The 55,147-nt window shown below is 64.2% G+C and carries 56 protein-coding genes, 3 tRNA genes and 1 pseudogene (2 of these 60 running past the window's edge); 31 read left to right on the top strand and 29 right to left on the bottom strand.

The annotated features are described in order from the left end of the window. From MU558_RS05520 to ahaH, 9 genes are all read right to left on the bottom strand, one after another. Window positions 1-1,182, bottom strand: partial view of a long-chain-fatty-acid--CoA ligase gene (locus MU558_RS05520; RefSeq protein ID WP_246972682.1) — the 5' portion only. The gene continues 432 nt to the left of window position 1, outside the view; only the first 1,182 of its 1,614 coding nucleotides appear in the window; its start codon is at window positions 1,180-1,182; its stop codon lies off the left edge, out of view. Between the two features lie 175 nt (window positions 1,183-1,357). Continuing rightward, window positions 1,358-2,773 carry an ATP synthase subunit B gene (locus tag MU558_RS05515; RefSeq protein ID WP_246972680.1) on the bottom strand — a complete coding sequence of 472 codons (1,416 nt, stop codon included), beginning with the start codon at window positions 2,771-2,773 and terminating at the stop codon, window positions 1,358-1,360. Window positions 2,774-2,775: 2 nt separating this feature from the next. After that, window positions 2,776-4,539 carry an ATP synthase subunit A gene (locus tag MU558_RS05510; protein WP_246972678.1) on the bottom strand — a complete coding sequence of 588 codons (1,764 nt, stop codon included), beginning with the start codon at window positions 4,537-4,539 and terminating at the stop codon, window positions 2,776-2,778. A gap of 4 nt (window positions 4,540-4,543) precedes the next feature. Then, window positions 4,544-4,873 carry a V-type ATP synthase subunit F gene (locus MU558_RS05505; protein ID WP_246972676.1) on the bottom strand — a complete coding sequence of 110 codons (330 nt, stop codon included), beginning with the start codon at window positions 4,871-4,873 and terminating at the stop codon, window positions 4,544-4,546. Further along, a complete protein-coding gene (locus tag MU558_RS05500) occupies window positions 4,870-5,922 on the bottom strand; it encodes a V-type ATP synthase subunit C (RefSeq protein ID WP_246972674.1) in 1,053 nt (350 codons plus the stop codon). Before MU558_RS05500 ends, MU558_RS05505 begins: the two co-directional genes overlap by 4 nt. 67 nt (window positions 5,923-5,989) lie before the next feature. Further along, window positions 5,990-6,571: a V-type ATP synthase subunit E gene (locus MU558_RS05495; RefSeq protein ID WP_246972672.1), complete on the bottom strand. Its 582-nt coding sequence runs from the start codon at window positions 6,569-6,571 to the stop codon at window positions 5,990-5,992. A 20-nt stretch (window positions 6,572-6,591) separates the two neighbouring features. Next, window positions 6,592-6,858, bottom strand: coding sequence for a hypothetical protein (locus MU558_RS05490; RefSeq protein WP_246972670.1), 267 nt, complete (start codon window positions 6,856-6,858; stop codon window positions 6,592-6,594). Between the two features lie 5 nt (window positions 6,859-6,863). Then, entirely contained in the window at window positions 6,864-9,113 is a 2,250-nt protein-coding gene (locus MU558_RS05485; RefSeq protein ID WP_246972668.1) for a V-type ATP synthase subunit I, read from the bottom strand. After that, window positions 9,100-9,432, bottom strand: a complete 333-nt coding sequence (gene ahaH, locus MU558_RS05480) for an ATP synthase archaeal subunit H (protein ID WP_246972666.1) — start codon at window positions 9,430-9,432, stop codon at window positions 9,100-9,102. Before ahaH ends, MU558_RS05485 begins: the two co-directional genes overlap by 14 nt. A gap of 165 nt (window positions 9,433-9,597) precedes the next feature. Between ahaH and MU558_RS05475 the strand changes: the two genes are divergently transcribed. Further along, complete coding sequence (locus MU558_RS05475) at window positions 9,598-10,221, top strand: methyltransferase domain-containing protein (RefSeq protein WP_246972664.1); 624 nt, start codon at window positions 9,598-9,600, stop codon at window positions 10,219-10,221. Here MU558_RS05475 and MU558_RS05470 read toward each other — a convergent pair. Next, complete coding sequence (locus tag MU558_RS05470; RefSeq protein WP_246972662.1) at window positions 10,218-10,703, bottom strand: type IV pilin domain-containing protein; 486 nt, start codon at window positions 10,701-10,703, stop codon at window positions 10,218-10,220. The two genes, MU558_RS05475 and MU558_RS05470, sit on opposite strands and share 4 nt — an antisense overlap. 25 nt (window positions 10,704-10,728) lie before the next feature. Further along, entirely contained in the window at window positions 10,729-11,943 is a 1,215-nt protein-coding gene (locus MU558_RS05465; RefSeq protein ID WP_246972660.1) for a DUF7096 domain-containing protein, read from the bottom strand. A gap of 159 nt (window positions 11,944-12,102) precedes the next feature. On the opposite strand from MU558_RS05465, the gene MU558_RS05460 reads away from it, so the two are divergent. Continuing rightward, window positions 12,103-13,323, top strand: a complete 1,221-nt coding sequence (locus tag MU558_RS05460) for a helix-turn-helix transcriptional regulator (protein WP_246972658.1) — start codon at window positions 12,103-12,105, stop codon at window positions 13,321-13,323. A gap of 606 nt (window positions 13,324-13,929) precedes the next feature. On the opposite strand, the gene MU558_RS05455 is transcribed toward MU558_RS05460, so the two are convergent. After that, entirely contained in the window at window positions 13,930-14,925 is a 996-nt protein-coding gene (locus MU558_RS05455) for a radical SAM protein (protein WP_246972656.1), read from the bottom strand. A 156-nt stretch (window positions 14,926-15,081) separates the two neighbouring features. On the opposite strand from MU558_RS05455, the gene MU558_RS05450 reads away from it, so the two are divergent. Next, window positions 15,082-16,182 (top strand): DUF373 family protein, encoded by a 1,101-nt coding sequence (locus tag MU558_RS05450; RefSeq protein WP_246972652.1) that lies wholly within the window; start codon window positions 15,082-15,084, stop codon window positions 16,180-16,182. Here the strand turns inward: MU558_RS05450 and MU558_RS05445 are convergent. The 3 genes from MU558_RS05445 to MU558_RS05435 all read right to left on the bottom strand — a co-directional run bounded on the left by MU558_RS05445 (window position 16,179) and on the right by MU558_RS05435 (window position 18,839). After that, a complete protein-coding gene (locus tag MU558_RS05445; RefSeq protein ID WP_246972649.1) occupies window positions 16,179-17,021 on the bottom strand; it encodes a polyprenyl synthetase family protein in 843 nt (280 codons plus the stop codon). The genes MU558_RS05450 and MU558_RS05445 overlap by 4 nt on opposite strands. 73 nt (window positions 17,022-17,094) lie before the next feature. Next, a complete protein-coding gene (locus MU558_RS05440; protein WP_246972647.1) occupies window positions 17,095-18,051 on the bottom strand; it encodes an electron transfer flavoprotein subunit alpha/FixB family protein in 957 nt (318 codons plus the stop codon). Beyond that, on the bottom strand, window positions 18,048-18,839 hold the full coding sequence (locus tag MU558_RS05435) for an electron transfer flavoprotein subunit beta/FixA family protein (RefSeq protein ID WP_246972643.1): 792 nt from the start codon (window positions 18,837-18,839) through the stop codon (window positions 18,048-18,050). The genes MU558_RS05440 and MU558_RS05435 overlap by 4 nt, the downstream gene beginning before the upstream one ends. Window positions 18,840-18,994: 155 nt before the next feature. On the opposite strand from MU558_RS05435, the gene MU558_RS05430 reads away from it, so the two are divergent. The 4 genes from MU558_RS05430 (at window position 18,995) to MU558_RS05415 (ending at window position 21,648) form a co-directional block, all read left to right on the top strand. Beyond that, window positions 18,995-19,453 (top strand): TRAM domain-containing protein, encoded by a 459-nt coding sequence (locus MU558_RS05430; protein ID WP_246972640.1) that lies wholly within the window; start codon window positions 18,995-18,997, stop codon window positions 19,451-19,453. Between the two features lie 219 nt (window positions 19,454-19,672). Beyond that, window positions 19,673-20,131: a Tfx family DNA-binding protein gene (locus tag MU558_RS05425; protein ID WP_246972637.1), complete on the top strand. Its 459-nt coding sequence runs from the start codon at window positions 19,673-19,675 to the stop codon at window positions 20,129-20,131. Between the two features lie 67 nt (window positions 20,132-20,198). Then, window positions 20,199-20,984: an SDR family oxidoreductase gene (locus MU558_RS05420; RefSeq protein WP_246972634.1), complete on the top strand. Its 786-nt coding sequence runs from the start codon at window positions 20,199-20,201 to the stop codon at window positions 20,982-20,984. Between the two features lie 73 nt (window positions 20,985-21,057). Continuing rightward, window positions 21,058-21,648, top strand: a complete 591-nt coding sequence (locus MU558_RS05415; protein ID WP_246972633.1) for a protoglobin domain-containing protein — start codon at window positions 21,058-21,060, stop codon at window positions 21,646-21,648. 56 nt (window positions 21,649-21,704) lie between these two features. On the opposite strand, the gene MU558_RS05410 is transcribed toward MU558_RS05415, so the two are convergent. Further along, window positions 21,705-22,724, bottom strand: coding sequence for a mannose-1-phosphate guanylyltransferase (locus MU558_RS05410; RefSeq protein ID WP_246972631.1), 1,020 nt, complete (start codon window positions 22,722-22,724; stop codon window positions 21,705-21,707). Between the two features lie 45 nt (window positions 22,725-22,769). After that, entirely contained in the window at window positions 22,770-23,081 is a 312-nt protein-coding gene (locus MU558_RS05405; protein ID WP_246972629.1) for a DUF7091 family protein, read from the bottom strand. A gap of 130 nt (window positions 23,082-23,211) precedes the next feature. On the opposite strand from MU558_RS05405, the gene MU558_RS05400 reads away from it, so the two are divergent. The 4 genes from MU558_RS05400 (at window position 23,212) to MU558_RS05385 (ending at window position 26,716) form a co-directional block, all read left to right on the top strand. After that, entirely contained in the window at window positions 23,212-24,456 is a 1,245-nt protein-coding gene (locus MU558_RS05400; RefSeq protein ID WP_246972626.1) for a sulfite oxidase, read from the top strand. Window positions 24,457-24,560: 104 nt separating this feature from the next. Further along, a complete protein-coding gene (locus tag MU558_RS05395) occupies window positions 24,561-25,490 on the top strand; it encodes a replication factor A (protein ID WP_246972623.1) in 930 nt (309 codons plus the stop codon). A 1-nt stretch (window position 25,491) separates the two neighbouring features. After that, complete coding sequence (locus MU558_RS05390; RefSeq protein ID WP_246972621.1) at window positions 25,492-26,118, top strand: RPA family protein; 627 nt, start codon at window positions 25,492-25,494, stop codon at window positions 26,116-26,118. Between the two features lie 199 nt (window positions 26,119-26,317). Then, a complete protein-coding gene (locus MU558_RS05385) occupies window positions 26,318-26,716 on the top strand; it encodes a DUF8146 domain-containing protein (RefSeq protein WP_246972620.1) in 399 nt (132 codons plus the stop codon). A gap of 11 nt (window positions 26,717-26,727) precedes the next feature. On the opposite strand, the gene MU558_RS05380 is transcribed toward MU558_RS05385, so the two are convergent. Continuing rightward, window positions 26,728-27,183, bottom strand: coding sequence for a DUF5814 domain-containing protein (locus tag MU558_RS05380; protein ID WP_246972618.1), 456 nt, complete (start codon window positions 27,181-27,183; stop codon window positions 26,728-26,730). A 146-nt stretch (window positions 27,184-27,329) separates the two neighbouring features. On the opposite strand from MU558_RS05380, the gene MU558_RS05375 reads away from it, so the two are divergent. Next, window positions 27,330-27,401: transfer RNA gene (locus MU558_RS05375), tRNA-His, on the top strand. 316 nt (window positions 27,402-27,717) lie between these two features. Here MU558_RS05375 and MU558_RS05370 read toward each other — a convergent pair. Continuing rightward, on the bottom strand, window positions 27,718-28,905 hold the full coding sequence (locus MU558_RS05370) for a CBS domain-containing protein (RefSeq protein WP_246972616.1): 1,188 nt from the start codon (window positions 28,903-28,905) through the stop codon (window positions 27,718-27,720). A gap of 361 nt (window positions 28,906-29,266) precedes the next feature. Between MU558_RS05370 and MU558_RS05365 the strand changes: the two genes are divergently transcribed. From MU558_RS05365 to MU558_RS05355, 3 genes are all read left to right on the top strand, one after another. Beyond that, complete coding sequence (locus MU558_RS05365) at window positions 29,267-29,497, top strand: MarR family transcriptional regulator (RefSeq protein ID WP_246972615.1); 231 nt, start codon at window positions 29,267-29,269, stop codon at window positions 29,495-29,497. 159 nt (window positions 29,498-29,656) lie between these two features. Continuing rightward, window positions 29,657-30,187 carry a 50S ribosomal protein L16 gene (locus MU558_RS05360; protein ID WP_246972614.1) on the top strand — a complete coding sequence of 177 codons (531 nt, stop codon included), beginning with the start codon at window positions 29,657-29,659 and terminating at the stop codon, window positions 30,185-30,187. Window positions 30,188-30,369: 182 nt separating this feature from the next. Then, window positions 30,370-31,251 (top strand): ATP-grasp domain-containing protein, encoded by an 882-nt coding sequence (locus MU558_RS05355; protein ID WP_246972613.1) that lies wholly within the window; start codon window positions 30,370-30,372, stop codon window positions 31,249-31,251. A gap of 31 nt (window positions 31,252-31,282) precedes the next feature. Here the strand turns inward: MU558_RS05355 and MU558_RS05350 are convergent. From MU558_RS05350 to MU558_RS05340, 3 genes and pseudogenes are all read right to left on the bottom strand, one after another. Further along, window positions 31,283-31,384, bottom strand: a pseudogene (locus MU558_RS05350) (SDR family oxidoreductase); the annotation flags it as partial. 463 nt (window positions 31,385-31,847) lie between these two features. Further along, complete coding sequence (locus MU558_RS05345) at window positions 31,848-32,243, bottom strand: Hsp20/alpha crystallin family protein (RefSeq protein WP_246972612.1); 396 nt, start codon at window positions 32,241-32,243, stop codon at window positions 31,848-31,850. Window positions 32,244-32,311: 68 nt separating this feature from the next. Beyond that, window positions 32,312-33,325: a type II glyceraldehyde-3-phosphate dehydrogenase gene (locus MU558_RS05340; protein WP_246972610.1), complete on the bottom strand. Its 1,014-nt coding sequence runs from the start codon at window positions 33,323-33,325 to the stop codon at window positions 32,312-32,314. Between the two features lie 183 nt (window positions 33,326-33,508). Here MU558_RS05340 and MU558_RS05335 point away from each other — a divergent pair, with 183 nt between their 5' ends. The 5 genes from MU558_RS05335 (at window position 33,509) to MU558_RS05315 (ending at window position 37,124) form a co-directional block, all read left to right on the top strand. Continuing rightward, window positions 33,509-33,973 carry a nucleotidyltransferase domain-containing protein gene (locus MU558_RS05335; protein WP_246972608.1) on the top strand — a complete coding sequence of 155 codons (465 nt, stop codon included), beginning with the start codon at window positions 33,509-33,511 and terminating at the stop codon, window positions 33,971-33,973. A gap of 38 nt (window positions 33,974-34,011) precedes the next feature. Then, window positions 34,012-34,968, top strand: coding sequence for an aminopeptidase (locus MU558_RS05330; RefSeq protein ID WP_246972605.1), 957 nt, complete (start codon window positions 34,012-34,014; stop codon window positions 34,966-34,968). Window positions 34,969-35,081: 113 nt separating this feature from the next. Next, window positions 35,082-35,465, top strand: coding sequence for a hypothetical protein (locus MU558_RS05325; protein ID WP_246972601.1), 384 nt, complete (start codon window positions 35,082-35,084; stop codon window positions 35,463-35,465). 53 nt (window positions 35,466-35,518) lie between these two features. Continuing rightward, window positions 35,519-36,172, top strand: coding sequence for an HVO_0476 family zinc finger protein (locus MU558_RS05320; protein ID WP_246972598.1), 654 nt, complete (start codon window positions 35,519-35,521; stop codon window positions 36,170-36,172). Window positions 36,173-36,389: 217 nt separating this feature from the next. Next, a complete protein-coding gene (locus MU558_RS05315; RefSeq protein WP_246972596.1) occupies window positions 36,390-37,124 on the top strand; it encodes a protein-L-isoaspartate O-methyltransferase family protein in 735 nt (244 codons plus the stop codon). Here MU558_RS05315 and MU558_RS05310 read toward each other — a convergent pair. Then, entirely contained in the window at window positions 37,121-37,573 is a 453-nt protein-coding gene (locus tag MU558_RS05310; protein ID WP_246972594.1) for a DUF7382 domain-containing protein, read from the bottom strand. The two genes, MU558_RS05315 and MU558_RS05310, sit on opposite strands and share 4 nt — an antisense overlap. 75 nt (window positions 37,574-37,648) lie before the next feature. Here MU558_RS05310 and MU558_RS05305 point away from each other — a divergent pair, with 75 nt between their 5' ends. Both MU558_RS05305 and MU558_RS05300 read left to right on the top strand, forming a co-directional pair. Beyond that, a complete protein-coding gene (locus MU558_RS05305) occupies window positions 37,649-38,698 on the top strand; it encodes an ATP-binding protein (RefSeq protein ID WP_246972592.1) in 1,050 nt (349 codons plus the stop codon). Window positions 38,699-38,950: 252 nt separating this feature from the next. Continuing rightward, window positions 38,951-39,187 carry a CDGSH iron-sulfur domain-containing protein gene (locus MU558_RS05300; protein ID WP_246972590.1) on the top strand — a complete coding sequence of 79 codons (237 nt, stop codon included), beginning with the start codon at window positions 38,951-38,953 and terminating at the stop codon, window positions 39,185-39,187. Window positions 39,188-39,595: 408 nt separating this feature from the next. Here MU558_RS05300 and MU558_RS05295 read toward each other — a convergent pair. The 3 genes from MU558_RS05295 to MU558_RS05285 all read right to left on the bottom strand — a co-directional run bounded on the left by MU558_RS05295 (window position 39,596) and on the right by MU558_RS05285 (window position 40,793). After that, a tRNA-Asp gene (locus MU558_RS05295) sits at window positions 39,596-39,668 on the bottom strand. A gap of 450 nt (window positions 39,669-40,118) precedes the next feature. Further along, window positions 40,119-40,382 carry a HalOD1 output domain-containing protein gene (locus tag MU558_RS05290; protein ID WP_246972586.1) on the bottom strand — a complete coding sequence of 88 codons (264 nt, stop codon included), beginning with the start codon at window positions 40,380-40,382 and terminating at the stop codon, window positions 40,119-40,121. A gap of 338 nt (window positions 40,383-40,720) precedes the next feature. Further along, window positions 40,721-40,793 (bottom strand) — tRNA-Asp (locus MU558_RS05285). A 307-nt stretch (window positions 40,794-41,100) separates the two neighbouring features. On the opposite strand from MU558_RS05285, the gene MU558_RS05280 reads away from it, so the two are divergent. From MU558_RS05280 to MU558_RS05240, 9 genes are all read left to right on the top strand, one after another. Then, window positions 41,101-41,328 (top strand): DNA-directed RNA polymerase subunit H, encoded by a 228-nt coding sequence (locus MU558_RS05280; RefSeq protein ID WP_246972583.1) that lies wholly within the window; start codon window positions 41,101-41,103, stop codon window positions 41,326-41,328. Beyond that, the gene (locus tag MU558_RS05275) at window positions 41,329-42,903 is read left to right on the top strand and encodes a DNA-directed RNA polymerase subunit B'' (RefSeq protein WP_246972580.1); all 1,575 of its coding nucleotides are present in this window, start codon (window positions 41,329-41,331) and stop codon (window positions 42,901-42,903) included. A 1-nt stretch (window position 42,904) separates the two neighbouring features. After that, window positions 42,905-44,734, top strand: a complete 1,830-nt coding sequence (gene rpoB / locus MU558_RS05270) for a DNA-directed RNA polymerase subunit B (protein WP_246972577.1) — start codon at window positions 42,905-42,907, stop codon at window positions 44,732-44,734. A 3-nt stretch (window positions 44,735-44,737) separates the two neighbouring features. After that, window positions 44,738-47,662, top strand: a complete 2,925-nt coding sequence (locus MU558_RS05265; protein ID WP_246972575.1) for a DNA-directed RNA polymerase subunit A' — start codon at window positions 44,738-44,740, stop codon at window positions 47,660-47,662. Continuing rightward, window positions 47,655-48,842: a DNA-directed RNA polymerase subunit A'' gene (rpoA2, locus tag MU558_RS05260; RefSeq protein ID WP_246972574.1), complete on the top strand. Its 1,188-nt coding sequence runs from the start codon at window positions 47,655-47,657 to the stop codon at window positions 48,840-48,842. Before MU558_RS05265 ends, rpoA2 begins: the two co-directional genes overlap by 8 nt. Window positions 48,843-48,847: 5 nt before the next feature. Continuing rightward, entirely contained in the window at window positions 48,848-49,267 is a 420-nt protein-coding gene (locus tag MU558_RS05255; RefSeq protein ID WP_246972573.1) for a NusA-like transcription termination signal-binding factor, read from the top strand. A gap of 83 nt (window positions 49,268-49,350) precedes the next feature. Beyond that, window positions 49,351-50,562: a lactate 2-monooxygenase gene (locus MU558_RS05250; RefSeq protein ID WP_246972572.1), complete on the top strand. Its 1,212-nt coding sequence runs from the start codon at window positions 49,351-49,353 to the stop codon at window positions 50,560-50,562. A 231-nt stretch (window positions 50,563-50,793) separates the two neighbouring features. Beyond that, window positions 50,794-51,222, top strand: coding sequence for a 30S ribosomal protein S12 (locus tag MU558_RS05245; protein WP_005554545.1), 429 nt, complete (start codon window positions 50,794-50,796; stop codon window positions 51,220-51,222). A gap of 2 nt (window positions 51,223-51,224) precedes the next feature. Continuing rightward, complete coding sequence (locus MU558_RS05240; protein WP_246972571.1) at window positions 51,225-51,833, top strand: 30S ribosomal protein S7; 609 nt, start codon at window positions 51,225-51,227, stop codon at window positions 51,831-51,833. Between the two features lie 98 nt (window positions 51,834-51,931). Here the strand turns inward: MU558_RS05240 and MU558_RS05235 are convergent, their stop codons facing one another. The 3 genes from MU558_RS05235 to MU558_RS05225 all read right to left on the bottom strand — a co-directional run. After that, window positions 51,932-52,828 carry a DUF4382 domain-containing protein gene (locus MU558_RS05235; RefSeq protein ID WP_246972570.1) on the bottom strand — a complete coding sequence of 299 codons (897 nt, stop codon included), beginning with the start codon at window positions 52,826-52,828 and terminating at the stop codon, window positions 51,932-51,934. 259 nt (window positions 52,829-53,087) lie between these two features. Then, window positions 53,088-53,840 carry a DUF5781 family protein gene (locus MU558_RS05230; protein ID WP_246972568.1) on the bottom strand — a complete coding sequence of 251 codons (753 nt, stop codon included), beginning with the start codon at window positions 53,838-53,840 and terminating at the stop codon, window positions 53,088-53,090. Between the two features lie 91 nt (window positions 53,841-53,931). After that, window positions 53,932-55,147, bottom strand: the 3' portion of a protein-coding gene (locus tag MU558_RS05225) for a hypothetical protein (RefSeq protein WP_246972565.1). The gene runs 641 nt beyond the window's last position; 1,216 of the gene's 1,857 nt are visible here — the last part of the coding sequence; the start codon falls outside the window, past its right edge — the gene reads right to left on this strand; it ends in the stop codon at window positions 53,932-53,934.

Below are 55,147 nucleotides of genomic sequence, written 5' to 3'. Positions count from 1 at the left end.
GAACGCCTCCTCCGTGGCCTCCGGTTTGTTCCAGTAGTGGTCCATCACCTGGTTGCCGCGGACGACGACCTCGCCGATCGTCTCGTCGTCGCGGGAGACGTCCTCGCCGCCCTCGTCGACGACGCGGATCTCGGTGCCCAGAAAGCCGAGCCCCTGGCGCTTCTTGACCGCGAACCGATCCGGGGAGTCGTCGTCGAAGGTCCGACAGGCGTCCGAGGTGGTGATCAGCGGCCCGGTCTCCGTCGCGCCGTAGACGTGTTTCAGGTACCAGCCGAACTCGTCTTCGACCGTTCGGATGGTCGCCTCCGGCGGCGCACTCCCCGCAGTGGCGATCCGGACGTCGTTTTCTCCGCTCGTCTCGACGTCGTGTTCGCCGTGGTAGTCGATCAGCATGTTCAGCACCGTCGGTGCGCCACACATGTAGGAGACGTCCTCCTCGCGGACGGTGTCGAAGATCCACTCGGCGTCGACGCCACGCGTACAGACGTGTTTCGCACCCATGCCCGTGACGGCGTAGATGTGCCCCCAGCCGTTGACGTGGAACATCGGCAGCGTCCACAGGTAGACGTCGTCGTCGGCGATCTCCAGGTGGTTCGCGATCAGGTAGGCGTGGATCGTCTCCGTCCGGTGGGTCCGACAGACACCTTTCGGGTCGCCAGTCGTTCCCGACGTGTAGTTGATCGTGATGACCTCGTCTTCGACCATCGTCGGCCGCTCGTACTCGGTGCCCGCGTCCTCGAGTACCTCGTCGAACTCCTCCCAGTCGCCGTCCACAGCCTCGGCGTCGTTCGTGAGGAACGTCTCCGTCGGGACGTCGTCGCGGATCGGCTCGATCTTCTCGGCGTACTCGTAGTCGGCGTAGATCGCGTCCACGCCCGCGTCCTCGAGGATGTACGCGAAGTCGGCGGGCGTCAGCCGGTAGTTAAGCGGCGTGTGAACCGCCCCGATCTGCATCGACCCGTAGGCTACCTCGAGGTGGTAGTGCGTGTTGGGGTCGAGCACTGCCACGCGGTCGCCTTTCTCGATGCCCCGCTCCTGCAACGCGGACGAGAACCGATCGGCGCGCTCGCCGAGCTCGCCGTACGTGTACCGCTCGCCGGTCGTCGCGACGACCGCCTCGTCGTCCGCGTAGTACTCGCGCGCCCGGTCGAGAAACTCCGTAACGAGTAGTGGCTTTTGCATACACCCATACGATTATTCATTATCGTTATGGCGTTTGTGGTACCTGACGGCTATCCGATACACCGATTTGCACGCCGACGGCTCGATTGTTACCGATTCGTCGAACGGCCTCGAGATGGACCTACCGCTCTCGAGTGCGAGGCGAGGAGAAAAGACGAGACGAACGTCGTGAGCGTCAGTCGGCGGTCGCTTCGACCTGCTCGCCCTCGTCTTCGCGGTAGTGTTCCGCGATGAGGTCCTCGTCGACGCGGTTGAGTTCCTCCTTGGGTAGCATCGACAGCAGGTCCCAGCCGATCTCGAGCGTCTCGTCGATCGAGCGGTTCGTCTCGTAGCCCTGCTGGACGAACTCCTCTTCGAAGCGGTCGGCGAAGTCGAGGTACTTGTTGTCCCGCTCGCTGAGCGCTTCGCGACCGACGATGTTCACGAGGTCGCGAAGGTCTTCACCCTCCGCGTACGCGGCGTACATCTGGTCTGAGACGTCGGCGTGGTCGGCGCGGGTGAGCCCCTCGCCGATCCCGTCGTCCATCAGCCGAGAGAGGCTCGGCAGGACGTTGATCGGCGGCTCGATACCCTGGCTGTTGAGGTCCCGATCCATCACGATCTGTCCCTCCGTGATGTACCCCGTCAGGTCGGGGATCGGGTGGGTGTCGTCGTCGCCGGGCATCGTGAGGATCGGAATCTGTGTGACCGATCCCTCACGGCCTTTGATCCGACCGGCACGCTCGTAGAGCTGGGCCAGGTCGGTGTACATGTACCCGGGGTAGCCACGACGACCCGGAACCTCCTCACGGGCGGCACCGATCTCTCGCAGCGCCTCACAGTAGTTGGTGATGTCGGTGAGGATGACGAGCACGTGATACCCCTTCTCGAAGGCGAGATACTCCGCGGTCGTCAGCGCGAGTCGCGGCGTGACCGTCCGCTCGACTGCGGGGTCGTCCGCGAGGTTCATGAAGACGACCGAGCGCTCGAGTGCGCCCGTGCGCTCGAAGTCGGCCATGAACTCGTTTGCTTCCTCCTGGGTGATACCCATCGCGCCGAAGATGACTGCGAACTCGGAGCCTTCTTCGCCCTCTCCTTCTTCTTCCGGCACGGTCGCCTGTCGTGCGATCTGGAGCGAGAGGTCGTTGTGTGGCAGCCCCGATCCGGAGAAGATCGGCAGCTTCTGCCCTCGAACGAGGGTGTTCATGCCGTCGATGGCGCTGACACCCGTCTGGATGAACTCCTCGGGATACTCCCGGGAGTAGGGGTTGATCGCCGCGCCGACGATGTCGCGTCGTTCGTCGGGGACGATCTCCGGGCCCCCGTCGATCGGGTTACCCGACCCGTCGAGGACGCGTCCGAGGAGGTCCTCGGTGACGGGCATCTTCATCGTCTCGCCCAGGAAGCGTACCGAGGCGTTGCGGTCGATACCGCCGGTCCCCTCGAACACCTGGATCGAGACGATCCCTTCGCTCGACTCCAGTACCTGTCCGCGCAGGGTCTCGCCTTCTTGCGTCTCGATTTCGACGATCTCGTCGTACCCGACGGGTTCGTCGACTTCGGCGAACACCAGCGGACCGCTGATCTCCGTGATAGTTTGGTATTCTTTCATTTTCAGTACAGCTCCCGAATCTGTTCTTTGAGGTCGTCCTCGAGTTCGTCGATGAACTCGTTCCACTCCTCTGCAGTGCCCATCCGGTTGAGCCGCGGTACGGCGTCGACGTCAACGATCTCGTCGACCGGGACACCCGCGTCGAGGGCCTCGAACGCCTCGTCGTTGAACGTCTTGATCGCCTGGAGCATCCGATAGGTCTTCTTGGGCTCACAGTAGGTGTCGACGTCGTGGAACGCGTTCTGCTGGAGCCACGCCTCGCGGATGTAGCGGGCGACCTCGAGGGTCAGCTGCTGGTCCTCCGGCAGGGCGTCTTTACCGACGAGCTGGACGATCTCCTGGAGTTCGTCTTCCTCGTCCAAGACGTCGATCCCCCACTGGCGGACTTCCGGGAAGTCCTCCGCGACGTTCTCGCGGAACCAGGGGTCGAGCTGCTGGCGGTAGAGCGAGTACGACTCGTTCCAGTTGATCGACGGGAAGTGCCGACGCTCCGCGAGGTCGGCGTCGAGCGCCCAGAACGTCTTGACGATACGCAGGGTGTTCTGCGTGACTGGCTCGGAGAAGTCGCCACCCGGCGGGCTGACTGCGCCGATAACCGACACCGAACCCTGGGTGCCGTTGATGTTCTGGAACAGGCCGGCTCGCTCGTAGAATTCGGAGAGTGCAGCCGCGAGGTACGCCGGATAGCCTTCCTCGCCGGGCATCTCCTCGAGTCGCGAGGAGATCTCGCGCATCGCCTCTGCCCACCGTGAGGTGGAGTCGGCCATCAGCGCGACGTCGTAGCCCATGTCACGGAAGTACTCCGCGATGGTGATCCCGGTGTAAATGCAGGATTCGCGGGCCGCGACGGGCATGTTCGAGGTGTTAGCGATGAGACACGTCCGGCTCATCAGCGGCTTGCCCGTCATCGGGTCCTCGAGTTCGGGGAAGTCCTCGATGACCTCGGTCATCTCGTTACCGCGCTCGCCACAGCCGACGTAGACGACGATGTCCGCGTCGGACCACTTTGCGAGCTGGTGCTGGGTGACGGTCTTGCCCGATCCGAACGGCCCGGGGATCGCCGCGGTACCGCCCTTGGCGATCGGGAACAGCCCGTCCTGGACGCGCTGACCCGACTGGAGCGGAACCGTCGGCGTCTCCTTCTCTGCTGCTGGGCGGGCCTGCCGAACCGGCCACTCCTGGTGCATCGTGATCTCCTCGCCGGAGTCGAGGGTCGCGACCGTCTCCTCGACCGTGAAGTTGCCTGCCTCGATCGAGGTGACTTCGCCGCCCTCGTAGTCCGGCGGGACCATCACCTTGTGGGTGATGCTCTCGGTTTCCGGCACTTCACCGATGATGTCACCGGGTTCGACGTCGTCGCCCTCGGAGACGGTGGGAGTGAACTCCCACGTCTTCTCCAGGTCGATTCCGGGGGCGTCGACCCCGCGGTCGAGAAACGCCGTCCCCATCTTCGACTCGAGGACGTCGAGCGGGCGCTGGACGCCGTCGTAGATGGAGTCCAGCATGCCCGGCCCGAGGTCCACGCTCAGGGGTTCGCCCGTGTTCTCGACGGGCTCTCCGGGGCCGACCCCGGAGGTCTCCTCGTACACCTGAATCGTGGTCAGGTTCCCTTCAATCTCGATGACCTCGCCCATCAGTCCTTCGTCGCCGACGTAGACGACGTCGTTCATCCGGGCGTCGAGGTCCGTGGCGGTTACGACCGGACCGCTCACGCTTTCGATGACACCGTCCTCCTGGACGGTCTCGGTTTCTTCTGCCTGACTCATAGTTTTACTCGTTGTCTTCTTCCATCAGGTCGATACCGATCGCGCGTTTGATCTGCTCGCGCAGGCCGCCGCCACCGGTACCGCTGCCGATCGTGACGACGACCGGTTCGACGCTCGTTTCGACGTTCTGGCGGACGTTCCGGGAGAGGTACTCGAGGTCGTCGTCGTGCATGACGACGATGCCGACGCCGTCGTCGTCGAGCACGTCCGTCACCGCGTCGTCCAGCGTTTCGTCTTTCTCGGCGTCCGGGACGTTCTCGAAGCGCCTGACGCCCGCGAGTCGGAATCCAGTCGTAAACTCCGGACTGCCGACGACTGCGATTTCCTGGCTCATAGGATCACCAGTTCGTCTTCGATCTCGTTCTCCGAGAGGCCGACCTCGCGTCCGCGTGCGATCGCACGGATGTTCTCGACCTCCCGCTCTTTCGCGAGGATGTACGACAGCACCGCAGAGATGGAGACGGGATAGATACTGGAAAGTCTGTCGGCGTACTCGAGCAACGCCGCGTCGAGGGCGTGCTCGAACTCGATGAGGCTTTCTGCCTCGCGAAGCCGGTTCAGCGCCGTCGAGAGTCGGTCACCGTAGCGGCGGTTGTCGGCGATGTGGGAGACGAGTTCGTCGTAGTCGTTTACCAGCCGACTCAGCTCCGACTGCGTGAACAACACGCCACCCTCGATGTAGAACTCTGCAGGATCGATGTCGGCACCAGTGCGAGCGAGTCGCAAGGCGTTACGGGCGTTCCGAAAGTCGATCTCGGCCTCGAGGAACTCGACGTACATCGCCCGCGGCCCCTCCTGTGGTCGCCCGAGGTCCTCGAGGAGGTTTTCGTAGAACTCGCGGTCGAGTGCGTTCTCGAGCGGGATGAGCATCCCACTTTCCTCGTACTCCTCGTAGGCGTCGACGAGACCGTCGTAGAAGATCGTCCCGTCGAGCATCTCGACGACGTCCTCGATCTCGTCTGCCTCGACCATCCGGTCGAGCAGCGCGTCCTCGAGTTCACCGGCCCGGATGAGGTCCGTCTGGATCTCTTCGGCCGGCGTGTCGGTGTAGATACCGCGGATGATCGTCTTGACGTTCCAGACGTCGAACTTCCGGAGGTACCTGGCGATGAGGTCGTAGGTCTGACCTTTCGACCAGTCCAGCAGGTCGTCGAAGTGCTTCGCGAGGTTTCGGTTTAAGGCGTACTCGATCAGGTCGACGCCGGAAAAGCGGGTTCCGAGCGCGTTGATTTCGCGCTCGTACTCCGTCTCTTCCATGAACCGTGCGATCTCGCTTGGCCCCATCCGGATCAGCTTGCGGTAGTCCTCGTCGGAAAACAGCGAGGCTCTCCGTGCCCGAACGCGGGCGTTTACGTACTCCGGATTGGAGGCACCTGCGCTCACGCGAACCACCCCGTGTGGTGGGTGCGAGCAGGGAGTGTGCGGGCCGTACGAGTGGAAACGACCGTGCTCATTGCTCGAAGAGTCGGTTGCTGATCTCCCGGAGGTTGTCTTCCCAGACGTCCTCTAGGACCGAGTCGAACGTGTTGTTGACCCGGACCCGCGACTGTTCGCTCTCGACGACGACGCCGCCGAGGCAGTCGTGTTCGCCGGCGTACTCGTAGCCGTCGTAGTCGTCGGCGATCGACTCGAGGAGGTCTGCGTCTTCGGCTCGGCCGTAGACGCTGACGTCGTCGTCCTCGTCGAACTCGACGCTCGCGGCCTCGAGAAGCGCTCGAGTCAGTTCCTCTCGCGTGTCTCCCTCGAGGCTCGTCAGTTCCGTTTCGACCTGTTCGCGGACGTCGCCGAGGACGTCGCGACGCGCCTCCAGGCGCTTCTGTTTCGCCTCCAGTTTCGCACTGGAGAGTCGCTGTTCGCGCAGCTGTTCGATCTCGCGTTCGGCCTCTTGCTCTGCCGTCTCGAGGATCTCCTGGGCGTCGTCTTCGGCGGCCGACTCGATCTCCTCGGCGCGCTCTTCGCCCTCCGCACGGATGTTCTCCGCACGCGCGTGGGCTTCGTCTCGGATGTCCTCAACGACTGTGTCCAGACTCATGGATGAGAGAAAGGGGGTGTTTAACCGACCAGGAACACGACGACCAGGGCCAGGATCACGAGCGTCTCAGGCAGGACTGTCATGATCAGGCCCGGGACGAACATGTCGTCGTCTTCCGCGATCGCGCCGACGGCGGCGCTTCCGATACCGCGCTCTGCGTACCCTGCTGCGAGGGCAGCGAGACCGACGGCGATTGCCGCGGCACCGTTTTCCGTCAGGAAATTTCCGGACGCTTCTCCGTTCTGCAGTACAACGTTGGCGAATTCTGCGAGTGCGATTTCAGTCATTTTACTTAGTCCTCACTGTGTTTTTGATCGTGTCCGAACGGTTCGTAGTTCTTTCCACCGCCTTCATAAAACTTCCCAAAGAACTCGACGTACTCGAGACGAACGGCCTGTAAGCCGGCGCTTGTCACCCCGAGCGCGAGCACCAGGAGGTGCCCGAACACGAGGATGACGAGACCACCGAGCAGCGCGGCGACGCCCGAGTGCATCAGTCCGGGGAAGATCAACTCCGCTTCGCCGCCGTAGTTGCTGGCGACGTAGCTTGGCTCGTGACTCCGCAGGAAGTGGAACGCGCCGTCGGGGTCCTCGTAGGCCCCGAAGAACAGCAGGTTGACGACGAACGCCATACCGGCTTTCGCCAGCAACACCGCTGCCATCCGGGTGTACGAGAGTGCGTTCACGAGCACCGACAGCGACTCGATGAGCTCCGGCGTGTCGCCGATGCCGAGCAAGACGAGTCCCAGGAACGCCACTAGCAAGGGGGCACCGATCGGGACGCCACCGAGCCCAGGAACGGCTTCGGGGAGCGTGAACACTTCCATGACGGGGAAGCCCTCGAACCCGATCGGGAACGGGCCGTCCGAGCTGAACGTTTCGAACAGGAACGGCGGCTTCGTGCTCTCTTCGGGATTCTCCGCATTGTAGCCCTGGACCGAGAGGATCCAGATCCAGACGCCGTTCAGCAGCAGGATCCAGGACCCGCTGTGGGTGATCGCGTCTTTGAGCCCGTGGCTGAGGTTCTCGTAGAAGTCGAGGATGTACCCGACGTTGAGGTGGATAATCCCGACCAGCACGCTGATGACGAGCCAGCCCAGCGCGAACTCCTCACCGGCAGGGTCGAGACCCTTCTCGATCGGCGGGTGGCCGCTCGGCCAGACGACTTCCCCAAGCACGTGCAGGCCGAAGATCTCGCCGTAGAGGAAGCCGAAGAGGATCGTGAATCCGCCCGCCCACATGGCGATACCACCGAGGCTGCGGATTCCACTGCTCTCGAAGTTCGAGTACATGTAGTACCCGATCGCCATGTAGATGATCCCGTAGCCGACGTCGCCGATCATGAACCCGAAGAACGCTGGGAACGTCAGGAACAGGAAGATCGTCGGATCGAGTTCACCGTACTTCGGCCGCGAGACCGCCTGCACGAGGGTTTCGAACGGCTTCGTCGGGCCGGGGTTGTCCTGAACGACCGGCGGTTCGTCGTTCATCGTCACGACGCCGCCGTCGGTCGCTGCCTTCGGCGGCTCTTCCTCTCGTTCGGCCGGCTCCTCGTCGCCAGCGGACGGGCCGCCCTGCTGGACGTCTTCCGTGTGGTGTGGCGCGCCGTGGCGGTCGTAATCCGCCCGCTCGAGTTCTTCGATCTCGACGCTGTCACCGACGGCGGCGTCGAGTTCGGCGACGAACCTGTCGTAGGAGTCGGTGGGGATCCACCCCTCGGCGACGAACGCACGATCCGTCGTCGCGAACTGCAGCGGGGCCTCGGCGCGCTGGACCTCGACGGTCAGCTTCTCTTCGACGCGAAGCAGAAAGCCCGCCTCGTCGAGTTTGATCCGCTCGAGTTCGCTGTCGACGTCGTCGAGGTCCGACTCGAGCTGGCGCTTGCGGTGTTCGAGTTCGTCCACGTACGCCTCCGGGCTCTGTTCGGTCTCCGGGACGCTGTGGCGGGTGAACTCGACGCCGACGAGCGCGTCGTCGATCACGTCTTCGTCCGCATCCTCGGTGGGTGCGGCGACGATCGCGACCACGTCCCCGCCGGTGAACGTCTCGTAGGCGCGGACCTCCTCGGCGGCCTCGAGAGCCGACTCGAGTTCGTCGACGTTCCCCTCGCCGACGACGACGTCGACCGAGTCGTAGCCCGACAGCAAGTCGAGGTCGATTCCGAGTTCCGCGAAGGGTGCGACGCGGTCGATCTTCTCCTGTACCTGGCGCAACTCGTTGCGAACCTCGTCGCGACGGTCGTCGAGGTCGTTGACCTGCTCTCGAATCCGCTCGAGGCGGTCTTCCCAGTCGGCTTCGAGCCGGCCGGGTCCGGCGTCGTCTTCGTCGACGTCGAGGACGCTCTCGAGCGAGCGGACGGTGACGAGCCGCTCGGACGCCCGGTCGGCACCCTCGATCGGGTTGCCGTTGTCGAAGCCGGTCCACGACCCGTCGTAATCGCTCAGGTGGACGACGTGCAGTTCGTGGATCGTCTCGATGACCGTGGGCATCACGCCCTTCGAACCGGTCACCGAGACCTTGCTCATCCGCTCAGGTCTGAGCATGGACTTCCTCCTGGAACAGTTCGACGACGTACGCTGTCACCTCGTCGACGCGGCGCTCGGCGACGTCTTCGAGCGCCTCGCGCTCCTGTTCTCCTTCGCGGAGGAGACGCTCACATTCGGCGTCGATCTCCTCGCGTGCCTCCTCGAGACGCTGCTCTTTGAGCTCGCGCGCCTCCCGTTCCGCTTCCGAACGAATCTCCTCAGCACGTTCCCGGGCCTCGGCTATTCGCTCGTCGCGGTCGTTTTCTGCCAATGCGACGATCTCGTCGGCCTCCTCCTCTGCCGACTGAATTCGTTCGAGAACCTCTGGCCTCGGCATACTTTAAGCACGCGAACGTTTGCAGCAACGCGTATATGGTAGTTGCGGAACTGACTCGCGATCTCTGGCGTACAATGGCCCATTTCGCGAATTTATCGAACAATACTTTCGCTCGCTCGAGCGAGAACAGCAGACCTATTGCAGTCGCCACGAAAGTCACGGCCAATGGGTATCCTCGAGAACAAGGCCCGCGCTCGGGTGTTCTACAAGTACCTCTCGAAGGTGTACGACCAGATCAACCCGTTCATCTGGAACGAGGAGATGCGTGCCGAGGCACTCTCACTGCTCGAGTTTCCGGACGACGCGATGGTCCTCGACGTCGGCTGTGGCACCGGATTCGCCACCGAGGGACTCCTCGAGCACGTCGACGAGGTGTACGCCCTGGACCAGAGTGAACACCAACTCGAGAAAGCCTACGAGAAGTTCGGGAAGCGAGGGCCCGTCCACTTCCACGTCGGTGACGCCGAACGGCTCCCGTTCGCCACGAACACGTTCGACGTCGTCTGGTCGTCGGGGTCGATCGAGTACTGGCCCGATCCCGTCCGCACGCTCCGGGAGTTCCGCCGCGTGTCGAAACCCGGTGGGCAGGTTCTCGTCGTCGGGCCGAACTATCCCGACCACACGATCACGCAGAAACTCGCCGACGCGATAATGCTCTTTTACGACGAGTACGAGGCCGACCGCATGTTCAAGACCGCCGGATTCGAGGACGTAAAACACATGTTTCAGGGCCCGTCCTACGAACCTGACGTCGCCATCACGACCGTCGCTCGCGCGCCCGAGAACTAGGTCGCTCTCGTCTCGAGGCTCACAACTCGCTGTCCGTCGACCGAGAGCCTGACGACGACCTCGTCGCCCTCGTCGACTGTCGGCGTGTTCGTTCTCGCGATCCGAAACGTCGCACGTTCTCCCGGCGTCCACTGCGAATCCGCTGCCGCGTTGAACGGACCACCCGGCGCGTCGCGGAATCCGGTAGCACCGACGAACGGGACCGGCGGCTGATTCGAAAGCGACTCACCGTTTATCGTGACCGTCACCGAGAGGTCGTCAACGTCGATCGCGTCCCCGCCGACGTGTTCGACGCACACCTCTCCTCGGTCTGCGTCGACGGCCAGGTCGAACGTGGCCTGCGGACCGGGCGAGCCGAGCGACCACGCTCCGACGCTCGCGGCGACGACGCCGGCCAGTACGATCGTGATCGCGAGTAACAGAACGACGCCGACGACGGGACTGACGGCTCGACGCTCGCTCGACGATCCAGCGGTCGGCATGGCCTGTCTGGCCGGGCGTTCGTACTTAAACGCTGGGGTAGGAACTCGAGATACTCACGTCCATGTTCCCGTCTGCCGATCGAACCGCGACGTCGAAGTCATCTGCTGGCGGGAGAATCCACACCGTTCCGTCCTCACCCGTCCGACCGACGTCGTATCCGTTGACGGTGACCGTTCCATCGACCGGTTCGCCCGTCTCTCGGTCGACGACGGTAATCTCGACCGGGCCGTTCACCGGCGTTCGGTTGACCGACAGCGCGAGCGAGTCGCTCGTCCACGTCCGGTTTTCCGGCGTCGAGGGTAACTCGTCGATCGTCAACTCCTGGAACTCGCGGTAGACTTCCTTGCTCCCGCCGTCGAGGTACGCCTCGAGGTCGCCGTGGACCGTCGGTGCCCGAATTCGATACAGTTGTGCCGCGGTAAACTCCGTGGCACCCCTCGAGCCGACGCCGGGCGGCTGGTCGAACGCCCACGGGTACTGGCTCTCGGCGTGTTCGAACGCGTCGGAAATACTCTGGAACTGGTTCGGTCTGGTCACGTCGCGGTTGTCGAACCGTGTCGCTTCGCGGAGGTAGACGCGACCGTGCATCGCCGAGAGGATGAACCCGTCCTGGGACGTGTCGACGAGAACGGCACCGTCGATCGTCTCCACCCCGCCGTCCGTGGTCGCGTCGAGTTGAGCGCGAACGGGACTCTGGTAGGTCCCGAGTCGACCCCGATCGGAGTCGATCGAGATCGAGTACCCCGGCACGCGAGTCGCGCGGTCTTCTAGCTCGGTGAGGGCGTCCTCGAGTTCGGTCGCCTCCCGGTAATTGCGCAACAGCACGGTCACGAACTCCCCGTCCGAAATCTCACCGCGAGTGTGGCGTCGCACCGCGGTACGCTCTCGCTGCTCGAGTGCGTCGATCCGCTGTCGGAGCCGGTCGTACGCCGCCTCGAGCGTCTCGCGTCGCTCGTCGTTCGTTTGCGCGGCGAAGTTCTCGTCGACCACGAACAGTTCACGGTCGACTCGCATCGCGTCGTCCTGGATCGCGAGCGTCGTCGCGAGGTCCGGGCCAGTCTCGGCGTAGCCGCTCTGGACGTCGCTCTCGAGTGCCAGCCGGTTTGTCGTCTCGTTGGTCTCGATCGGTTTGGTCGATGCCGCGACGCCGCCGTCGATCGGACCGGTTGCAGCGACGGCTCCGACCGGCAGCGACACTGCGAGAAGCAACGCGAGGAGGGGAGCGACCGCGTCCTTCATCTTCTCGATACTGTGAACTACAAGTATAAAAACCAGTCGGCACGTTTTACGGACTCCGTTGCGGTGCTGACGTGCCCTCAGACCGTTCAAAGACGCTGGTAACATTTTATTTTCGGATGGAAAGTGTTTTTTCCCCGCGGAAACCACGCGTTGATACGCATGCGGTCATCCACGGCCATCACTGTCGCCCTCACCGTCCTCCTCGTCACGTCCTCTCTGGGAGTGGTGGCTGCGACCCCGTCTGCCGCGACGGGTTCAGAGCGGTCCCCGCTACAGACGTCGACCGTGGCAACCGAAATCCAGCCGCTCGATCCTGCCGATCCACAGCAGGTGATCCGGATCAACGTCACCGCCGACGGCGACGCGCGCTGGACGATCGAGAGCCGGTACCTCCTCGAGACCGACGCCGACGTCGAGGCGTTCGAAGCATACGCCGACGCGGTCGCGTCCGGCGAGCGCGAGGTCGGTTACGATGCGTCGACGTTCGAACGGTTCCAGCGGCTCTCCGAGCAGTCTACGGATCGGGATATGAGCATCGAGAACGCCAGCTGGGACGACCCCCGCGTCGAACCGGCGGATGACGGTCCCGATGCCGGCGATATCGGCGTCATCTCGTACTCGTTTACCTGGTCGAACTTCGCTGCCGTCGACGGGACTCGCCTCTACCTCGGCGACGCCTTCCGAACCGCCGACGGAACCTGGCTTCCCAAGTTAAGCAGCGGGCAGCGGCTCGTCGTCGAACCGCCGCCGAACTACGGGTTCGAGGACCCGCCTGTCGGCACGGAAGACGGCGCGCTCGTCTGGAGCGGGCCACACCAGTTCGAGGACGGCGAACTCGAGGTGACGCTCTTTCAGGGTGCGGGGCCGGGACCGAGCGGAACCGACAGTATCCTGCCCGACCTCTCTCTCGGCTCGATGATTCTCGTCGTGATCGCGTTCGTCGCCCTCCTCGCGCTCGTCGGACTCGGTGGGTACCTGCTCGCGATGCGATACCACGCTGCCGACGGCTCGGCGGTCGACCGCTACGTTCCCGACCACCTGACCGACGAGCGGTCGTCTCCTGCCGCGATGGATGACGCATCGGCCGCCGCTCCACCCGCGTCCGACGCGCCAGTCGTAACCGAGTACGACGGCCTCGACGACGAAGACGACGACGTCGACGTCGAACTCCTGAGCGACGAAGAACGCGTCCACCGGCTGCTCCGGAAAAACGGCGGTCGGATGAAGCAGGCGTCGATCGTCAAAGAGACCGGCTGGTCGAACGCCAAGGTCTCACAGCTGCTCTCGAAGATGGACGACGACGGAGAGATCAGGAAACTCCGGATCGGCCGGGAGAACCTGATCACGCTGCCGGAAGTCGATCTGACCGAGGTCGAGTGATACTGGTGGCTGTGACTGGCTGCCGACGCAACCGCAAGGCGGTTCGCGGTTGCGACGGTACCGACTCACAGCCATCGTTATGACACCGCGGTAGAACGTACTCGCAGTCGCCAGTCGCTCTCGTTTCGGTCGGGTGTCTCACTTCTCCGGACTGTCCACGACGGCCATTCGGTGGTGGGCCGTTCGAACGAAAATTTTATGCTGCATGGTACCATACTACATAGATACAGAGGACGGAAGCCACGAGGATCGACCGAACGCTTCGAGTCGAACACCTTCACGGAACGTCGACTCGAAGACGAGGTACAAACCGAACTCCCCGTAAAAGGGGACCGAGGTGAACGCCTCAGTGGAGACCGAAACAGCCCACTACGGTGAGTCGGAGACGGCTCAGTAACGGATCTCGTAGAAGCGAGATCCGGAAACTGCGGATGTTCCGGACCGACGGGCTGTGGAACACGGCTCCCGTTCGGGTCCAAATCGTGGCCTCCGTCCTATTTTTTCTCACGACAGATTCCGTAGCCGTGTGTCCCTTCCTCTGTCGTCATCGTCACGAGAGCGGACGTCCGACGAAAAAAGCCACTCACGCACCCGGTTCGCTCGCAGTCACGCCAGCGGCGTTCGTTCGACGACCTGTCCGTCGTACGTCGGGTACTGTTCGACGATCTCGCCGTCCTCGAGGTCGCCCTCCTCGATCATCTCTTCCAGGAGCCACCACGCCACCTCGACGTGGTTCGATTTCACGGTGTAGAACTCCTCGGGGACGCCGAGTTCCTCGAAGCGGGCAGGGTTGGCGTAGGTCTTTCCGTAGACGAGGGTCCCGTCGTCGGTGACGTCGTCGAACTCTCGGCGAACGATCCGGGCCATGCGCTTGAGCCGACGGCGGTGCTGGGCGGCGTCCTTGAACACGGAGGTACAGAAGTACACCTTCGGATGATCGCCCATCACCTCGAGGATCTCCTCGCGGGAGCCCTCGACGGCGCTCATGTGGCCCTCCTTGAGTTCGAATCCCGCTTCCTGCATCCGCCGGTAGTTCCCCTGGGACATCTCGAACTCGTTTACGTTACAGAATTCGGCTGCACCCTCGTCTAAGAACTCGAGGAACTCCGGTTCGGGACGGATCCCCGGGATCTCGAACGCCGGCGTCAGTCCCTCCTCGCGGGCGACGTAGAGAATCTCCTCCCACTCGGTGCCGTGGAGGTCACCCCACTGCTCGAGTGGCGGGTGAAAGCGGATCTCGTCGAGGCCGGCCTCAGAAAGGCGGCGCATGTTCTCGCGACCGCCGGTGATGCCAGTGTAGAGGTGGGTGTGGTGATCCTCGCCGAACTCGTCTTTGAGCAGAGAGAGGTAGTGACAGGTCCGGTCTAAGGCCTCCTGGGGTTCGCCACCCGTGATCGAGGTGCCGAGTGCGTCCATCCTGTGGGCCTCCTCGATAACGTCCTCGTCGTCTTCGACGAGGCGTTCGTTCGCGTAGACGTCGGTGACGTTCTTGCGGTTCTCGCCGAGCGGGCAGTAAAAGCAGTCGCGCTGGTCGCAGTACCCGTAGACGAACAGCACCATCTTGCCACCTTTCGCGCACTGCTCGCAGCCCTTGGAGATCATTCGGTACCCGTAGTATCCGGCCGAGGCTCAAAAGGCGTACGGAACCGATCGCGTTCCTCGAGTCGTCGTCACAGCCGTGCCGTCGTCGACGGCGATCGTGACAGTATTTCGTCGTCCCCAGAAGATGGAAATACCGCGCCGTACAAACTCCGGGCGATGCTGTTGGTCCTGTGTGTCGACCTCGACGACGACCTCGGGCGCAAGACCGGATTTTCGACGCCGGTCATCGGTCGCGACCCCGTCGAGGAAGCCGCCGTCGCGCTGGCGACTGCCGACCCCGAAGACAGCGACGTCAACGTCATCTTCCAGGGGTTGCACGTCTACGATGACCTCGCGGCGAGAGACGAGAGCGTCGAGGTCGCCGTCGTCACCGGCAACGAGGAAGGCGACGTCAGCGCGAACCGCGAGGTCGGCGACGAGGTCGACACCGTCCTCGCGAACATCTCGACCAGCGAGGACGTCACCGCCCTCGTCGTCACCGACGGCGCACAGGACGAGTCCGTCATTCCCGTTATTCGCTCTCGCGTCCCGATCGACGGCGTCCGGCGCGTCGTCGTTCGCCAGGCCCAGAACTTGGAGTCGATGTACTACACGATCAAACAGGTGCTCGACGACCCCGAGACGCGAGGGACGATCCTCATCCCGCTTGGCATCGTCTTGCTCATCTATCCGCTCGCGCTGGTCGGGACGCTGGTCGACTTCCCGGGGCTGGTCCTCGGGACGACCTCTGCGTTGCTCGGTCTCTATCTCATCTCGAGAGGCCTGGGCCTCGGCGAGCGACTCGACGCGGCCGTCGAACGCGCCCGCCGGTCGCTGTACGCCGGCCGAATGACGCTCATCGCGTACGTCGTCGCCGCCGCGTTGCTCGCACTCGGTGGCGTAAGCGGGATGAACGCACTCGAGCAGTTCGAGGCGTCGGCGAACGGCCCCGTCGGCGCGCCGACGATCCTCGCGGCGCTCGTCTACGGCTCGATCCAGTGGTTCGCGGCTGCCGGCATCACGACGAGTCTCGGTCAGATCACCGACGAGTACATCGCGGGCACACTCGAGTGGCGCTACCTCAACGCTCCCTTCTACGTCGTCGCGATGGCGATCGTGCTCCACGCGGTGAGCGCGTTCTTCCTCGACGAGGTCTCGATCGCCTACCTCGCGACGGCACTGACGGGCGGGACGCTGCTGGGAATCGCGAGTACGCTCGCTTTTGCCGTCGCCGAATCGCGGCTGTCGGACGGCACACGCCAGGCGGAAGGGGCCTAACGCTCTCGCTCGACGACGAACTCGGCGAGTTCGAGCAGATAGTTTCGAGCCGCCGCGTCCACGGCGTCGACCGTCTCGAGCGCGTCGATCGCGCGGTCGGCTTCGGTTCTGGCGCGTTCGTTCGCCGCCTCCGGTGAGAGGTCGGTGATCTGGACGAGCGAGGGGCGGTCCATCTCGGCGTCGTGGCCGGTCGGCTTCCCGAGGTCTTCGGGGTCGGCGACCGCGTCGAGGACGTCGTCGCGGATCTGGAACGCGACGCCGACGCGTTCGGCGTAGTTGCCGAGCGCCTCGACGGTGAACCCGTCGGAGTCGGCGGCGATGGCACCCAGTTCGGCCGCGGCACGAAACAGGGCACCAGTCTTCCGTCGGGCGAGGGTCATGTACTCGTCTTCGGTGGTCGGCTGGGCCGTGAGTTCGGTAGCCTCGCCGATGCCGAGTTCGACCATCGCCTCGGCGACGACCTGCGTGGCCCTCGGATCTGCCGAGAAGAGCGCGAACGCTTCGCCGAGCAGTCCGTCGCTCGTGACGATCGCGGGACCGTGGCCGTATTCGGTCCAGGCGCTGGTCGTCCCCCGTCGGAGCTCCGATCGGTCGATGATGTCGTCGACGACCAGCGACGCACTGTGGACGAGTTCGATCCCGACGCCGAAGTCGACTGCATCCTCGGCGTCTCCACCGACAGTTTCGCAGGCGAGCACCGTGATCGTCGGTCGCACCCGTTTCCCACCCGAGAGGGCGACGTGGCGAACTTCCTCCCTGAGCATCTCGGGTTCGACGTCGTCGATTACGTCGACGAGACGCTCCTCGATTAGCGCCTGACGGCGCTCCAGAAGTTCCATTACCGGCGGCTTAGGATGGGGTGAAAAAGTAGGTGACGGTTGCCAGCGACGCCCGGCGCTGACCGTCAGTCGGCTACTGGAACTCCTCGGTGAGCGCGGGGACGACGTCGAAGAGGTCGTCGTGGATGGCGTAGTCGGCGATGTCCATGATCGGCGCGTTGGGGTCGGTGTTGATCGCGACGATCGTCTCGGAGCCTTTCATCCCGGCGACGTGCTGGACCGCCCCGGAGATGCCGATCGCGACGTAGACGTCGGGCGTGACGACTTTCCCGGACTGGCCGACCTGGCGGTTCGGCGGGAGCCAGCCGTTGTCGACGATCGGGCGCGAGGAGGAGACCGTCGCGTCCATCGCCTCCGCGAGGTCGAAGATCAACTCGAGGTTCTCCTCTTCGTCGATGCCGCGGCCGACGCTGACGAGGACGTCGGCGTCGGTGATGTCGACGTCGCCGCCGGCGACTTCTTCGAAGCCGGTGACGGTCGAGCCGACTGCGTCCTCGTCGATTTCGACGTCGAAGGACTCGACGGTGGTGTCGCCGGTTCCCTCGGCGGCGGGCCACTCGCCGCTGCGGATCGTGACGACGGCGGCGTCGGCGGCGACTTCGGTCGTCGTCTCGACTTTGCCGCCGTACATCTCGCGGGTGGCGACGAGGGTGTCGCTGTCGACCGCGAGGTCGACGACGTCGGTGACGAGCGGGAGGTCGAGGCGGTTGGCGACGGCGGGGGCGTAGTCGAGACCGTTGACGCTGTTCGGTGCGAGCACGTACTGCGGGGCGAGCGCGTCGTACAGCTGGGAGATCGTCTGGGTGTAGACGTCGTGGTTGAACTCCTCGCCGTAGTCGACGGTGTGGACGGCGTCGACGCCCTCGCGGTCGAGTTTCTGGGCGTACTCGTCGACGGGGCCGCTGATGACGGCGACGTGGAGGTCGCCGCCGGTCTCGTCGGCGAGGTCGCGGCCGGCCGAGAGCAGTTCGTAGCTGACGTCGCGCAGTTCGCCGCGGCGGTGGTCGGCGATCGCGAGGACGTCGCTCATGCTTCCACCCCCTTCTCGCGAAGCAGGTCAGCGAGATCGCCGGCGGTCTCCTCGGCGCTGCCTTCGAAGACGGTGACGTCGGTCTCGGTCTCGGGTTCGTACATCTCGGTCAACTCGAGGTCGCCGTCGACGGCACCGTCGTCGACGCCGAGGTCGGCGAGCGACTGGTGGTCGAGGGGTTTGCGCTGTGCCTGGCGGATGCCCCGGAGGCTGGCGTAGCGAGGCTCGTTGATCCCGGTCTGGATCGTGAGCACGGCCGGCAGGTCGAGGTCGGTGAGTTCCTCGACGCCGCCCTCGAGTTCGCGGCGGACGCTGGCCGTTCCGGCGTCGGGGTCGACCTCGAGGTTGTTGACGACGGCGGCCCACTGGGTGTCGATCGCGTCGGCCAGGGAGACGCCGGTGGCGCCGAAACTGTCGTCGCCGGACTGGACGCCCGTGAGCACGAGGTCGGGGTCCTCCTCCTCGACGACGGCCTGGAGGATTTCCGTCTTCGCACCGACGTCGAGCAGGTCGACGTCGGCGAGGGCGTCGTCCCAGACGCGGATGGCGCGGTCGGCACCTTTGGCGAGTGCCTGGCGGATGGTCTGTTCGGCGTCTTCGGGACCGATCGTGACCGTGACGACTTCGTCGGCGATGCCGTCTTCCTGGAGCCGGACGGCGGCTTCGATGGCGTAGTCGTCCCACTCGTTTAAGTCGGCACCGAGGAACCGCTCGTCGATCGCGGTTCCGTCGATCTCGAACTCGTCTTCGACGGTCGCGACCTCCTTGACCGTAACGAGAATCTTCATCATTTTCGAATGCGGTCCCACCCCCCGTAAACGTTTTCGAAACGGCGATTCCCGAGTTACCGGTTTGTTTTCGCGACGGCCGTAACGCTCCGTATACTGGCACTGACCGGCTCCAAGACGCAAGCGGTTTAACGACGCCGCGGGTAGTAATGTCTATGGCAGACTGCCCACTCGCGGACGACTGTCCGAGTTTCTCGGAACGCATTTCCGGAATGGGGTGTCAACACTACGGCGACCGCGGCGGGAAAGAATGGTGTAACCACTACAACCAGCCGATCGAGGACCTCAAAACCCAGCCGGTCAAAGCCGGCGAGGAGGTCGTCGTCGACGTCGAAGACATCCACGAGAGTGGCGCCGGCGTCGGGCGGACGGAAGACGGATTCATCGTGATGGTCGACGGCGTTCTCCCCGACGCCCGCGCCCGCGTCGAGATCACGCAGGTCCACAACAACCACGCCCGCGCCGAGGAACTCGAGCGCCTGCCCATGGACCCTGACGACGCCGAGGAGGGCGAACCCGCAGACGCCGACGCCAACGCCGACGGAGACGCCGACGAAGACGAGAAACCACCCCGCGAACGCCTCGGCAGCCGCGAGAACTTCTGGGGTTCGTAATCACCTGCCCTCGAGTGGGTAGTTTTTTCCGTAGCTTGCTCACCGTCTGCCGGCCGGGTCGACTGCTGTCTGCTGCCATCGGTTTCTATCGTCTTCTTGCTCACGGCTGACAACCGGCGAGTCGTCTCTCAGACGACGACGACCGTGGAAGCTTTGGGTTCGCCGTCACGTACGAGTACGTATGGACTCGCGACCCGTGGAACGCCGGAGGCGGTCGCCGTGATCGACGACGTCGACGAGATGCTCGAGGGGATCGGCTTCGATCCGGAGACCAGCGTTCTGACCAGACGGCAGGCACAGGTACTCGCGCTTCGCGAACAGGGCGTCTCGCAGGCCGAGATTGCCGACCAGCTCGGCACCTCGCGAGCGAACGTCTCGTCGATCGAGGGAAGCGCTCGAGACAACCTCGCGAAGGCACGGGAGACGGTGGCGTTCGCGGAGGCGTTGCGCGCACCGGTTCGAGTTCACGTTTCCGAGGGGACGGACCTCTACGACGTCCCACAGCAGGTGTACGACGCCTGCGACGAGGCGGGCGTGAAGGTGGGCCACTCCGCGCCCGACCTGATGAAGATCATCAGCGACGCCGCCGGGAACGCGATCAGCGGCCGACAGGTCACCACGGACCTCGTCGTCGGCGTCACGACGGACGGACTCGTTCGCGTGCGCCGGCCCGAGTAGCCATTCGGGGCTTCGCGGGTCGCGTTCTGCCCCCGAGAGATATGTACCGCGACGGCGTCCGTTCCCTATGGATCTGGGACTCGACGGAAACGCAGCGCTGGTGACGGCGAGTTCTAGCGGCCTCGGGCTGGCGAGTGCGACCGCCCTCGCACGCGAGGGTGCGGACGTCGCGATCTGCAGTCGGGACGTCGATCGCCTCGAGGACGCCCGGGAACGCCTCGAGGGGATGGCGTCGGGTCGGGTCGTCGCCCGGCAGACCGACGTCACCGACCCCGACCAGGTCGCGGCGCTCGTCGACGAGACCGTCGCGGAATTCGGCGGACTGGACCACCTCGTCACCTCGGCCGGCGGCCCGCCGAGTACGACGTTCCTCGAGACCACGGAACGCCAGTGGTACGAGACCTACGATCTGCTGGTGATGAGTGTCGTCTGGACGATCGAGAACGCCCACCCGCACTTACTCGGGTCCGAGGCGGGGACGATCGTCTGTATCGCCTCGCGGACCGTCAGGGAGGCCGCCGACGGCCTGGTGCTCTCGAACGCGGTTCGCCGAGGCGTGACCGGGCTCGTCCAGACGATCTCGCGGGAGTTCGCCCCCGAAATCCGGGCCAACGCCGTTCTGCCGGGGACGATCGAGACGCCCCGGATCGAAGAACTGATCGAGGCCCGCGTCGACCGTGGCGTCTACGACGACTACGAGGATGGGCTCGCGGCGATGGCGAGTGACGTTCCGATGGACCGCATCGGCGACCCCGGGGAACTGGGTGAGGCCGTCGCCTACCTCTCGAGCGAGCGGGCGAGTTACGTCAACGGCGTCGAGTTTCCGATCGACGGTGGATTGATGCGCGGCTAACTCGAGGCGCGAGACGCGACCGCCACCGTGGTTTATGGTATCACGCGTGGTCCGAGTGACGGAGGTAAATCCAATGAGTACCGACGAGATACCCGGCTACGCGCTGGGCGACGAATCGATCCCCGAGGCGCCGATCGACGAGGAGGCGTTCGACCGACTCAAGCAGTCGGTGATGTTCACCGAGGAAGACGAGGAGTACCTGCGGATGGCCGGCGACGTCCTCGAGGACCAGACCGACGAGATCCTGGATCTGTGGTACGGCTTCGTCGGCGACCACGACTTCCTGCTGTACTACTTCACGGACGGCGAGGGGAATCCGGACGAGGAGTACCTCGACCGGGTCCGCGCCCGCTTCGAGCAGTGGATCCTCGATACGTGTGATACGCCCTACGACGACGAGTGGCTCGCCTACCAGTTCGAGATCGGCCGGCGACACCACCGCTCGAAGAAAAACGAGGCCGACGACGCCGACGCCGTTTCTCACATCCACCTCCGGTACGTCGTCGGGTTCATCTATCCGATCACGGCGACCATCCGCGAGTTCCTCGAGAACGGCGATCACACGGACGAGGACGTCCAGAAGATGTACCACGCCTGGTTCAAGTCGGTCGTGCTCCAGGTGGCCCTCTGGAGTTATCCGTACGTCGACGAGGACGACTGGTAGCGCGGCTCCGACTGCAGTCGACGGACTCCATCGGAATCACGCCGATTCCGTCCGCGTCAAAACTCGCCTTCTTCGCGCAGGCGCGAGACGACCTCTCGGACGCGCTCGGCGTCGTCCCGCGACGCGACGAGGAGTCGGTCGTCGAACGCGGCGACGATCAGGTCCTCGACGCCGACGAGCGAGACGTGCGTCTCGGGAGCGGCGACGACGTTGCCCGTGGCGTCGACCGACAGCACCGCGTCGTCGTCGAGGCGGACGTTCTCGTCGTCCCCTCCCTCGAGTATCGTGCCGATCGAATCCCACGTCCCGAGGTCGTCCCACTCGACCGAAAGCGGCGTGACGGCGGCCCGATCGGTTCGCTCCATGATCGCGTAGTCGACGCTCTCCGGGTCGACGGCGGCGAACGCGGCCTCGAGGTCGCCGTCCTCGAGCGCCGACAGCATCGGCTCCAGTGGCGAACGCCGGGCCTCCCGCAACAGCGCCTCTGGCGTCCACGCGAAGATGCCGGCGTTCCAGTAGGCGTCGCGCTCGAGCAACCGCGTGGCCGTCTCGCGGTCCGGTTTCTCTCGAAATTGCGAGACGGGTGCGTATCCGTCTGCCGTCGGGTCGTCCTCGGGGACGACGTAGCCGTAGCCCGTCGCCGGTCGCGTCGGCGCGACGCCGAGCGTGACCAGATCTCCGGTGTTGGCGGCGATCCGGGCCGCCCGCTCGAGCGCTCGTGTGAACGCCAGGTCGTCGCCGACGTGGTGGTCGCTCGGCAGACAGACGAGGACCGCGTCGTCGACCTGCTCGCGGAGTCGCCACGCCGCGTAGACGAGCGCCGGGCCGGTGTCTCTCGGTGCGGGTTCGACCAGCACTCCCACGTCGGGCGCGAGTTCGCGAACGTCGTCGGCGAACGCCTCACGCGTGAGCACGTACCGCTCGTCCGCGAAGCCGACGCGCTCGAGCGTCCGCGAGAGCAGGGATGTCTCACCCGCGAGAGCGTGAAACTGCTTCGGACGGTCGCTCCGACTCGCGGGGTACAGTCGCGTTCCGGTCCCGCCGGCGAGGACGCAGGCGACGATCGGCCGATCCATGCCAGCGATTCACTCCGGTCGGGGAAAACAGTTCGCGGCCGCCCGTCACCACGTCTCGATCCGTCCCTCGTGGACGTCCTCGACGCAGCCCTCACAGTCGGGGTGGCCCGCCTCGTAACACGCCGGACGGAACTCCTCGTCGAGTTTCGCCGCCCGCCGTTCGGCGTACCGGCGACAGACGATCTTCGCACGCCCCGCGTCGTCGGTCGGCAGCCCACGGGCGTTTCGGGCGACCTGGTACGCCTCGCGGGCCTCCTCGAGTTGTCCGTCGGACGATCTGCGAAACTCCTCGTACTGCTGGCCTGCCTCCCGAAGTTTCGAACGGAGAAAGCGCTCGAGTCGACGACGATCCGCCATTATCGTTCCGTTGAACGGGCGACCACATAGTCCCGTCGCCGGTACCCCGCTGAGACTGGCGGGAACGAGGTCGACGGCCCCACCGCCTCTCGTAGCGAAAGATTTTCTTTCTTCGTGTTGCATGCCACCTATGGCCACAGACCAGTCTCGAGCGAGCCGCCACGACGAGATCGAGGCGATCCTCGAGCGAAAGGGCGGCGTCCGAGAGACGCGAGACGAGGAAGACAAGTACACCGTCGTCGGCGCGGCCAGCAGGCGGACCTACGCCAACTGGCTGACGCCCGTCGAAGAACACTTCGTCTGCCATCGCAACGACATCCCCGACGCCGAGGCTGACTCGTGGACCGTCTCGTTGGCCGGGGGACTCGAGGGCGAGTACACGCTGGCGGAACTCAAAGACGAGTTCCCGACGGTCGCGGTCGCACACACGATGGAGTGTGCCGGCAACGGTCGCGGACAGCACCGCCCGGAGACAGGGAGCGTCCAGTGGGGCTACGAGGCCGCCGGAACGGCCGTCTGGACGGGGACGCCGATCAGATCCGTGGTGCGCGACCAGCTAGATAGCGCAGTCGACGACGCGTGGCTCACGGCCGTCGGCGGCGATCCGTCGGACGGCGAGGACGTCTTCGCGCGGTCGATCCCGCTCTCGAAGGCCGTCGACGACTGCATCCTCGCCTACGAGATGAACGGCCAGCCGCTGCCGCCCGAACACGGGTTCCCTGTTCGAGTGATCGTCCCCGGGTGGTACGGCGTAAACAGCGTCAAGTGGGTCGATGAGCTGCGGCTCATGGACACGATGGTCGTCGAAAACTCGCTCGATCGACCCGGCGAACACGCCTACTGGCAGCAGGAAGCCTACCGGCTCCACCCCGCCGACGTCGAACCCGAGTCGAACGAGACCGTCGAGACGGTCGACACGTGGGACCAATTCGAGGCTGGCGAACCGGAACACCCGTACACGTTCGATCAGACCGTGATGTCCGTCATCGGAGCGCCCGACGGCGAGTCGCCCGTCTTCGTTTCCGACGACGAGACGGTCGAGATTACGGGCGTGGCGTGGGCCGGCGACGACGACGTCACGCAGGTCGAGGTGTCGACCGACGGCGGCGACACCTGGGACGCTGCGGAGCTGTTCGGTCCCGACTACGCGGGCGCGTGGCGTCTGTTTCGCTACGACTGGGAGGCGACGCCGGGAACGCACGTCCTCGCGTCGCGTGCGACCGACGAACGGGGCCGGCGACAGCCGATGCGAATCTCGAACCCCGACGCGTGGCGGGACGCGCTCGAGGACGACGAGTTCCCCTGGAACGAGGGCGGCTACGCCGCGAACGCGGTCGAACCGAACGCCGTCGAAGTCGACGTCGAGTCGCCGTAGTCGCCGTTTGCCGTTCACTTTCACTCCGGTCCCGGCAGTTTAAATACGATCGGGAGCGAAACGCGGTATGCCTCCCATCGAGACACAGGAGGAGGCGTGACAGTATGAGCGACGTACGACAGCACGCGGAAGACATACACGAGCAGTTTTCGGACCACCTCGACGTCGACGTCGAGGACGTCGAAGGACGACTGACGACGCTCGTCGACGAGTACAAAGTACCGATCGACGAGGCGCGACGCAGCGTCACCAACCACTACCTCGACGAGGCGGGCTTAGAGCGCGACGACCTCGCCGGCAGCGCCAGCCAGGAGGCCAGCGTCGAGGACGTGGACGAACCCGAACAGTGGATCGACCTCACCGCGAAGGTGATCGAACTCTGGGAACCCCGTAGCGACTCTATCGCACAGGTCGGCCTGCTGGGCGACCCCACGGGCACGATCAAGTTCACCAAGTGGGCCAAATCGGACCTGCCCACGCTCGAGGAAGGTGGCGTCTACCGGCTTCGCAACGTCGTCACCGACGAGTACCAGGGCCGGTACTCGGTCAAACTCAACTCGACGACGGTGATCGAGGAACTCGACGAGGACCTCGAGGTCGGCAACGACACGAGCGAGGTCGAGGGCGCACTCGTCGACATGCAAAGCGGGAGCGGCCTGATCAAACGCTGTCCCCACGAGGGCTGTACTCGCGTCCTCCAGAACGGGCGCTGTAGCGAACACGGCGAGGTCGAAGGCGAGTTCGACCTCCGGATCAAAGGCGTCGTCGACGACGGCATCGACGCACACGAGGTCATCTTCGACAAGGAGGCCACCGAGGCGCTGACCGGGATCAGCCTCGAGGAAGCCAAGGAGATGGCGATGGACGCGCTGGATACGACCGTCGTCGCAGACGAGATCGCCGAGAAGATCCTCGGAACGTACTACCGTGTCGAGGGCCCGACGTTCGGCCGCTACGTCCTGGCGGACGAGGTCGAGGAACTCGACGGGCCAGTCGACGGGGAAGAACTGCTGATCAAAGCGAGGTCGATGTGACATGAGTCAGGCACAACTCACCCGCGAAGTCGCCCGTCGCGTCTTCGCCTCGGAGTTCAACGATTCGACGTATACGTTCAAAGAAAGCGACGACGAGCGCGCACCTAACTACGCGCTGTTGCCGACCGGCGACCGTGCGAACCGCGTGTTCGTCGTCGGGACGCTCACCGAAACCGAAGACGTCGGCGACGAGAGCGAGTACTGGCGCGGCCGCGTCGTCGATCCGACGGGGACGTTCTTCGTCTACGCCGGCCAGTACCAGCCCGAAGCCGCCTCGGTGCTTCGGGAGACCGAACCGCCGGCGTACGTCGCCGTCGTCGGCAAACCCCGGACCTACGAACCCGAAGACGGCACGATCAACGTCTCGGTCCGTCCCGAGACGATCGCCGTCGTCGACGATGCGACGCGCGACCGCTGGGTCGTCGAGACCGCCGAACGAACGCTCGAGCGGATCGAGGCGTTCGAGGAGTGGGAAGCCGAGCAGGCGGATCCCGAAGGAGCTTCGACTGCATCCAGCAACGAGTACGCCCAGATGGCCCGCGAACGGTACGACTCGCCCGTCGAGAACTACCGTCGCGACGTGATCCAGGCACTCGAGAGCCTAGAGGAGACGGAAGCGACGCCCTGATCGACCGACACGACACACCACCATCCACCACCTGCCGTTTTCGATCGACCGAGTCGTCTCGAGTGATCGCTCCGATCGCGAGACGCAACCGATCGAGCAGACCTGGCGGTGAATTCGACTGCGTTCGTACGGATATCCCATCTGCAGAGCAGTCAGTCTGACGAACGATTAAGTAGCCACCGTACGGAATACAGATACCATGGGCAACAAGAACAAGACGATCTCGTTTCGGGTGAGCGAGGACGCGTTCGAGGCGCTCCAGGACATCGCCGAAGAGCGCGACATCTCGTTGTCCGCGGTCTTCCGGGATTACGTCGACATGCTGGTCGAACACGACGGCCAGGTCTCGGTCGTCCCCGAGTCCGAACTCGAGGACCGCAAGCGAGAGAGCGAAGAGCCGTCGTTTCCGCCGACCGTCGAGGTACCCAAGAGTTTCGTCCGCGAACACGAACGGCTCGAACTCGAGGCCGAACACCTCCGCGAGCAGCTCGAAGAACACAAAGCCTACGTCGCCGACCTCCGGGAACGACTGGATTCCGAAGAACGAGACGTCCTGTTTCTCGACGATCTCGACGACGAACCCTATCAGCTGCGCTGAGACGCGAGTCTCTACCGTTCGAGGTCCCGCTTTGCCCGCCTGATCTCGTCGCGTTTTTCTCCGTCGCCTTCCACGCCTGCCAGTCCTTCGGCCGCCTCGAGCGTCCTGACGGCGTCGTCGAGAAACGAGAGCACGTCGCCGGGGTAGGCATAGACCATGTAGTCGTCGCTCATCACGTCCACGATGGCGTCTGGACCGAGCCCCTGGGCGCGCAACTCGAGCAGGTACCGCATGAACTTCCGTTCCGGACAGCCACAGTAGGGGTTGTTGTCACAGTCACAGTCGAGAAAGTCCTGTGCGAAGTCGAGCACCCGCTCTCTGGTGGCATCGTCGAGCTTCTCGAGCCCCTCGCCCTGAAAGAGGATGTCGAGGGTTGCACCCTTGAACGCCCCCTTGGGGATGTTGGTCTCGAGCTGGGAGCTGAGCTGGCGGTGGTTTTTGACGTAGATCTTGTCGGTGATGGCCACGCGTTGGCGGAACTACTCGTGCCGTCGGGAAAAGCGTCGCGGATGGCACGTACTCGAGTGAGGGGTGCCCGGTAGGGATTCACACGCCGTCGCCGATAGCGTAACGTATTTCAGGAACTCGTCGACTACGTACTGTTGCAAGCGCGTCCGGGTTGGGGTAGTGGTTATCCTTCAGCCTTGTGGAGGCTGAGACGCGGGTTCGATTCTCGCACCCGGACTTCCTGCGGCGAACAAATTCGTGAGCCGCAGGAATCCTCAGAGAATCGAACCCTGGAAGTCGCAGCGCCGAGCGAAGCGAGGCGACCGTCTTCCTTCGGTTCGATTCTCGCACCTGGACTTTTTCCGACGACTTCATGGAGGAGTCATAATGGTTGCTGTGACTGGTTACTGGGGCGACGCAAGACGGGTCACGGTTACCCCGGAGCTGACTCGCATCCGTTATATTCGTCTTCGAAACCGTCGTCTCATCACCTGGTAGACGTCGTAAAACCGACGTGAGAGTCTCGAGGATCAGTCTCAGTCTCAGTCTCAGTCTCAGTCTGCAGGCTGGCCTCGCTCGAGCGGGTCGATCGCACCGCTTTGCTTGATGATGTCCATGGCGGTCATGATGTCCGTCCGGGTGATGAGTCCGATCAGGTTCCCGTCGTCGACGACGAGCAGGCGGCCGATGTTCTCCTGTTGCATGCGCTCGATGGCGGTCATCGCGTCCGCGTCGGGCTCGATCGTCTGCAGGTCCGTCGTCATGACGTCGTCGACCGTGTAGGCGTCCCGTTCGACGGGGTCGATCTCCTGGGCGTCGTCGAGCGTCACGAGGCCGGCGAGGTGGCCGTTCTCGAGGACGGGATAGCCCGTGTGGCGCTCGCTGAACATCCGGCGGACGAGGTCGGCGACGCTCGTCTGTGGGCTGACGGTGTGCAGGTCTCGAGAGCGCGTCATGATGTCGCTGACGGTGACGCCCTCGAACGCGGCTTTCATCGTCACCTGCTGGGCTTCGCTCGATGCGCCGATGTAGACGAAAAAGGCGATGCCGATGAGGATGATGTTGAACGCGAACAGCCCGAACAGCCCCATCAGCAGGGCGAAGAGTTTGCCCACGTTCGCTGCCTGCTGGGTCGCCTGCGCGTAGGGCTGGTTCCGGGCGAGCAGCGCTCGCAGGACGCGTCCGCCGTCCATCGGGAACGCAGGGAGCATGTTGAAGATCGCGAGTGCGACGTTCAACACGGCGAGGTAGCCGAGGACGAACAGCGCGCCGTTGAGCGTCGCCGCCGACGCGGCATCGCCGAGGACGGACGGGGTCAGCAGAAACAGGCTGTAGGAGACGATCCCGATGAGGACGCTCACGATGGGACCGGCAATGGCGATGTTGAGCTCCTGTCGCCAGTTCTCGGGCATTTCCGAGAGGGCGGCGATGCCGCCGAACAGCCAGAGTGTGATCGAGTCGATCGGAAACCCATAGCGCTGTGCGGTCAGCGAGTGGCCGAGTTCGTGGAGGACGACGCCGACGAACAGCCCGATCGCCGCGACCAGTCCAAGTATCCACGGCGTCACGCCGGTGGTCAGCGCCTCGGTCGCGATTCCGGCATCCCAGACGTCGTTGAGAACGCCGGTGATCGGCTCGACCTGCGCACCGATCAGGTACGCGAACAGTGGAAGAACGAGCAGGAACGTCAGATCGAGCTTGATCGGGATGCCAAACAGCGATCCGATCCTGAAACTCTTCATGCTGCGAGGTAGTGGTGGCAACGCCTTAAACACGCTGCCGTACGGGCCTCCTATTGCCGTTTGGCTTCCGTCGACGTCGGCCCGTGATCTCGACATTTGATACCGTACGTCTTTCGGAAGTTGATAACATATCACTCGCGGTGGAATTATATGCGAGAACGTGGTAGCCCCTCTGCAGACGTCGGAATGACAAATCCGGTCGGGAAGTGCCCCGAACACCGGATCTCCCTCCCGTTTTCGGATCGATAATCCGTCAGTTCGCACCCTCCTTATATCTGTATAACCAAACTAATATAGACTAGCTCATATCCATGCACTTGGGCATAGATTTATATTGAGGGGCGGAGTTCGTGTAGATACAATGATGGAACAGCAACTCACCACAACGAACCTCGAGCCAATCCCGGACGACCTGCAGTCACCACAGGCGAAGCTCGTGTACCTCTACATCGAAGCTGCCGATGGCGCAACGGTCGATGATCTGGCCCAGGCGCTCACGATGAAGAAGATCGCGATCCTGAGCGTGCTGAACTCGCTGTCCTCGGACGCTCTCGTCGAGAAAGACGGCGACCGCTACGTCGTCGCGAACTGATTCTGTCGGCATCCGTGTTGTCGGTCGTCGGCGAGTGGTTACGCGCCGGAATCGGATTGGCCAGACGTCTCGATCTCGAACAGTGTCTCGTCTCTGTCGGCGTCGCTGACGCTTCGAAGGCTTTATCCGCGCGGTAGGCTTCGCTTTGGGTAAGTAACTATGGCCGACAAACCCGCCTCCATGTACCGGGAGATCAGTAAACCGGCCTACACGCGCCGTGAGTACATCACTGGGATCCCGGGTTCGAAGATCGCACAGCACAAGATGGGTGACATCGGGGCCGACTCCGACGACTACCCCGTCCAGATCAGCCTCGTCCTCGAGGAGGAGTGCCAGATCCGCCACGGGTCGCTCGAGGCCTCGCGTCTCTCCGCGAACCGCCACATGCTGAAAAACGCAGGTGAGGGCAACTACAAGATGATCCTCCGGAAGTTCCCCCACCACGTCATCCGCGAGAACAAGCAGGCGACGGGTGCGGGTGCAGACCGTGTTTCCGACGGGATGCGCCAGGCGTTCGGGAAGATCGTCGGCACCGCCGCACGGATCCAGCAGGGTGAACGCCTCTTTACGATCTGGTGTGACGTCGACGACGCCGACTTCGCCAAGGACGCGCTCCGTCGCGCCTACAACAAGATCTCGCCGCCGTGTCGGATCGTCGTCGAGAAAGGCGAAGAGAAGCTGATCGCGTAAGACCACGTCCTCTCCGTTCGTCTCGTCCGGCAGCGACTGCACCGTCCGGCGTGCCGCCGGTCGACGACTCGAGAGACTCACTTTCGTTTCCGAGAGCGCTGCTTTTTCTGCTTGGCTGTTCGCCCGATCTGAACGCCGTCTCTCATCTGCATCTTTTTGCCGTCGGACTCGCAGGTACGCGTATGATCGACCTCGCCGTCGTAAATCGGGAGGAGACCTTCGAGCGGATGCGTGAACCGCTCGCAGAGCGGGGTATCCAGATTCATCACGTGCGCGTGCGCGAGCGCACGATTCCACTGGGGGGAGACGCGCCGTGGTCGCCGGACGAGTTCGACGTCGGCTTCGTCTACCCCGGGCGGCTGATGGAAGGCGGCGTCGCGGACGCGCTTCTCGCGGTGCCGTGGCTCAACGGCCGCGACGCCGTCGTGACCTCGCGGAATAAAGCGGAAGTACTGGCACGTCTCGAGCGTGCTGGCCTCCCCGTACCCGAGTCAGTCTACGTCTCGAACGCCGTCGACGAGTCCGACCTCCGTGCAGTCTTCGAACGGTTCGATCCGCCGGTGGTGGTCAAACCGAACTCGACGACGCGCGGCGCCGGAGTCGCGAAAGCCCACGACCTCGACTCCTTTCTCGGCATCTGTGACTATCTCGGGCTAGTCCACGACTACCGGGCGACGGGCGACAAGTCGTTTCTCGTCCAGGAGTACCTCCCCGGCGCCGTCGACTATCGGGTGATGGTTCTCGAAGGAGAGTACGTCGGCGCGGTCGAACGTCGATTGCCCGACGGTGCACGCGCCGATGGTCGGTGGAAACACAACGTCCACCGTGGAGCGGAAGCGACGGGGGCCGACCTGCCGGCCCCCTGGCGGGAGATCGCCGAGTCAGCGGCCCGTGAACTCCAGATCCCGTTTCTCGGCGTCGACTTGCTCGTGACGGACGATCGAGTCGTCGTCAACGAGACGAACGCCCGGCCGACGATCGACGCGGCGACGAAGTACGAACCGGGGTTCTACGATCGGCTGGCAAGTGCGATCGACCGCCGAGTCCGTCAGGAGACGTCGTAGGTCGTCTGCGATCCGCCTGGTTTTCGCCGAACTAGCTCGTGTTCCGGGCGCCTCCGTCGACGAGCAGCGACTCGGCGGTCACGTGACCTGCCATGTCGCTGACGAGGAACGCGGCGGCGTTGGCGACGTCCTCGGGCTGGCCGAGCTTTCACAGTCTCGGTCGGACTGACCTTCGCCGGTATGCAACCGATCGCGGTATTCGACGGTGCAGCGATAACCGATGTGTTATAGTATACTCCTGGACAACACGATTCATACATCGATCGCACTCGAACGGCCGTCGCCGCTGGCGATGGGCCGTGAGACGCGATCGAGTGTTCAGTGACTGTTGTCCGGCAGTATAACAACTGAAACGGGTTACACACTGCTCGCAACGGAGCGGCCAGTACTGGCCGCCGAGTCACGAGCAGGTGTGCAACGACTGTCAGTAGCTACTATAGTCTTGCTCGCTCTCGGCTCGCTCTCGTCGCCCTCGGCGCGGGCGCGGGTGGTTTACGTCGCTGCTCTCCTCGGCGGCAACTGATACGGTCTGTTGTAAGTTTGTCTGATCGCCAATGCGTCTGCTTGCCGGCGGAAAAACGACCGCCGCCGTTCGTTTATTCGAGGTCGATACCGGCAGACTGGTCGGCGGGCTCGAAGACGACCTCGAGGACGCCGTTGTTGTACGTGGCGGTAGCGGTGTGTTCGTTGACCCGGCGGGGTAGGGTGACGCGTTCGTCGTACTCGCGGTGGTCGCTTCGAGCGGAGATCGTGAGCGTCTTGCCGTCACACTCGAGGTCGATGTTCTGTTTTTCGACGCCAGGGAGGTCGGCGACGACGCGGATTTCGTCGTCGGCGTCGTGGACGTCGACGTGGGTGTCAGTGCCGAATCCGGTGTCGACGCTCGTGCTCGATTCGAAGTTCATGTCCGCGCCGCTCATCATCTCGTTCATCATCCGTTCGATCTCGCGAAAGAGATCGTCGAAGGGGTCGTCGCGGTCGTCTCGGCGCATAGACGTGTATAGCTGCCGACGCGGCAAAAACTTTCTGTCGGCGCTAGTTGTTGTGTTGCTGAATCGTCTCAGAGGCCGATTCCGAGCGCGTCGTCGGTCGTCGTCGTGCTCTCTTCGGCGTCGGCGAGTCCGCTTACCGCGCGGATCGCGTCGACGTTCTCGGGGACGACGTCGGACTCCTGGTGGATGCCCTGGAAGAGGTAGAGGTCGCGACCGACGGTGGAGATCGACTCCTCCCAGATGCAGTTCTCCCAGAGGTCGCCACGCGGCCGGCCGGCGTCGAGTGCGTACTCTTTGAGCTTGCCGCTGCCGTCGATCGCCAGCGCTTCCGGGATCAAGAAGAGTCGGCTCTCGTCGGCCAGCAACTCGCGAACCTCGTCTTCGTCGACGTCCTCCTCGAGCGTGACGTTCAAGCTGTGCATGTGCATCAGCGTCGCGGGAACCTTCATCCCGAGCGTGTCGATGTCGAGGTCGGGGAAGATGGTGTTGACGTCGGGACCGTGGTGGGAGGGAACGGTGACGGGATTCGGGAGGATGTCGTTGATCGGGCCACGAGAGGTCTGGCCCGGATCGCCGCCGCGACGAACCAGCGTCGCCCGGACCTTCTCGACGCCGTAGGCCTCGCGAAGCGGTGAGACGACCCGCGAGAGCCCCGTCGTGTTACAGGAGACGACCCGGACGTGGTCGGCGTCGACCGCCTCGGAGAAGTTCGAACGGGCGTTGAAGCTGACGTCCGCGACGTCCGCGTCCTCGCCGCCCTGGTAGAGCGCCGGCGTGTCGTACTTCTCGTACAGTTCCTTGTTCTGCGCGCCGATGCCCGACGGCGTTGCGTCGACGACGACGTCGGCCTCGTCGACCAGTTCCTCGACCTGACCGGCGGTCTCGAGTCCGGCCTCGGCGAACTGGTCTGCGCGTTCCTCGATCGCCGCGTACAGCGGGTACCCCTTCTGGATGGCCGTCTCGGCCTCGAAGTTCGGACGCGTCTTCGCGACGCCCAGTACTTCCATGTCCGGTTGTTCGCGGACGGCGTCTGCGACGCGTTTCCCAATCGTCCCGTAGCCATTGATGGCGACCTGTAGCATGTACCCGAGAATCCAGTACCGAGTCGGATAACCGTTTCGAGCCTTCTCTGCCGTATTTTACTCGCTCTAGAGTTTCTATCTTCGTCTCGCGTCAACGCTCGAACCGGATACCGTAACTCGGTTTCCGTACTCTCGTCCTCGTTCCGGCATCATTATCGTACCTGGGTCCTGATATCATCACACATGGTGGTGCAGTCTCACCTCGAGGCGCTTCGAACGATCCACGAGACCTGTACCGACGGAAACGTGACGTGGGCGCTGACCGGCAGCCTGAGCTTCGCGCTCCAGGGCGTTCCCATCGAGCCCGACGACGTCGACGTCCAGACGACCGAAGCGGGAGCCTACGAACTCGAGCGACGACTCTCCGACGCCGTCGTCGACCCGGTGTCACTCGAATCGAGCGACGGGATCCGATCACACTTCGGCGCGTTCGACCTCGCGGGCGTCCGCGTGGAGGTGATGGGTGCTCTCCAGAAACGAGCCGACGGCGTGTGGGAACCTCCAGTGGACGTCACCGACCATCGCCGCTGGATCACCGTCGACGGGCTCGACGTTCCCGTTCTCTCGCTCGAGTACGAGGCGAACGCCTACGAGCGACTGGGTCGACACGAGCGGGCAACACTGCTGTCCGAGTACGCAGATCGATAGAAGGGAAGACCTATCCTGTCGCTGCCCCACGTTGGACCATGAGCGATCTTCGCACTTCGGCCGAGACGGCCGTCCGCCAGTGTCTGAACCTCACCGAAAACGAGTCCTGCGTGATCGTCACCGACGACGACCGCCTCGAAATCGGCGAGGCGCTGTACGAGGTCGCAAGCGAGATCACCGACGACGCCGTCGTCGTTCGCTATCCACCGGGTGAGACCCACGGAGCGGAACCGCCGGAACCAGTCGCGGCGGCGATGGCAGGTGGCGACGTCGTCCTCGCGCCGACGACGAAGAGCCTCAGTCACACCCGTGCACGCACGGAAGCGAACGAGGTCGGCGCTCGCGTCGCCACGCTCCCCGGCATCACCGAGGAGGTGTTCACCACCGGACTCGACGCCGACTACGACTCCATCGCGACCCACTGCGAGGAGGTCAGAGAGCAGGTCGACGACGCCGACGAAATCCGCGTGACGACGGCGCTCGGAACCGACGTCACCTTCGGCATCGGCGATCGGCAGTTCCTCTCGGATACCGGCATCGTCCACGAACCTGGACAGATGTCGAACCTCCCCGCCGGCGAGGTGTTCGTCAGTCCCGAGACGGCCGACGGCACGTTCGTCGTCGACGGGACGATGATGCCCCACGGGCTGCTCGCCGACGGAGAGACGCTCACCTTCGAGGTCGAGGACGGCTCCGTCACCGATATCTCCGACGACGACATCCGCGAGACGGTCGAGAACGCGGCCGACGAGGTCGGCGACGCTGCGTACAACCTCGCCGAACTCGGCATCGGGACGAACGTCGCCGTGACGGAACTCGTCGGGTCGGTCTTGCTCGACGAGAAAGCGGCCGGCACGATCCACATCGCGATCGGCGACGACGCGGGAATCGGCGGCGATACCGAGGCCCCGATCCACCTCGACGGGATCGTTCGCGATCCGACCGTCTACGCCGACGGGACCGAAGTCGCGCTACCGGAACCCGAGAGCCAGTAGCGCAGGCGACTCCTCCCGTCGGACGCGAGACGGGGGACGGGCGGCCGAACGCACACTCTTTGCACCGGAGTGGATCATCACGTTTTTCACTTCGAAGTGATAGATCTGGTCCGGTGGTCGGAGTGACTACGTCACGGGAACGCCTCGAACGGCGCGGATGGGACGTCGTCTACGTCCCCCACGCCGAGATCGAGGCGTACAACGCCTGTTACCGCGTCGAATACGACGGCGAGCGGATCTATCCGCCGGCCGCAGACGACCTCGAGATTCCGCTCGACGAAATCTGGATCTCGGAACGCTGGCGACCCTACGAGCGGTTCGTCCTCTATCACGAACTTCGCGAGATCGAGTATCGCGCTCGGGGCGACTCTGTCGAGGAGGCCCACCGCAACGCAGAGCGCGATGAACTCGCCCTCTGGCGGCACAACCCGCGGTGGAAACAGATGAACGAGGCATTCGGTGTCGGACGCGAGCACCTGTCCCACCCGACCGACTGACGGTCCACTCGCCGTCCAATCGCCTTTTACGCCCGCGGCGTCTACGCCGGACCATGACCGAAGTCCCGGACCGAATTCCGACGCCGTGCCCGGCGTGTTCTCCCGATCTCGAGACGGTCCACGAAGTCCTCTCGTCCGGCGGCGGTGCGCTCACTGTCCGCTGTAGCGAGTGTGGACACGTCCACAAGGTACAGCCAGAACGCGAACGCGAAGTGACCCTCGACGTCGTCGTCTCCCAGGACGGAGAGTCGTTCACCGCGAACGTCACCACGCCGGCCGAGGAGACCATCGAAGTCGGCGACGAGTTCATCCTGGAGACCAAGGAAGTGCTCTCGACCGTTCGCGTCACCAGCCTCGAGGTCGACCACCACCGTCGCGTCGAGGAGGCGGGTGCCGAGAAGATCGAGACCGTCTGGACCCGCGAGGTCGACAACGTCGGCGTCAACGTCACGATCCACCCGCAGGACGGCTCACGCGACGACAGTCGAAGCACCACCATCTACGTCCCTGGCGACTACGAGTTCGAGGTCGGCGAAGTCGAGGAGTTCGGCGACGACGAGTTCGAGATCGACGCGTTCGTCGTCCGCGGCGACGCCTCGGGTTACGACCGCGACCGGTACGAACAGGACGGTGACGTCGCCTTCGCGAAGGACGTCAAACGTGTCTACGCGTTCGACCAGACGACGTCCGCCTGGTCTGCCTGGTGACGCCGGAGACCTGGTCTCCGCCGTGATAACGATAGCTGTGAGTCTGTACCGCCGCAACCACGAACCGGCTTGCGGTTGCGTCGGCAACCAGTCACAGCCATCATTATGAGCCGTGCTCCAGCCCAGCGCCGACCCCGATCAAAATCGCCAGACTGCGTCGGGGCAGGAACGACCACGCAAGCGCGCCATTGATTAGCGTCGGACCAGTATCTCGCCTATGGACCTCGCGGTACTGCGAGAGGACATGGTCGACAGTCTCGCACACGAGACCAAGGCCATCCTCGAGGACGAGGCAGTCGGCGTCGCCATGCGCGACGTCCCCCGCCACGAATTTCTCGACGACGAGCGACTCGCCTACGCAGACCGCGAACACGAACGCCTTGGGACCCGCGTTCTCGCTCCGAGCACCGTCGCCCGTCTACTGCAGGCACTCGAGGCCCGCGACGGCGACTCCGTTCTCGTCGTCGGCGTCGGCGTCGGCTACACCGCCGCAGTCGTCGCCGAACTCGTCGGCGAGACCAACGTCCACGCCGTCGACATCGCCCGTCCGGTCGTCTACGAAGCCAGGGAGAACCTCTCTCGAGCCGGTTACGACGGCGTCCTCGTCGACTGCCGGGACGGCGCTTACGGTCTCCCGGAGTACGCGCCGTTCGATCGCATCCTCGTCGAGGCCGCCGCGATCGATCCGCCGCGTGCGCTTCTCGAGCAGCTGTCCGACGACGGACGGCTGGTCTTCCCGCGAGGCGGTCACCGCCAGCGCCTCGAGGCGACCGACGCCGACGGCTCTCGCGAGACGTTCGGTGCCGTCTCGTTCGACCCGCTGCTCGTCGAGGGCGAACAGTCGGGGGCGCTCGAGCGCAACCGGACCGCCCGGGAAGACCTCGAGTTCGCCCGGCGGCGTGCCGAGTCACGTCGCGGCTGGGAGCAAGACTGGATCGAGTGGGACGGCTAGTTTTCGACGACGACGATCTCGTTGTTCCCCTGGTCGTCGACGTAGTCGCTGTCGGTCGGCGGGACGACCTCGACCTCGAGCGTGCCGGTTCGTTGACCGTGAGCGAGCTCGGGCTCGAGTTTGAGCCCCACTTCGCCGTCTTCGTTCGTCTCCCCCTGTGGTGTCCCGTCGAGTCGCGCCGAGCCGCCCATCACGATCACCGTCGCGTCTTCGACGGCCTGGCCGTCGTCTCCGAGCACAGTGAGCGTGACGGTCGTGTCGGTATCCGCGTCGATGGTCACAGGGTCGGCGTCGACGTCGACCTCGGTCGAGGAGAGGCCACCGAGTCCCGAGAGCATGTTCATCATGATGCCGAGACTCGCGACGCCGACGACGAGCGCGATCACGAGTCGGATCGGCAGTCCTTCTATCGCACGATCGTCGTCCGCGAACGGATGTTGTAACCGCATAGCCAGATTGGCCGCCCGATCGTATATAAACCCGCGACCGAGGGTTCAAGTACGAACGCACGGCCACCCCCGACCGTGACGTTCGTGATCGGTCGTGACCGAGACGCAGGGGCCACGGGTGCGCTGGGCCGTTACAGGGCACTCGACGGGAGCGACGGTGCCCCGCTGTCGCTCGACCTCGACGGCCCCCACGCGGTGTTGATCGTCGGCAAGCGCGGCTACGGCAAATCCTACACGCTCGGCGTCGTCGCCGAGGAACTCGCGCGTGCACCCGGCGTCGCCCCCGTAATCGTCGACACGGTGGGCGTTTTCGACACGCTCGCGGATCCGGCCGACGGCGAGCCGGTTCCGGCCACTGTGATCGATTCGCCCGCTGTTTCCCCGTCCGCGCTCGATCCGCGCTCGTGGTGTGTTCTTCTCGGACTCTCGCCGGAAAGCGGCGCTGGTGGCCTGCTCTGGCAGGCCACAGCCGCCGAAACGACGCTCGAGGACGTTCGCGACCACGTCGAGTCGGCCGACGCACCTGCGGTCGACCGGCGGTCTGCGGCAAATCACGTCGACCTCGCCGCCTCGTGGGGCGTCTTCGACGACGACGGTCTCGCGGCGACCGATCTCGGTGGATCGGAGGTGACCGTCGTCGACGTCTCGGGACTCGACGCCGCGCCGATGAACGCCGTCGTCAGCGGGATCGGCGACGCCCTGTATCGGGCACGCGTCGACGAGACGATCGCCAGACTCCCCTGGTTGTTACTCGACGAAGCTCACGCGTTCTTCGACGGCGTCGCCGCGTCGACGCTTCGAACGATTCTGACACGTGGCAGGACACCTGGCGTCAGCCTCGTCGCCGCCACGCAGCGACCGAGCGCGATCCCCGACGTCGGCATCTCGCAGTCGGACGTCGTCGTCTCGCATCGGTTGACTTCGCTGGCCGACATCGAGGCGCTCGAGCGCGCTCGTCCGTCGTACGTGCAGTCGTCGCTCGCCGATCGAATGCCGACGGCACCAGGCGAGGTCGTCGTCGTCGACGACGCGACCGAAACCGTTCACGCAGCGACGATTCGCCGACGGGACACGCCACACGGCGGCTCGAGTCCACGAGCGAGCGAACAGGCTCCAGGGTGGTAGCTATTCGTACTCTCTCGACACGCTTCCGGGAAAAAGCTGGGGGGTGGGGGGATGGCGACAGTCTGTCCGAGATCGCCAGATGCGGCTACGCGCTGGCAGGTGTTAAGTATAATTCCTATGTGTTTAGTGTCAGAATCACAATGGTACTAATTAATTAGATTATCGATCGAAGACCAGTTCGACGAGCGCTCGTTCCTCTTCCGGCATCTCGTCGCCACAACGCACTTGTCGTTGCCGACGTATCCCCTGGACATGGCACGCCTGGTCGAACACGACGCCCACGGCCCGCGAAAGCTGACGGCGTCGGATCTCGACGACGAAAAGGGAGATATCGCGATCTGTCAGTGTGGGCTCGCCGAGTCGTATCCGTTCTGCGACGGGACTCACCGAGAAACCACCGACGAAGACGACGACGCTCTCTACGACTACGATGTCGACGACGCCCAGCGTCGCGTCGTCGATCGCGTCGTCTACGCCGACGACGAGTGACGGCGGGTCTTCGCCGTTCACATTCGCACTCGAGGGCCACCAACACTCGAGTGACGACCCGCTGTGCTCGTCGTATTGGTCCTCGAAAAACGCTCGAGACGGGATTTGAACCCATGCGCAGACGTTCCGGGCGTGCGGCCTCACGTCGTTCGGCCGTTCCGGGCAGTGCGACTGCTGGTGTTCAAATCCTGCTGTAGGGTATCTTCCGTTCACGAGGGGCGAGCACACGCTACGCGGCGCTCGTCGAGATTGTTCGCAGAAGAATACGCCCGAGGCGGGATTTGAACCACCTGAACGTTGCTCACTTCGTTCGCTCGTTCCGTAGTTCAAATCCCGATCGCCGCTCTTCGATTTCGAGTGTTCGCAACACGGCTACGCCGGTCGCTCACGAATTGGAAATCGAAGAAGCGCCCGAGGCGGGATTTGAACCCGCGTCACGACCGTGACAGGGTCGTATGATGGGCCACTACACCACCCGGGCTTGCAATTTATCGTTGCCGGGTGGTATTCTTAAGACTTCCGTAATCCGATCGTCAGGCGTGCTCCTCGAGACCGTGCCCCATCTCGAGTCGAGTGTATTCCGACCACCTTCGTTCGCTACCGTCGTCGCTGCATCGGTCTTCCTTCCCGTGGTACTGCTCACGCGAGACGGGATAGATGGTCTCTCCTCACGTCGTCTTTCGGAATCCAGTCGCGGAGGGCTGTCGTACCGACCGCCGTAGACCTCGACGTCCGTCTCGATGGCTCGCTTCGACTTCTCGTTCCAGATCTGGTGTGCCGCACCGACTCGCTCGAAGTCCAGCCGCTCGGACGCCAAGTTCCAGCAGCGCGCCGGCGCGCTCGTCGGAGTGCCCACGACTCCAGAACGGCTTTCACAGCCAGATGTCAAGTTCGGCGGCTCGACGTTCCCACCGTCTTGGACGTTTGTGAGTCAGCGACTACGAGTGTGCGTCGTCTCTGGACCGGTGTGCTCGGAAACGACGACCGTCGTGGGCGTTACCGTCACCCGGTGTTCGTCGACGGTAAACGAGACCGTCACCTGTCCAGTCGCCGACTCGAGGAGCTGTTCGAGTACGTCCGGATCGATGTAGTCGTAGAGGCGGTTAGAATCGAGATCGACGTCGTTCGCTTCCAGCGCATCTACGATTTCGATGAGGACGTCGTCGTCCACATCACCATCCGACCTATCTTGCATGCTAGTCACAACTCCCTCTCTGTTTTGATGCTTTAAATATATGTTTTCAAATGAAAATTCTTATGGCCGTTTGAAACCGTCTGGGGCAGGATTTGAACCACCTGAACGTCTCTCGCGTTGCTCGCTCGGCATCTCCTGCTCACGGGTGACGAGCACACGCTACGCGGTGCTCGTCGAGATTATTCGCGGAAGAATACGCCCGAGGCGGGATTTGAACCACCTGAACGTTGCTCACTTCGTTCGCTCGTTCCGTAGTTCAAATCCCGATCGCCGCTCTTCGATTTCGAGTGTTCGCGACACGGCTACGCCGGTCGCTCACGAATTGGAAATCGAAGAAGCGCCCGAGGCGGGATTTGAACCCGCGTCACGACCGTGACAGGGTCGTATGATGGGCCACTACACCACCCGGGCTTGCAACTCTTCGTTGCCGAGTGGAAGTATTAAGACTTTCCACTCGAGGTGCGTTTGGTACGGCGACGCGAGCCACAGCCGACGCCATCGCTTCGAGGCCCTATTGCGTGGCAGTGACACTCATTCTCCACAAGGGATATATACCAGAACGGGCTATCCTCGAGTGTGAACGTCTATCCCGGTCAGGTTCGCCCGGCCGGTTAGCCTTGCTTCTGACTCGAGTTAGTAACCGTTAAATGCGTCCCGACTATAGGTCCCTGTAGTATCTCGTGACAGCCGCTTCTCTCCCGTTAGCCCACACCAACACATGGTAGACGTAAGCCAACACGAACTGGTTCCGGAGCACACCGTTCTCGAGGAGGACGAGCTCGAGGACGTGCTCGCGGAGTACGACATCGACCGCACCGACTTGCCGAAAATCAAACGCACCGATCCCGCCCTGCCGGACGAGGCGGAGATCGGCGACGTCATCGAGATCGTTCGAGACTCGCGAACGACAGATCAGGCGGTCGTATACCGCCTCGTGGTGGATTAAATGGCAACAGAAATGAACCGATCAAAACGACGAGACATCTCGCGCGAATACTTCTCGAAAGAACGGCTCGCAGAACACCACTACCGGTCGTTCAACGCGTTCCTCAACCGAGGAATGCAGGAGGTCGTCGACGAGAAGGCGACGATCGACACGGACATCGGCGACAAGGAGGGCGAAGAGCCGGTCCACGTCGAACTCGGCGACGTCCGCGTCGTCACGCCTCGCGTCCGCGAGGCCGACGGCTCGGAGGAACTGCTCTACCCCCAGGAGGCGCGGCTGCGCAACATTACCTACTCCGCGCCCGTCTTCATGGAGATGTCCATCGTCAAAGGCGAGGAGGGCGACCAGCGGGTCGTCGACTCGACGGAGACGAAGATCGGTCGGATGCCGATCATGGTGGGCTCGGAAAAGTGTAACATCGCGGGCTTCTCCGAGGAAGAACTCATCGAGATCGGCGAGGATCCTGCCGACCCCGGTGGATACTTCATCGTCAACGGCTCCGAGCGAGTGTTGATGACCAGCGAGGACCTCGCGCCGAACAAGATCCTCGCCGAGTACGACACCAAGTACGGCGACGAGATCCAGGTCGCCAAGACGTTCTCCCAGCGTCGGGGCTACCGGGCACTCGTGCTCTGTGAGCGCACCCGCGACGGCCTGCTCGAGGTCTCGTTCCCCTCCGTGTCGGGTTCGATCAACTTCGTTACGCTCGTACGCGCGCTCGGCCTCGAGTCCGACGAGGAGATCGTCCACAAGGTCTCGAACGACCCCGAGGTCGTCAAGTACATGCTCGAGAACCTGGAAGAGGCGGAGGTCCAGACTGAAGAGGAGGCGATCGAGGCACTTGGCAAACGCGTCGCCTCGGGCCAGGGCAAAAACTACCAGCTCAAGCGCGCGAACTACGTCATCGACCGGTACCTCCTTCCGCACCTCCACGAGGACGGCGTGCCCGATGAGGACGTTCGGATCAACAAGGCACACTACCTCTGTCGAATGGCCGAGGCCTGTTTCGAACTCGCGCTCGGTCGCCGGGAGTCGGACGACAAAGACCACTACGCCAACAAGCGCCTGAAGGTCTCCGGCGACCTGATGAAAGACCTCTTCCGGACTGCGCTGAACAAGCTCGCACGCGACGTGAAGTACCAGCTCGAGCGGGCGAACATGCGAAATCGGACGCTCTCGGTCAACACCGTGGTCCGGTCGGACGTGCTCACCGAACGACTCGAGCACCCGATCGCGACGGGCAACTGGGTCGGCGGCCGATCCGGCGTGAGTCAGCTGGTCGATCGGACGGACTTCATGGGGGTGCTCTCGCACCTGCGGCGGCTTCGCTCGCCACTCAGCCGCTCACAGCCACACTTCGAGGCGCGGGACTTGCACGCGACCCAGTGGGGTCGCATCTGTCCCTCCGAGACCCCGGAGGGTCCTAACTGTGGGCTGGTGAAGAACTTCGCACAGGCGATGGAGCTCTCACAGAACGTCGAGGACGAACAGGAACTCAAACGCGAACTGGCGTCGATGGGTGTCCAGGGTATTCCGGGCATCGAGGGCGTCAACCGAACGACTGCAGACGACTAATATGAGTAGCCAACAGCGAGAAGCCAAGGTGTACGTCAACGGGTCGCTGGTGGGGACCCACCCGGATCCGCACGAACTGGCCGAACAGATCCGCGAAGCGCGACGCATCGGCGACGTCAGCGAGATGGTAAACGTCTCGGTGAAAGAGCGCACCCGCGAAGTGATCATCAACGCCGACGCGGGCCGTGCCCGTCGGCCGCTGCTCGTCGTCGAGGACGGCGAGCCGCGCATCTCCGAGGCGGAGATCGAGGCGCTCCGGGATGGCGACCTCGAGTTCGACGACCTCGTCGCCCACGGCTACGTCGAGTTCATCGACGCCGAGGAGGAAGAGGACATCTACGTCGCCGTCGACGAGGACGACCTGGAAGAAGAGCACACCCACCTCGAGATCGACCCGCAGCTGATCTTCGGGATCGGTGCGGGGATGATCCCCTACCCCGAGCACAACGCGAGTCCGCGCATTACGATGGGGGCGGGGATGGTCAAACAGTCGCTCGGGCTGCCGGCGGCGAACTACCGCATTCGGCCGGACACGCGCCAGCACCTGCTGCACTACCCGCAGCTGTCGATGGTCAAGACTCAGACCACCGAGCAGATCGGCTTCGACGAGCGTCCCGCCGCCCAGAACTTCGTCGTCGCCGTGATGAGCTACGAGGGGTTCAACATCGAGGACGCACTGGTGATGAACAAGGCGTCGGTCGAACGCGCGCTCGCCCGGTCGCACTTCTTCCGGACCTACGAGGGCGAGGAACGGCGCTACCCCGGCGGACAGGAAGACCGCTTCGAGATTCCGAGCCAGGACGTTCGCGGTGCCCGTGGCGAGGAGGCCTACGCCCACCTCGACGAGGACGGACTCGTCAACCCCGAGACACAGGTCGACGAGAACTCCGTGCTGCTCGGGAAGACGTCCCCGCCGCGCTTTTTGGAGGAACCCGACGACATGGGTGGGCTCTCGCCTCAGAAGCGCCGTGAAACGTCGGTGACGATGCGTTCGGGCGAATCCGGCGTGGTCGACACCGTCACGCTGATGGAAGGCGAGGACGGTTCGAAACTCTCGAAGGTCTCCGTTCGCGACGAACGGATCCCGGAACTCGGAGACAAGTTCGCGTCGCGACACGGCCAGAAAGGGGTCATCGGCCACCTCGCCCCACAGGAGGACATGCCGTTCACCGAGGAGGGCGTCGTGCCGGACCTCGTCGTCAACCCCCACGCGCTTCCCTCGCGGATGACCGTCGGGCACATTCTGGAGATGATCGGCGGCAAACTCGGATCGATGGAGGGCCGTCGCGTCGACGGCACGCCGTTTTTGGGCGAAGACGAAGAGGACCTCCGGAGCGGACTCGAGGACGTGGGCTTCAACTCCGCGGGCAAAGAGACGATGTACTCCGGCGTTACCGGGGAGAAGATCGAGGCCGAAATCTTCGTCGGCGTGATCTTCTACCAGAAACTCTACCACATGGTCTCGAACAAACTGCACGCCCGCTCGCGCGGGCCGGTGCAGGTGCTGACCCGCCAGCCGACCGAAGGTCGCGCCCGCGAGGGTGGGCTGCGGATCGGTGAGATGGAACGCGACGTGTTCATCGGTCACGGGGCGGCGATGACGCTCAAAGAACGCCTGCTCGACGAGTCCGACCGCGAGTTCATCCACATCTGCGGGAACTGTGGGATGACCGCGACCGAGAACGTCGAACAACGGCGGGTGTACTGTCCGAACTGCGGCGAGGAGACCGACATCCACGAGATCGAGATGAGCTACGCGTTCAAGCTCTTGCTCGACGAGATGAAAGCGCTCGGCATCGCACCGCGACTCGAACTGGAAGACGCCGTATAACACATGCGAAACACGACACCCAAAGACATCGGATCGATCAACTTCGGGCTGATGGAGCCCGAGGAGTATCGGGAGATGAGCGCGACGAAGATCATCACGGCCGACACCTACGACGACGACGGCTTCCCCATCGACATGGGGCTGATGGACCCCCGTCTCGGCGTCATCGACCCCGGCCTCGAGTGTAAGACCTGTGGTCAGCACTCGGGCTCGTGTCCCGGCCACTTCGGCCACATCGAACTCGCCGCGCCGGTCATCCACGTCGGCTTCACGAAGCTCATCCGGCGGCTGCTCCGGGGCACCTGCCGGGAGTGTTCCCGGCTGCTGTTGACCGAAGACGAGAAAGAGGAGTTCCGCCACCAGATCGACCAGTCGCGAAAGCTCGGCCGCGACGTAAACGACGTCACGAAGGCGGCGATCCGACAGGCACGAAAGAAAGATCGCTGTCCCCACTGCGGCGAGATCCAGTACGACATCGAACACGAGAAGCCCACCACCTACTACGAGGTCCAGCAGGTGCTGACCAGCGAGTACTCCCAGCGCATCGCTGCGGCGATGCAGGGTGGTGAGGACGGCGAGCGGACGACGCCGGACGAACTGGCCGAGGAGACGGAGATCGACCTCACTCGCATCAACGAGATCCTCTCCGGCTCGTTCCGCCCGCGTGAGAGCCAGCGGAAAGCGATCGAGAAGGCACTCGACATCGACCTCACCGAGGAGGACACGAACAAGCTGATGCCCTCGGACATTCGCGACTGGTTCGAGGCGATCCCAGACGAGGACATCGAGGCGCTGGGGATCGACGCCGAGCGCTCCCGTCCGGAGTGGATGATCCTCACTGTCCTCCCAGTGCCGCCGGTGACGGCGCGGCCGTCGATCACGCTCGACAACGGCCAGCGCAGCGAGGACGACCTCACGCACAAACTCGTGGACATCATCCGGATCAACCAGCGCTTCATGGAGAACCGCGAGGCCGGCGCACCCCAGCTGATCATCGAGGACCTGTGGGAACTGCTCCAGTACCACGTCACGACGTTCATGGACAACGAGATCAGCGGCACGCCGCCGGCACGCCACCGTTCCGGTCGCCCGCTCAAGACGCTCAGCCAGCGACTGAAGGGCAAGGAGGGTCGCTTCCGCGGCTCGCTGTCCGGAAAGCGCGTGAACTTCTCCGCCCGGACCGTCATCTCGCCGGACCCGACGCTCAGCCTGAACGAAGTCGGCGTCCCGGATCGGGTCGCAAAGGAGATGACCCAGACGATGAACGTCACCGAACGAAACGTTGCCGACGCCCGGCGGTACGTCTCCAACGGACCGGAGGGCCACCCGGGCGCGAACTACGTCCGACGGCCGGACGGCCGTCGCCTGAAGGTGACAGAGAAGAACTGCGAGGAACTCGCGAAGAAGATCGAACCCGGCTGGGAGGTCAACCGACACCTCATCGACGGCGACATCGTCATCTTCAACCGACAGCCGTCACTCCACCGGATGTCGATCATGGCCCACGAGGTCGTGGTCATGCCGTACAAGACGTTCCGGCTCAACACCGTCGTCTGTCCGCCGTACAACGCCGACTTCGACGGCGACGAGATGAACATGCACGCCCTCCAGAACGAGGAGGCTCGTGCGGAAGCGCGCGTCCTGATGCGCGTCCAGGAACAGATCCTCTCGCCGCGGTTCGGTGAGAACATCATCGGCGCGATCCAGGACCACATCTCGGGAACCTACCTGCTTACCCACGACAACCCGCGGTTCAACGAGACGCAGGCGCTCGACCTCCTGCGGGCGACGCGGATCGACGAACTGCCCGACCCCAGCGGCATCGACGACGAGGGCGAGCCGTTCTGGACCGGTCGCGACGTCTTCTCCGAACTCCTTCCCGACGACCTGAACCTCGAGTTCACGGGCACCGTCGGCGACGACGTCGTCATCGAGGACGGCCAACTCCTCGAAGGAACCATCGCCGAAGACGAGGTCGGCGAGTTCGGCGGTGAGATCGTCGACACGATCACGAAAGTCTACGGCAACACCCGCGCCCGGATCTTCATCAACGAAGTCTCGACGCTCGCGATGCGGGCGATCATGCACTTCGGGTTCTCGATCGGCATCGACGACGAGACAATCCCGGAGGAAGCCGAATCCCGAATCGACGAGACGATCGACGACGCCTACGACCGCGTCGAGGAACTCATCGAGGCCTACCAGCGGGGCGAACTCGAGTCCCTGCCCGGCCGCACCATCGACGAGACCCTCGAGATGAAGATCATGCAGACGTTGTCCCGTGCTCGTGACAACGCGGGGAACATCGCCGACGAGCACTTCGAAGACGATAACCCGGCCGTCGTCATGGCAAACTCTGGTGCCCGTGGGTCGATGCTCAACCTGACCCAGATGGCCGGTGCCGTCGGCCAGCAGGCAGTTCGGGGCGAGCGAATCAACCGCGGCTACGAGGACCGGACCCTCAGCCACTACAAACCGAACGACCTCTCGGCGAAAGCTCACGGCTTCGTCGAGAACTCCTATACGAGCGGACTCACCCCACGGGAGTTCTTCTTCCACGCTATGGGTGGCCGCGAGGGGCTGGTCGACACCGCAGTGCGAACGTCGAAGTCCGGCTACCTCCAGCGCCGGCTGATCAACGCCCTCACCGAACTCGAAACCCAGTACGACGGCACCGTCCGGGACACCTCGGACACGATCGTCCAGTTCGAGTTCGGCGAAGACGGCACCTCGCCGGTGATGGTCTCCTCGAGCGAGGAGGGCGACGTCGACGTCGAACAGATCGCAGATCGGATCCTCGAGTCGGAGTTCGAATCCGAAGCCGAGAAAGAGGAGTTCCTCGGCTCGAAGCCGGAGCCGACGAACCTCTCGGAGTACGCAGATAGTCGTCGCATCGTCGAGGACGTGGAGGTGACCTCCGATGACTGACGTCGAGTACGACGTCAGCGACGACGTCATCGCCGTCGTCGAGGACACCGAACTCCCCCGCCGGCTCAGGGAGAAGGTCTACGAGACGGTCGAAGAGCGCAACGCGACCCTCGAGCAGGCCGACGAGATCGCCCGGGCGGTCGAGAACCAGTACCTCCAGACGCGGATCGATCCGCTCGACCCCGTCGGGACCGTCAGCGCACAGTCGATCGGCGAACCGGGGACGCAGCTGACGATGAACACGTTCCACTACGCGGGTGTTGCAGAGATCGACGTCACGCAGGGTCTGCCGCGGCTGATCGAACTGGTCGACGCCCGGAAGACCCCGGATACGCCGATGATGACGGTCTACCTCGAGGACGAGTACGCCAGCGAGCGCGAGAAAGCCCACGAGGTCGTCTGGAAGATCGAGGCCACGCAGATTCTCGCACTCGGTGACGTCTCGACGAACGTCGCCGACATGCGCGTCCAGATTTCGCTGAACAAAGACACCTTAGAAGAGCGGATGATCACGGCCGAGGAGGTCGCAGGCATCATCGAAGACAACCTCGGCGTGGATACCGTCCAGCAGGGGACGACCGTCGAGTTCGGTCCCGAAGAGCCGTCCTATCGCGAACTGCTACAGCTCGTCGAGGAGCTCCGGGACATCACGTTCAAGGGTATCGAGGAGGTCTCTCGCGTCGTCATCCGCCGAGAAGAGATGGACGACGGCAGCGAGGAGTTCGTCCTCTACACCGAGGGGTCGGCCTTCGGCGACGTGCTCTCGATCGAGGGCGTCGACGCCAGTCGGACGACGACGAACAACATCCACGAAATCCACCGCAACCTCGGGATCGAGGCCGCTCGCGAGGCGATCATCGAGGAGACCCACAACACGCTCGCAGAGCAGGGTCTCGACGACGTCAATGTCCGGCACCTGATGCTGGTCGCCGACATGATGACAAACCGCGGCGAGATCGAGTCGATCGGCCGCCACGGCATCTCCGGTTCGAAAGACTCCGTCCTGGCGCGGGCGGCGTTCGAGGTGACGGTCAACCACCTGCTCAACGCGGCTATCCACGGTGAGGTCGACGACCTGGACGGCGTTACCGAGAACGTCATCGTCGGCAAGCCGATCAAACTCGGTACCGGCGACGTCGACCTCCGGATGGGGTCGACCAGCGGGAGACAGGCCGACTGACGACGATGGGCGTGACGCTCTCGGACGACGCCCGCCAGTATCTCGCGCTGTTCGAGGACGTGACGGGCGCGACCGGTCGCGACTGCGTCCTCGAGAACGGCCGGCTGCTCGTCGTCGTCGCGCCCGGACAGATGGGCGAGGCGATCGGCCCGGGGGGCAGACACGTAACGCAGTTCGAACGGCAGGTCGACAAGTCGGTGCGGCTGATCGAGGCCGCCGAGACGGCCGCGGCGTTCGTCGCGAACGCGCTCGCGCCCGCGGCGGTGTACAACGTCACGATCAGCGAGAACGACGATACCATCGCGTACGTCGAGGTCGCAGACGAGGACCGCGGCGTCGCCATCGGGAAAGACGGGCTGACGATCGAGGCTGCGCGGACGCTCGCCGAGCGTCACTTCGGGATCGACGACGTCCAGTTGACGTAGTCGCGCGCTGGCGCTCACGTCGGGCTTTTTCGTCCGTTTGCTGCTCCCGAAGCTATAGGACCTCCCCATTCGAAGGGCTCATCATGTCGAACGAGAACAGCCCATCGTACGGACGTGAGCGGCTCGTCGAGGTGTTCACGCAGGGAATGCTCGCAGACCAGCCGCCGAACCTGTCGCCGTCCTACGAGACGCTCGAGGCGGCAGCCCGCGAGGCCCTCGACCCGGCGGCGTACGCCTACGTCGCGGGTAGTGCGGGTGCTGGACGGACCGCCGACGCGAACCGGGCGGCGTTCTCTCGCTGGCGGCTCGTCCCGCGCATGCTTCGTGACGTCTCCTCGCGTGACCTCTCTGTCGAGTTGTTCGGGCGGACGTACCCCGCACCGATCGCGCTGGCACCCGTCGGCGTCCAGTCGATCTTCCACGAGGACGGCGAACTCGCGTCCGCGAGAGCGGCGGCCGACCTGGGCCTGCCGTTTGCCGCGAGTTCGGTCTCGTCGGAGCCACTCGAGGAGATCGCGGCGGCGACCGGTGACGCTCCGGCGTGGTTTCAGCTGTACTGGAGTTCGGACCGCGAACTGACGGCGAGTTTCGTCGAGCGAGCGGCGGACGCCGGCTACGAGGCCATCGTCGTCACCGTCGACACGCCAGTCATGGGCTGGCGCGAGCGCGACGTCGAACAGGGCTACCTGCCCTTCCTCGACGGCGAGGGCGTCGCGAACTACTTCTCCGATCCGGTCTTCCGCGAGACACTCGCGGAGCCGCCGGAAGACAACCCCGACGCGGCAGTCATGCGATTTCTCGACGTCTTCGGCGACGACTCGCTCACGTGGGACGACCTCGAGTGGCTGTGCGAGCGGACCGACCTGCCGGTCGTGGTCAAGGGCATTGTCCACCCCGACGACGCCGCCCTGGCGCTCGAGGCCGGCGTCGACGGAATCGTCGTCTCGAACCACGGCGGTCGGCAGGTCGACGATGCGGTGCCCGCACTCGAGGCACTGCCACGGGTCGTCGAGCTCGTCGACGGGCGCGTTCCGGTGTTGTTCGACAGCGGGATTCGCCGCGGGGCAGATGTGCTGACGGCGCTCGCACTCGGTGCCGAGATGGTCCTGCTGGGTCGGCCGTACGTCTACGGACTGACGATCGACGGCGAGGACGGCGTCCGCGAGGTCTGTCGGAACGTCCTGGCCGACCTCGACCTGACGCTCGCACTGACGGGTCACACGACCGTCGCCGACGTCGATCGATCGGTCCTCGTCGACGCGGAAAACCCGTCGACGACGTCCACCACCGACTGACGCGGATACCGGCTCGAACGCAGATGAGCGGCCACGGCCGGCCCACCCGGCGGAGTCTCGAGCGAGCGGTCGCCGACCGTCGTCCGACGGGAGAACGACTCCCCGAGAGCGTTCCTCCGCAGACGAAACCCGCTCAGATCTCTTCGTTACCCCCGTTCGAGCGTTCTCGTGGCGTATCGCGAGATGGAAAAGGGGATGCTTAAGTGTCTTCGTCGGATAGCGACGGGTACTATGGCAAACGGCAAGTACGCCGCGCGCAAGCTCAAGAAGGACCGCCAGAACCAGCGGTGGTCCGACTCGGACTACGCGCGCCGCGCCCGTGGACTTCGCGAGAAGTCCGACCCCCTCGAGGGAGCGCCCCAGGCACGCGGTATCGTACTCGAAAAGGTCGGCATCGAGGCGAAACAGCCCAACTCGGCGATCCGAAAGTGCGTCCGGGTCCAGCTGATCAAAAACGGCAAGCAGGTCACCGCGTTCTGTCCCGGTGACGGCGCAATTTCGTTCATCGACGAGCACGACGAAGTCACCATCGCCGGTATCGGCGGTGCGAAGGGTCGTGCGATGGGCGACCTCTCGGGTGTCAACTACAAAGTCGAGAAGGTAAACGGCGTGTCGCTGATCGAACTCGTCCGCGGCAACGCAGAGAAACCGGTGCGATAACCATGGCTGCAGAAGACCAACCCGAGCCCGAGGCACCCGCAGGCGGCGCGGACGTCTCCGCGAAGCTCTTCGGCAAGTGGGAGATCGGCGAGATCGAGTACGCCGACCCCTCGACCGAGCGCTACATCTCCGTGACGCCCGTCGCCCACACGATGGGTCGCCACGCCGGCAAGCAGTTCCAGAAGTCGGAGGTGTCGATCGTCGAGCGCTTCATCAACCGGCTGATGCAGACCGAGGAGAACACGGGCAAGAAACAGCAGACACTCAACCTCGTCCGTGAGGCGTTCGAGATCGTCCACGACCGCACGGAAGAAAACCCCGTGCAGGTGCTCGTCAGCGCCGTCGAGAACGCCGCTCCCCGCGAGGAGACCGTCCGCCTGAAGTACGGCGGCATTTCGGTCCCGAAGGCAGTCGACGTCGCGCCCCAGCGTCGGGTCGACCAGGCCCTGAAGTTCCTCGCGGAAGGCGTCCAAAACGCCTCGTTCAAGACTCCGACGCCGGCCGAGGAGGCCATCGCGAACCAGCTCGTCGGGGCTGCGAACTACGACGTCCAGACGTACGCGATCAGCCAGAAAGAAGAGAAAGAGCGCGTCGCGGCGGCCGCGCGGTAAAACTCGGTTTTCTCGTTTTCGACGTTTTATCAGTGGAACGGAGAGCGTCGCGGTCGACGCTCGCCTCGAGCGACGGCGGCACTCGAGTCGCGTGCCGACTACGCGTTCTGGTCGCCGTCGTTCGAGTCGTTCTGCGCGTCGTCGTCCGTCCCGTTCTGGGCGTCGCTTTCGGTATCGGTCTGATCGTCGCTGCTCTCGCCGTCGTCGCCCGTCTCGTCGTCTTCGGGGACGTCCTCGTAACTCACTTCCGTCCCCGTCGCGACGGGCTGGAGGAGGTACGTGCCGGTCTGTCCGCGGCGAACCGGCGTGAAGTCTGCGAGGAACGTCGTCAGTTTGCCGTCACGGATCTCGAAGGACTCTTTGAACTGTAGCGGGGCGTTTCCGGGCGTCGACACCTCCGTCTCGCCGCCCTCGGCCAGCGTCCCCTCGACGTCCGTCACGTCGAGCTGGAGGAACGCGTACTCGCCGGCGGGCAGTTCGCGCTCGTCGACGAGCTGGGTGTTCTCGCCCTGGAGGTCTACCAGGTCCGCCTGCTGGGGCTCGTCGAACTCGTAGTACCGCCGCTCGTCGCTCTGGTCGACGTCTTCCTCGCGCTGTTCGTCGATTTCGTCGTCGGTTTCGCTTCCCCCGTCTGCGGTGTCACCGTTGCTCTCGTTTCCGCCGTCGGACTCCTCACTGTCGGTGTTTTCGCCGTCGGATTCGGCGTCGTCGCTGCCATCGCTGCTATCGTCGCTTTCGTCACCATCGCTCGGTTTCACCCAGATACCCTGGATCGTCACGACGCAGGATTCGAAGTCGGCGATGTCGCCGGGCTGGTCGGTGACCTGCGTCGCCAGCGTTCCGGTCGTCTCTTCGTCGCTCCCGTTTCCGCCACCGTCGCCGTCGTTGTCGTCGCTTCCGAGACAGCCAGCGAGGCCGATCGTACTGGCGGCCGCGACGCCGCCGGCCAACTCGAGGTAGTCGCGTCGTCGAACGTCGTCAGTTCGGTCAGTCATACACTCAGGAGAGATGGTATTTCACGGCCTTCAAGCGAGCGACCGTTGGACCGCGTTCGGGCGATTTACCGACCGTTCAGTTCCGTTTGCACGATTCAGACGACCGGTTTTGGTTATCTACACGCCGTACACGGCGCTCGCCGCGACCCGATGGGACCGACGACCGTGACACGTCGCTAACCGTTTCGAAATCGAAATCAACGGCCGTGAACGGTTCCGATTCGAGACAGGCCGGCCGACGGACGGCTCGCGATCGCCGTCAGTCCGCCGCTGGCCCACCGCTCACGTACGATCGAGCCGCCTCGACCAGCACTCGGCGATACGTACTCGAGTCGGGGTCGTGCGCGAGTTCCCTGAACCGGCGTCTGAACCCGTCGAAGTCGACCGCCGGCGCGTCCATCGCGGCCGCGTGTGCGAGGTCGTACAGCCGGTGGTCCGGCTCGATCAGGTCGTGACGCTCCGCGAGCGCGAGCGCAAACGCCGCGTTGACGGCGGTGATCTCCGGATCCGCGGCGGCGGAGATTCGGTCGAGTCCGGGTCGTGGCGGCGTCTGTGGACGGTCTGCGACGGCCGTCGCCAGCCCCGACTCGAGAAAGGCGAGGAGCTTCTCGCCCGGACCGACCGAGAGGGTGATGTCGTCGGCGTAGATGTCTTTCATGTGATTTGCGATCTGGTAGCAATGGGCGAGCTTTCGCCGTTCGACGCGCCGGCCGGCGAGCGCGAGGTAGAGCACCTCCTCGGTCGACTGTGTGTGTGAAGGGTGGGCTTCCTCGTGTCTCGCCATGTGGGCGAACTCGTGTAAGACGAGTTCGCGCGCGAGTGCACTCGAGGCGGCGTGCCTCGAGATGTTCAGCACGTGGTAGTCGTCGTAGTGTGCCGCCCAGGTCCGTTCGTCGGGGTCCTCCCGGATGCGGACGTGGACGGGCAACGAGAGGTCGCGTTCGGTCTCGAAGAGGTCTTGGGCACTGAGGAATGGAGCGGTCGGACCGGCCCCCTGAACGCGTAGGTCCATGCGTAACTCTACCAAGGGGCCGGCGGGATTTGACTCTTTTGCGGTGTCCGACGGTGGCGTATCACGGGATCACGTGCGGTCCGCGACCGGATCAATCGAGGTCGGGAATCCGGACGGACTCGAGGTCGATGTCGGCGACGGTCCACCAGACGGCGAGGTGCCACCAGGAATCGCGCTCGCTCAGGTCGATCGTTACGGCGTCTCCGGGTCGGACGACGTCGTCGTCCGATAGCTCCTGCCAGGGCCGCGACCGATTCTCGGGCCCGGTGACGATGAGCTCCAGTTCGTCGGCCGGAATCGAATCGCCGGCGGCGTGACGGACGGTCGCGGTATCGGCTCCCGGATCGAATCCGACGTCGAACGTGGTGTTCGGCGGGGTGGCATCGATCGCGATCGGGTGATCGGACAGCAACGTCCCGTCGGGCGTCCAGACGAGTCGGATGCGGCCCCCCTCGTCGGCCTCGCTCACGTCGACGGTGACGGTGTCGCCCTGGGTGACCGTCCCGCTGTCGTCGAGTTCAGTCCAGTTGGTGACGCGATCACCGTCGGGGCTGTCGACGTGCACGTCCAGTTCCTCGGCCGGGATCGCGTCGCCGCCAGTGTGGCTGATCGACACGGCGTCGGTACCGAACTCCGTCCTGAAGGTGGCGTTCGGTCGACCGCCAGTCCGGTCGGGAACGGACTCGGTGTGTACCACGTCTGAGCCGGGCGTCCACACGAGCCGCAGTTCGTCGCCGAGAACGGGAGTGTCGACCGCCACGCTGACGGTATCGCCCGTCCTGATCGTGTCGATATTCGAGATCGCTCCCCATCGGATCTGCCGTTCGGTGTCCCGCTCCTCGAAGACGATCGCGAGCTCGTCGGCCGGAATCTCGTCGCCGCCGACGTGGATGACGGTCACCGAACCCCGATTCACGTCGACGTCGAATCTGGCCTCGGGACGCGACCGCCGGTCGTCGATCTCCATTCTTCCCCCATCGGTGGCTTCGTACGTGAGCACGACGCCGTCTTCGGTTACCGATGGCTCGTCGAACCGATCGAGTATCGGTACCCCGTTACCGAACGCGTCCGCGTCCGAAACCGCTTGCTCGGTGATCATGGTGATCTGGTAGTGCAGTCGGTCCCCGTCGGGTTCGATCGAGAAGCCGCCACCCGTAACCGTCGGTGCGTCGGTGTCGGCTCCGTCGTCCGTCTCGTTCGGGGATCGCCGGAAGCGGCGTCCAGTCTCCTCCTCAACCGCGGGCGCACCGAAGACGATCGGCCGCTCGCCCTGCCGGCGAAGGAGCGTTTCGGCCGTCTCGTCGACC

The sequence above is a fragment of the Natribaculum luteum genome, assembly GCF_023008545.1.
In the GTDB taxonomy this organism is placed as follows: domain Archaea; phylum Halobacteriota; class Halobacteria; order Halobacteriales; family Natrialbaceae; genus Natribaculum; species Natribaculum luteum.
This window is presented reverse-complemented; position numbering and strand designations above follow the sequence as displayed.

Coding starts and splice junctions, on each gene's coding strand:
- MU558_RS05440 (WP_246972647.1), bottom strand. CDS start 18,051: ATGAGCGACGTCCTCGCGATCGCCGACCACCGCCGCGGCGAACTGCGC.
- MU558_RS05410 (WP_246972631.1), bottom strand. CDS start 22,724: ATGGATCGGCCGATCGTCGCCTGCGTCCTCGCCGGCGGGACCGGAACG.
- MU558_RS05355 (WP_246972613.1), top strand. CDS start 30,370: ATGATCGACCTCGCCGTCGTAAATCGGGAGGAGACCTTCGAGCGGATG.
- MU558_RS05385 (WP_246972620.1), top strand. CDS start 26,318: ATGGGCAACAAGAACAAGACGATCTCGTTTCGGGTGAGCGAGGACGCG.
- MU558_RS05255 (WP_246972573.1), top strand. CDS start 48,848: ATGGGCGTGACGCTCTCGGACGACGCCCGCCAGTATCTCGCGCTGTTC.
- MU558_RS05275 (WP_246972580.1), top strand. CDS start 41,329: ATGGCAACAGAAATGAACCGATCAAAACGACGAGACATCTCGCGCGAA.
- MU558_RS05405 (WP_246972629.1), bottom strand. CDS start 23,081: ATGGCGGATCGTCGTCGACTCGAGCGCTTTCTCCGTTCGAAACTTCGG.
- MU558_RS05435 (WP_246972643.1), bottom strand. CDS start 18,839: ATGAAGATTCTCGTTACGGTCAAGGAGGTCGCGACCGTCGAAGACGAG.
- MU558_RS05445 (WP_246972649.1), bottom strand. CDS start 17,021: ATGGAACTTCTGGAGCGCCGTCAGGCGCTAATCGAGGAGCGTCTCGTC.
- MU558_RS05495 (WP_246972672.1), bottom strand. CDS start 6,571: ATGAGTCTGGACACAGTCGTTGAGGACATCCGAGACGAAGCCCACGCG.
- MU558_RS05265 (WP_246972575.1), top strand. CDS start 44,738: ATGCGAAACACGACACCCAAAGACATCGGATCGATCAACTTCGGGCTG.
- MU558_RS05470 (WP_246972662.1), bottom strand. CDS start 10,703: ATGCCGACCGCTGGATCGTCGAGCGAGCGTCGAGCCGTCAGTCCCGTC.
- MU558_RS05420 (WP_246972634.1), top strand. CDS start 20,199: ATGGATCTGGGACTCGACGGAAACGCAGCGCTGGTGACGGCGAGTTCT.
- MU558_RS05365 (WP_246972615.1), top strand. CDS start 29,267: ATGATGGAACAGCAACTCACCACAACGAACCTCGAGCCAATCCCGGAC.
- MU558_RS05415 (WP_246972633.1), top strand. CDS start 21,058: ATGAGTACCGACGAGATACCCGGCTACGCGCTGGGCGACGAATCGATC.
- MU558_RS05395 (WP_246972623.1), top strand. CDS start 24,561: ATGAGCGACGTACGACAGCACGCGGAAGACATACACGAGCAGTTTTCG.
- MU558_RS05250 (WP_246972572.1), top strand. CDS start 49,351: ATGTCGAACGAGAACAGCCCATCGTACGGACGTGAGCGGCTCGTCGAG.
- MU558_RS05315 (WP_246972596.1), top strand. CDS start 36,390: ATGGACCTCGCGGTACTGCGAGAGGACATGGTCGACAGTCTCGCACAC.
- MU558_RS05515 (WP_246972680.1), bottom strand. CDS start 2,773: ATGAAAGAATACCAAACTATCACGGAGATCAGCGGTCCGCTGGTGTTC.
- MU558_RS05330 (WP_246972605.1), top strand. CDS start 34,012: ATGAGCGATCTTCGCACTTCGGCCGAGACGGCCGTCCGCCAGTGTCTG.
- MU558_RS05310 (WP_246972594.1), bottom strand. CDS start 37,573: ATGCGGTTACAACATCCGTTCGCGGACGACGATCGTGCGATAGAAGGA.
- MU558_RS05450 (WP_246972652.1), top strand. CDS start 15,082: ATGCTGTTGGTCCTGTGTGTCGACCTCGACGACGACCTCGGGCGCAAG.
- rpoA2 (WP_246972574.1), top strand. CDS start 47,655: ATGACTGACGTCGAGTACGACGTCAGCGACGACGTCATCGCCGTCGTC.
- MU558_RS05345 (WP_246972612.1), bottom strand. CDS start 32,243: ATGCGCCGAGACGACCGCGACGACCCCTTCGACGATCTCTTTCGCGAG.
- rpoB (WP_246972577.1), top strand. CDS start 42,905: ATGAGTAGCCAACAGCGAGAAGCCAAGGTGTACGTCAACGGGTCGCTG.
- MU558_RS05455 (WP_246972656.1), bottom strand. CDS start 14,925: ATGATCTCCAAGGGCTGCGAGCAGTGCGCGAAAGGTGGCAAGATGGTG.
- MU558_RS05465 (WP_246972660.1), bottom strand. CDS start 11,943: ATGAAGGACGCGGTCGCTCCCCTCCTCGCGTTGCTTCTCGCAGTGTCG.
- MU558_RS05510 (WP_246972678.1), bottom strand. CDS start 4,539: ATGAGTCAGGCAGAAGAAACCGAGACCGTCCAGGAGGACGGTGTCATC.
- MU558_RS05240 (WP_246972571.1), top strand. CDS start 51,225: ATGGCTGCAGAAGACCAACCCGAGCCCGAGGCACCCGCAGGCGGCGCG.
- MU558_RS05370 (WP_246972616.1), bottom strand. CDS start 28,905: ATGAAGAGTTTCAGGATCGGATCGCTGTTTGGCATCCCGATCAAGCTC.
- MU558_RS05320 (WP_246972598.1), top strand. CDS start 35,519: ATGACCGAAGTCCCGGACCGAATTCCGACGCCGTGCCCGGCGTGTTCT.
- MU558_RS05460 (WP_246972658.1), top strand. CDS start 12,103: ATGCGGTCATCCACGGCCATCACTGTCGCCCTCACCGTCCTCCTCGTC.
- MU558_RS05300 (WP_246972590.1), top strand. CDS start 38,951: ATGGCACGCCTGGTCGAACACGACGCCCACGGCCCGCGAAAGCTGACG.
- MU558_RS05505 (WP_246972676.1), bottom strand. CDS start 4,873: ATGAGCCAGGAAATCGCAGTCGTCGGCAGTCCGGAGTTTACGACTGGA.
- MU558_RS05335 (WP_246972608.1), top strand. CDS start 33,509: ATGGTGGTGCAGTCTCACCTCGAGGCGCTTCGAACGATCCACGAGACC.
- MU558_RS05400 (WP_246972626.1), top strand. CDS start 23,212: ATGGCCACAGACCAGTCTCGAGCGAGCCGCCACGACGAGATCGAGGCG.
- MU558_RS05290 (WP_246972586.1), bottom strand. CDS start 40,382: ATGCAAGATAGGTCGGATGGTGATGTGGACGACGACGTCCTCATCGAA.
- MU558_RS05340 (WP_246972610.1), bottom strand. CDS start 33,325: ATGCTACAGGTCGCCATCAATGGCTACGGGACGATTGGGAAACGCGTC.
- MU558_RS05235 (WP_246972570.1), bottom strand. CDS start 52,828: ATGACTGACCGAACTGACGACGTTCGACGACGCGACTACCTCGAGTTG.
- MU558_RS05280 (WP_246972583.1), top strand. CDS start 41,101: ATGGTAGACGTAAGCCAACACGAACTGGTTCCGGAGCACACCGTTCTC.
- MU558_RS05245 (WP_005554545.1), top strand. CDS start 50,794: ATGGCAAACGGCAAGTACGCCGCGCGCAAGCTCAAGAAGGACCGCCAG.
- MU558_RS05490 (WP_246972670.1), bottom strand. CDS start 6,858: ATGACTGAAATCGCACTCGCAGAATTCGCCAACGTTGTACTGCAGAAC.
- MU558_RS05390 (WP_246972621.1), top strand. CDS start 25,492: ATGAGTCAGGCACAACTCACCCGCGAAGTCGCCCGTCGCGTCTTCGCC.
- MU558_RS05360 (WP_246972614.1), top strand. CDS start 29,657: ATGGCCGACAAACCCGCCTCCATGTACCGGGAGATCAGTAAACCGGCC.
- MU558_RS05430 (WP_246972640.1), top strand. CDS start 18,995: ATGGCAGACTGCCCACTCGCGGACGACTGTCCGAGTTTCTCGGAACGC.
- MU558_RS05230 (WP_246972568.1), bottom strand. CDS start 53,840: ATGGACCTACGCGTTCAGGGGGCCGGTCCGACCGCTCCATTCCTCAGT.
- MU558_RS05475 (WP_246972664.1), top strand. CDS start 9,598: ATGGGTATCCTCGAGAACAAGGCCCGCGCTCGGGTGTTCTACAAGTAC.
- MU558_RS05485 (WP_246972668.1), bottom strand. CDS start 9,113: ATGCTCAGACCTGAGCGGATGAGCAAGGTCTCGGTGACCGGTTCGAAG.
- ahaH (WP_246972666.1), bottom strand. CDS start 9,432: ATGCCGAGGCCAGAGGTTCTCGAACGAATTCAGTCGGCAGAGGAGGAG.